The 56,323-nt window shown below is 48.4% G+C and carries 56 protein-coding genes and 3 pseudogenes; 21 read left to right on the top strand and 38 right to left on the bottom strand.

Annotated features, from left to right (window positions below; all coding sequences use genetic code 11):
• The 6 genes and pseudogenes from QZ135_RS12795 to QZ135_RS12820 all read left to right on the top strand — a co-directional run.
• The coding region (locus QZ135_RS12795) for a fimbrillin family protein (RefSeq protein WP_294609686.1) at positions 1-1,807 on the top strand (1,807 nt) is incomplete at its 5' end.
• Positions 1,808-2,077: 270 nt separating this feature from the next.
• Complete coding sequence (locus QZ135_RS12800) at positions 2,078-2,575, top strand: DNA-binding protein (protein WP_294609689.1); 498 nt, start codon at positions 2,078-2,080, stop codon at positions 2,573-2,575.
• 116 nt (positions 2,576-2,691) lie between these two features.
• The gene (locus tag QZ135_RS12805; RefSeq protein WP_294609692.1) at positions 2,692-2,844 is read left to right on the top strand and encodes a hypothetical protein; all 153 of its coding nucleotides are present in this window, start codon (positions 2,692-2,694) and stop codon (positions 2,842-2,844) included.
• A gap of 7 nt (positions 2,845-2,851) precedes the next feature.
• Positions 2,852-3,307 (top strand): hypothetical protein, encoded by a 456-nt coding sequence (locus tag QZ135_RS12810; RefSeq protein WP_294609695.1) that lies wholly within the window; start codon positions 2,852-2,854, stop codon positions 3,305-3,307.
• A gap of 282 nt (positions 3,308-3,589) precedes the next feature.
• Positions 3,590-4,647 (top strand): annotated as a pseudogene (locus tag QZ135_RS12815) (DUF4143 domain-containing protein).
• 79 nt (positions 4,648-4,726) lie between these two features.
• Positions 4,727-4,993 (top strand): hypothetical protein, encoded by a 267-nt coding sequence (locus QZ135_RS12820; protein WP_294609698.1) that lies wholly within the window; start codon positions 4,727-4,729, stop codon positions 4,991-4,993.
• Positions 4,994-5,023: 30 nt separating this feature from the next.
• Here QZ135_RS12820 and QZ135_RS12825 read toward each other — a convergent pair whose 3' ends face one another.
• Positions 5,024-5,647: a flavodoxin family protein gene (locus tag QZ135_RS12825; RefSeq protein ID WP_294609701.1), complete on the bottom strand. Its 624-nt coding sequence runs from the start codon at positions 5,645-5,647 to the stop codon at positions 5,024-5,026.
• A 155-nt stretch (positions 5,648-5,802) separates the two neighbouring features.
• On the opposite strand from QZ135_RS12825, the gene QZ135_RS12830 reads away from it, so the two are divergent.
• The 6 genes from QZ135_RS12830 (at position 5,803) to QZ135_RS12855 (ending at position 9,601) form a co-directional block, all read left to right on the top strand.
• A complete protein-coding gene (locus QZ135_RS12830; RefSeq protein WP_294609704.1) occupies positions 5,803-6,291 on the top strand; it encodes a pyridoxamine 5'-phosphate oxidase family protein in 489 nt (162 codons plus the stop codon).
• A complete protein-coding gene (locus QZ135_RS12835) occupies positions 6,291-6,533 on the top strand; it encodes a phosphatase PAP2 family protein (protein WP_294609707.1) in 243 nt (80 codons plus the stop codon). The genes QZ135_RS12830 and QZ135_RS12835 overlap by 1 nt, the downstream gene beginning before the upstream one ends.
• A 120-nt stretch (positions 6,534-6,653) precedes the next feature.
• Positions 6,654-7,466, top strand: coding sequence for an AraC family transcriptional regulator (locus tag QZ135_RS12840; RefSeq protein WP_294609710.1), 813 nt, complete (start codon positions 6,654-6,656; stop codon positions 7,464-7,466).
• A gap of 92 nt (positions 7,467-7,558) precedes the next feature.
• Positions 7,559-8,128, top strand: a complete 570-nt coding sequence (locus tag QZ135_RS12845) for a DapH/DapD/GlmU-related protein (protein ID WP_044266621.1) — start codon at positions 7,559-7,561, stop codon at positions 8,126-8,128.
• 9 nt (positions 8,129-8,137) lie between these two features.
• Positions 8,138-9,286, top strand: coding sequence for an aldo/keto reductase (locus QZ135_RS12850; protein ID WP_044266596.1), 1,149 nt, complete (start codon positions 8,138-8,140; stop codon positions 9,284-9,286).
• Between the two features lie 93 nt (positions 9,287-9,379).
• Complete coding sequence (locus QZ135_RS12855) at positions 9,380-9,601, top strand: hypothetical protein (protein ID WP_294609715.1); 222 nt, start codon at positions 9,380-9,382, stop codon at positions 9,599-9,601.
• A 275-nt stretch (positions 9,602-9,876) separates the two neighbouring features.
• Here QZ135_RS12855 and QZ135_RS12860 read toward each other — a convergent pair whose 3' ends face one another.
• The 17 genes and pseudogenes from QZ135_RS12860 to QZ135_RS12940 form a co-directional block, all read right to left on the bottom strand.
• Complete coding sequence (locus tag QZ135_RS12860; protein WP_365978869.1) at positions 9,877-10,377, bottom strand: flavodoxin; 501 nt, start codon at positions 10,375-10,377, stop codon at positions 9,877-9,879.
• A 355-nt stretch (positions 10,378-10,732) separates the two neighbouring features.
• Positions 10,733-11,854 (bottom strand): ISAs1-like element ISBf9 family transposase, encoded by a 1,122-nt coding sequence (locus tag QZ135_RS12865; protein ID WP_122130947.1) that lies wholly within the window; start codon positions 11,852-11,854, stop codon positions 10,733-10,735.
• A 124-nt stretch (positions 11,855-11,978) separates the two neighbouring features.
• The gene (locus QZ135_RS12870; RefSeq protein WP_294609724.1) at positions 11,979-12,215 is read right to left on the bottom strand and encodes a DapH/DapD/GlmU-related protein; all 237 of its coding nucleotides are present in this window, start codon (positions 12,213-12,215) and stop codon (positions 11,979-11,981) included.
• Positions 12,190-12,495 (bottom strand): hypothetical protein, encoded by a 306-nt coding sequence (locus QZ135_RS12875; protein WP_294609726.1) that lies wholly within the window; start codon positions 12,493-12,495, stop codon positions 12,190-12,192. The genes QZ135_RS12870 and QZ135_RS12875 overlap by 26 nt, the downstream gene beginning before the upstream one ends.
• 116 nt (positions 12,496-12,611) lie before the next feature.
• Positions 12,612-14,006, bottom strand: a complete 1,395-nt coding sequence (locus tag QZ135_RS12880; protein WP_294609729.1) for an aldo/keto reductase — start codon at positions 14,004-14,006, stop codon at positions 12,612-12,614.
• Positions 14,007-14,093: 87 nt separating this feature from the next.
• Entirely contained in the window at positions 14,094-14,339 is a 246-nt protein-coding gene (locus tag QZ135_RS12885) for a hypothetical protein (protein WP_294609733.1), read from the bottom strand.
• A gap of 17 nt (positions 14,340-14,356) precedes the next feature.
• Positions 14,357-15,067: pseudogene (locus QZ135_RS12890) on the bottom strand (carboxymuconolactone decarboxylase family protein); the annotation flags it as partial.
• A gap of 166 nt (positions 15,068-15,233) precedes the next feature.
• Positions 15,234-15,740 carry a nuclear transport factor 2 family protein gene (locus QZ135_RS12895; RefSeq protein ID WP_294609736.1) on the bottom strand — a complete coding sequence of 169 codons (507 nt, stop codon included), beginning with the start codon at positions 15,738-15,740 and terminating at the stop codon, positions 15,234-15,236.
• Between the two features lies 1 nt (position 15,741).
• A complete protein-coding gene (locus tag QZ135_RS12900; RefSeq protein WP_294609741.1) occupies positions 15,742-16,914 on the bottom strand; it encodes an iron-containing alcohol dehydrogenase in 1,173 nt (390 codons plus the stop codon).
• 29 nt (positions 16,915-16,943) lie between these two features.
• Positions 16,944-17,705 (bottom strand): SDR family oxidoreductase, encoded by a 762-nt coding sequence (locus QZ135_RS12905; protein ID WP_294609744.1) that lies wholly within the window; start codon positions 17,703-17,705, stop codon positions 16,944-16,946.
• Positions 17,706-17,729: 24 nt separating this feature from the next.
• A complete protein-coding gene (locus tag QZ135_RS12910) occupies positions 17,730-18,104 on the bottom strand; it encodes a nuclear transport factor 2 family protein (RefSeq protein ID WP_294609747.1) in 375 nt (124 codons plus the stop codon).
• A 37-nt stretch (positions 18,105-18,141) separates the two neighbouring features.
• Complete coding sequence (locus tag QZ135_RS12915; RefSeq protein WP_294609750.1) at positions 18,142-20,124, bottom strand: FAD-dependent oxidoreductase; 1,983 nt, start codon at positions 20,122-20,124, stop codon at positions 18,142-18,144.
• Between the two features lie 12 nt (positions 20,125-20,136).
• Positions 20,137-21,120, bottom strand: coding sequence for an aldo/keto reductase (locus tag QZ135_RS12920; RefSeq protein ID WP_294609753.1), 984 nt, complete (start codon positions 21,118-21,120; stop codon positions 20,137-20,139).
• A 26-nt stretch (positions 21,121-21,146) separates the two neighbouring features.
• Entirely contained in the window at positions 21,147-22,202 is a 1,056-nt protein-coding gene (locus QZ135_RS12925) for an alpha/beta hydrolase (RefSeq protein ID WP_294609756.1), read from the bottom strand.
• 317 nt (positions 22,203-22,519) lie between these two features.
• Positions 22,520-23,200, bottom strand: coding sequence for a flavodoxin (locus QZ135_RS12930; RefSeq protein ID WP_294609759.1), 681 nt, complete (start codon positions 23,198-23,200; stop codon positions 22,520-22,522).
• Between the two features lie 24 nt (positions 23,201-23,224).
• Entirely contained in the window at positions 23,225-24,058 is an 834-nt protein-coding gene (locus tag QZ135_RS12935) for an SDR family oxidoreductase (RefSeq protein WP_294609761.1), read from the bottom strand.
• Positions 24,059-24,082: 24 nt separating this feature from the next.
• Positions 24,083-25,315: an MFS transporter gene (locus QZ135_RS12940; protein ID WP_294609764.1), complete on the bottom strand. Its 1,233-nt coding sequence runs from the start codon at positions 25,313-25,315 to the stop codon at positions 24,083-24,085.
• Between the two features lie 238 nt (positions 25,316-25,553).
• Between QZ135_RS12940 and QZ135_RS12945 the strand changes: the two genes are divergently transcribed.
• A complete protein-coding gene (locus tag QZ135_RS12945) occupies positions 25,554-26,456 on the top strand; it encodes a helix-turn-helix domain-containing protein (protein ID WP_294609767.1) in 903 nt (300 codons plus the stop codon).
• 6 nt (positions 26,457-26,462) lie between these two features.
• Here the strand turns inward: QZ135_RS12945 and QZ135_RS12950 are convergent, their stop codons facing one another.
• Genes QZ135_RS12950 through QZ135_RS12965 form a run of 4 tightly spaced genes read right to left on the bottom strand, consistent with a single transcriptional unit; the run spans position 26,463 to position 30,398 of the window.
• Entirely contained in the window at positions 26,463-27,446 is a 984-nt protein-coding gene (locus QZ135_RS12950; protein ID WP_294609770.1) for an aldo/keto reductase, read from the bottom strand.
• 49 nt (positions 27,447-27,495) lie between these two features.
• Positions 27,496-28,545, bottom strand: coding sequence for an alpha/beta hydrolase (locus QZ135_RS12955; protein ID WP_294609773.1), 1,050 nt, complete (start codon positions 28,543-28,545; stop codon positions 27,496-27,498).
• Positions 28,546-28,564: 19 nt separating this feature from the next.
• Entirely contained in the window at positions 28,565-29,722 is a 1,158-nt protein-coding gene (locus tag QZ135_RS12960; protein WP_294609777.1) for a carboxymuconolactone decarboxylase family protein, read from the bottom strand.
• A gap of 19 nt (positions 29,723-29,741) precedes the next feature.
• Positions 29,742-30,398, bottom strand: a complete 657-nt coding sequence (locus tag QZ135_RS12965; protein WP_294609780.1) for a flavodoxin — start codon at positions 30,396-30,398, stop codon at positions 29,742-29,744.
• 247 nt (positions 30,399-30,645) lie between these two features.
• Here QZ135_RS12965 and QZ135_RS12970 point away from each other — a divergent pair, with 247 nt between their 5' ends.
• Positions 30,646-31,554 carry a helix-turn-helix domain-containing protein gene (locus QZ135_RS12970; RefSeq protein ID WP_294609783.1) on the top strand — a complete coding sequence of 303 codons (909 nt, stop codon included), beginning with the start codon at positions 30,646-30,648 and terminating at the stop codon, positions 31,552-31,554.
• A gap of 52 nt (positions 31,555-31,606) precedes the next feature.
• Here the strand turns inward: QZ135_RS12970 and QZ135_RS12975 are convergent, their stop codons facing one another.
• The 4 genes and pseudogenes from QZ135_RS12975 to QZ135_RS12990 all read right to left on the bottom strand — a co-directional run bounded on the left by QZ135_RS12975 (position 31,607) and on the right by QZ135_RS12990 (position 34,735).
• A complete protein-coding gene (locus tag QZ135_RS12975) occupies positions 31,607-32,113 on the bottom strand; it encodes a flavodoxin (protein ID WP_294609785.1) in 507 nt (168 codons plus the stop codon).
• 47 nt (positions 32,114-32,160) lie between these two features.
• Positions 32,161-32,784, bottom strand: a complete 624-nt coding sequence (locus tag QZ135_RS12980) for a flavodoxin (protein ID WP_294609788.1) — start codon at positions 32,782-32,784, stop codon at positions 32,161-32,163.
• Between the two features lie 29 nt (positions 32,785-32,813).
• Positions 32,814-33,652, bottom strand: a pseudogene (locus QZ135_RS12985) (aldo/keto reductase).
• Positions 33,653-33,742: 90 nt separating this feature from the next.
• Positions 33,743-34,735 (bottom strand): aldo/keto reductase, encoded by a 993-nt coding sequence (locus QZ135_RS12990; protein ID WP_294609791.1) that lies wholly within the window; start codon positions 34,733-34,735, stop codon positions 33,743-33,745.
• Positions 34,736-34,905: 170 nt separating this feature from the next.
• Here QZ135_RS12990 and QZ135_RS12995 point away from each other — a divergent pair, with 170 nt between their 5' ends.
• Positions 34,906-35,736 carry a helix-turn-helix domain-containing protein gene (locus tag QZ135_RS12995; RefSeq protein ID WP_294609794.1) on the top strand — a complete coding sequence of 277 codons (831 nt, stop codon included), beginning with the start codon at positions 34,906-34,908 and terminating at the stop codon, positions 35,734-35,736.
• Between the two features lie 263 nt (positions 35,737-35,999).
• Here the strand turns inward: QZ135_RS12995 and QZ135_RS13000 are convergent, their stop codons facing one another.
• The 5 genes from QZ135_RS13000 to QZ135_RS13020 are packed head-to-tail and all read right to left on the bottom strand — an operon-like array spanning position 36,000 to position 39,591.
• Entirely contained in the window at positions 36,000-36,665 is a 666-nt protein-coding gene (locus tag QZ135_RS13000) for a flavodoxin (RefSeq protein ID WP_294609797.1), read from the bottom strand.
• Positions 36,666-36,695: 30 nt separating this feature from the next.
• Complete coding sequence (locus QZ135_RS13005; RefSeq protein WP_294609800.1) at positions 36,696-37,553, bottom strand: aldo/keto reductase; 858 nt, start codon at positions 37,551-37,553, stop codon at positions 36,696-36,698.
• Positions 37,554-37,575: 22 nt separating this feature from the next.
• Positions 37,576-38,061, bottom strand: coding sequence for a nuclear transport factor 2 family protein (locus QZ135_RS13010; RefSeq protein ID WP_294609803.1), 486 nt, complete (start codon positions 38,059-38,061; stop codon positions 37,576-37,578).
• Between the two features lie 18 nt (positions 38,062-38,079).
• Positions 38,080-38,592: a nuclear transport factor 2 family protein gene (locus tag QZ135_RS13015; RefSeq protein ID WP_294609808.1), complete on the bottom strand. Its 513-nt coding sequence runs from the start codon at positions 38,590-38,592 to the stop codon at positions 38,080-38,082.
• A gap of 33 nt (positions 38,593-38,625) precedes the next feature.
• Complete coding sequence (locus QZ135_RS13020; protein WP_294609811.1) at positions 38,626-39,591, bottom strand: aldo/keto reductase; 966 nt, start codon at positions 39,589-39,591, stop codon at positions 38,626-38,628.
• A 204-nt stretch (positions 39,592-39,795) separates the two neighbouring features.
• Here QZ135_RS13020 and QZ135_RS13025 point away from each other — a divergent pair, with 204 nt between their 5' ends.
• The 5 genes from QZ135_RS13025 to QZ135_RS13045 all read left to right on the top strand — a co-directional run bounded on the left by QZ135_RS13025 (position 39,796) and on the right by QZ135_RS13045 (position 43,804).
• On the top strand, positions 39,796-40,638 hold the full coding sequence (locus QZ135_RS13025) for a helix-turn-helix domain-containing protein (protein ID WP_294609814.1): 843 nt from the start codon (positions 39,796-39,798) through the stop codon (positions 40,636-40,638).
• A 9-nt stretch (positions 40,639-40,647) separates the two neighbouring features.
• Positions 40,648-40,803: a hypothetical protein gene (locus tag QZ135_RS13030; RefSeq protein ID WP_294609817.1), complete on the top strand. Its 156-nt coding sequence runs from the start codon at positions 40,648-40,650 to the stop codon at positions 40,801-40,803.
• A gap of 165 nt (positions 40,804-40,968) precedes the next feature.
• On the top strand, positions 40,969-41,976 hold the full coding sequence (locus QZ135_RS13035; RefSeq protein WP_294609820.1) for a histidine kinase: 1,008 nt from the start codon (positions 40,969-40,971) through the stop codon (positions 41,974-41,976).
• Positions 41,973-42,710, top strand: coding sequence for a LytTR family DNA-binding domain-containing protein (locus QZ135_RS13040; protein WP_294609823.1), 738 nt, complete (start codon positions 41,973-41,975; stop codon positions 42,708-42,710). The genes QZ135_RS13035 and QZ135_RS13040 overlap by 4 nt, the downstream gene beginning before the upstream one ends.
• Positions 42,711-42,841: 131 nt before the next feature.
• Positions 42,842-43,804: a hypothetical protein gene (locus tag QZ135_RS13045; RefSeq protein WP_294609825.1), complete on the top strand. Its 963-nt coding sequence runs from the start codon at positions 42,842-42,844 to the stop codon at positions 43,802-43,804.
• A gap of 82 nt (positions 43,805-43,886) precedes the next feature.
• Here the strand turns inward: QZ135_RS13045 and QZ135_RS13050 are convergent, their stop codons facing one another.
• The 5 genes from QZ135_RS13050 to QZ135_RS13070 all read right to left on the bottom strand — a co-directional run bounded on the left by QZ135_RS13050 (position 43,887) and on the right by QZ135_RS13070 (position 49,170).
• Positions 43,887-45,047: a MalY/PatB family protein gene (locus QZ135_RS13050; RefSeq protein WP_294609827.1), complete on the bottom strand. Its 1,161-nt coding sequence runs from the start codon at positions 45,045-45,047 to the stop codon at positions 43,887-43,889.
• On the bottom strand, positions 45,044-45,910 hold the full coding sequence (locus tag QZ135_RS13055) for a DUF3737 family protein (RefSeq protein WP_294609830.1): 867 nt from the start codon (positions 45,908-45,910) through the stop codon (positions 45,044-45,046). The genes QZ135_RS13050 and QZ135_RS13055 overlap by 4 nt, the downstream gene beginning before the upstream one ends.
• Positions 45,911-45,923: 13 nt before the next feature.
• Positions 45,924-46,418, bottom strand: a complete 495-nt coding sequence (locus QZ135_RS13060) for a cyclophilin-like fold protein (protein ID WP_294609833.1) — start codon at positions 46,416-46,418, stop codon at positions 45,924-45,926.
• 88 nt (positions 46,419-46,506) lie between these two features.
• Positions 46,507-47,934, bottom strand: a complete 1,428-nt coding sequence (locus QZ135_RS13065; RefSeq protein WP_294609836.1) for an MATE family efflux transporter — start codon at positions 47,932-47,934, stop codon at positions 46,507-46,509.
• A complete protein-coding gene (locus QZ135_RS13070; protein ID WP_294609839.1) occupies positions 47,935-49,170 on the bottom strand; it encodes a DUF418 domain-containing protein in 1,236 nt (411 codons plus the stop codon).
• 296 nt (positions 49,171-49,466) lie between these two features.
• Between QZ135_RS13070 and QZ135_RS13075 the strand changes: the two genes are divergently transcribed.
• Positions 49,467-50,525, top strand: coding sequence for an alpha/beta hydrolase (locus QZ135_RS13075; RefSeq protein WP_294609848.1), 1,059 nt, complete (start codon positions 49,467-49,469; stop codon positions 50,523-50,525).
• Positions 50,526-50,782: 257 nt separating this feature from the next.
• Here QZ135_RS13075 and QZ135_RS13080 read toward each other — a convergent pair whose 3' ends face one another.
• Positions 50,783-51,484: a hypothetical protein gene (locus tag QZ135_RS13080; protein ID WP_294609842.1), complete on the bottom strand. Its 702-nt coding sequence runs from the start codon at positions 51,482-51,484 to the stop codon at positions 50,783-50,785.
• 159 nt (positions 51,485-51,643) lie between these two features.
• Positions 51,644-55,750, bottom strand: a complete 4,107-nt coding sequence (locus QZ135_RS13085) for a hybrid sensor histidine kinase/response regulator transcription factor (RefSeq protein ID WP_294609845.1) — start codon at positions 55,748-55,750, stop codon at positions 51,644-51,646.
• Positions 55,751-56,323 lie beyond the last annotated feature (573 nt).

The raw sequence follows: 56,323 nt of genomic DNA on the forward strand, positions 1-56,323 counted from the left end.
GGCAGACGAGAACGCCCTGCCCGAAGGCAAGTATCCGTTGCAGATTTCCACCATCACGATGGACGTGGAGGCTGGAGAAGCGCAGCCGTGGGGCGCACCGCAAACCCGCGTATCGGAAAACGAGGACGGCACGAGCAGCCAATGGACGAATGGCGACCAGATAGGCGTGCAGATAGGCAACGACACGGACACAGAGACGGGCATATATACCGTGAATGTGGACGGAAGCGGAAACGTCACTTCGCTGACTGCCACGACCCCTGTCTATTGGAAAAGCACGACACGGCAAACCATCTACGCATGGTATCCCGCAACGGAGGGAACGGTAACGCTTAGTGACCAAAGCAAAGGGCTTGCATACGTGCTGAAAGGTACGGGACAAGGAACCTACAACGATGCAGCCGTGAATTTGACATTCACCCACCAGCTTGCCAAAGTGCGCGTGACGCTGACCGGTGCAAAAGCCGGTGCTATAAATAAAGTAGAGATAAAGGGCTACCCCACTTGCACCAACGATAAGGGCACAGTAACGACAGACGGCAGCCGACAAGACTGGATAACCATGCACTATGACGGCAGCGATGTATGGGAAGCCAACGTGGTGCCCGTCAGCACGGTGGACGGTACAAACCTTATCCGGCTTAACGGCACGACAACCGCCACCATTGACGGCATCACCGGGTTCGTTGCCGGAAAGATGTGCAAGATAGGCCTGACGATATATCAGGCAGGTTCGTTCGTGGTGAGCACCGGCCTTGCCTCCACCGCCACCTATACCTACAACGGCCTCCAGATGCAGATAGGCACTGAGGAAAGTACAACTCCGCTTTCCACAGTCACCATTTCCGGAGGCAAGGCTTATTTTCCGCCGACGACGTTACAGAGCTTGAAAGCCGGCAGTAAGATTTGGTTTTGCATCCCCCGTGTGGTGAAGTTCTTCCACACACTGACGCAAGCCGAAGTGGACGCTAAAGCACTGACCTTGCCCGACAAGGACGGGGGCAGCACGCTTCTGAAAGACGGTGATACCTACAAGGCAGGTGACAATTATTATAAGAACAACTGGATTGTTGCTCTGTACATGGGTATCAACAAGTATAATGGCACTACCCCGACAGAAACTCCCCTCTACTGGGCTACGGGCAACCTTATCGCCACCAAGACGAATGCAGCAAAAGAGGGCGAGGTTGCCGATTATGAGACAGCCACGGCTTTCCACATCGCCACCGTCGATGAAACGGCGAAAGAGAGTACAGCTACCCAAACCACTACTCCTTATGATGTCACCCCTACCGTAAGCGCAACAGACGGCTACGCAGCTTGTGCCCTTGGTTCCCAGTGGAACATGTTCGGTTGGGGCGACGATACGGGTTTGAAGACAAGTCTGGATGACGGTGATTACGCCTCTTCCATTACCACTAGCATCAGTGGTACCAGTTATGACATTGCCCGTGCGCAGCTTGGCGGCAGTTGGTATATGCCAGATGATAATGAATTGAATGAGATGATTGGCTTGCTTAAAGTCTCTAATGTATGGAATAGAGGGCGTAAAGGCACATATGCCTGTGAGTGTACCACCGTCAATAGTCAGTCTATTACTATCACCAACACCCTCTCGTTTCCCGCGGCGGGGTATCGCGGCGGGGATAAGGTGGAGGGCCGTGTCTTCTTCGGCGTCTATTGGAGTGGGTCGGCCTGCGGTCTGAGCGACGCGTACTACTTGTACTTCTCCTATGACGGCAAAGTAGTCAGCAGGGGCAGCAACTACCGCTACTTCGGTCAGTCGGTGCGCCCCGTCTCAGAATAAAGGCGGCCTTGTGCCGCCGCTTAGAAGACTTAACCCCGTCGCAGCGGAGATTGTAAGGAATTATCGCACTCTCCGGCGCCCCCGCAAACTCCCTGCGCACGGAGCAAAAAATACGACGTGACGGAGTTAAAACTGCGACACGTTCCATTTTCAACTGCGACACGTCGCATTTTTAACCGCGACGTGTCGCATTTTCCACCCCCTCCAGAAGTGCTTCTGACGGGGGTATATCGTATAAATCACCAGTATTAACCCTAAAAATTAAACCGTATGGCTAAATTTAGATTTGTAAAGAAAAGTAAACCAAACGTGAAGGACGACCCGGGCAAGTGGTACGCCTCTCCCACAGTGACCAACCGGCTGAACACCTCCACCGTGTGCCGCGCCGTGACGCGCAACACCACCGTGGCTCCCACCGAACTGGAATCCAGCTTCAACCTCGTGTGCGACGGCGTTCCCCCGCAGCTCCAGCAGGGCAACAGCGTGCAGCTGGGCAAGCTCGGCACCATCCGCCTCTCCTTCGGCAGCGTGGGCGTGGACAACCTCAAGGACTTCAACGCCGCCTCGATGATAAAGAACGTCAAGGTCATCTTCACCCCCAGCAAGGAGCTGATGTCCGCCATCAAGGACGGCCTCACCTTCGAGAACGCCGGCGTGGTGGACGAGGGCTTCACCTACGCCACCACCCGCGCCTATCTGGAGGCCAAGGGACAGGGCGGCACAGGCTCCGGCTCTGACGGAGGCCTGGAAGAGAATCCGCTGGGATAAGGCGGAGGCAAGTACGGGGAGTGAGTCGGGCAGGAAATAAAGACGCTACTATTTGGAGGCAAAAGAAAAACAGCCTATCTTTGCCCCTGTAAATCAACTGAAAGGAGGAAAAACGTATGGCAAGACCCATCAAAGAAACCCCGATACTCTACGGGGAAGACGCCCGCCGCTTTTTGGAACGGATGAAGAATCCGCCCAAAGAGACGAAGGAAGAAAGAAAAAGACGTCTGGAAGACTATGAGACTGCAATGAAAATGCTGAAGGTATAAACACAGTATGGAGCAGCAGATTAGAAAATACCTTTTATCTGCGTATGATATACGCAGGCTTGGTAAAAAGGAATCAATAGAATCGTTCGACTGCGGTGACGCGGATCTGAACGATTTTATTTTGAAGGAATCTTCCCTTTATCGGCAAGCCTTGTTGGCGGTGAGCTACGTGATGGAAAACAAGCAGGACAGGCAGGATGTTTCCGCTTATTTCAGCCTGGCAAACGACAAGGTTTCATTGAACGACTTTGAGAGCAAGACGGAATTTAACCGGTTCCGGAAGCACAAGTTTGTCAATGAGAAGCGGCTGAAGAGCTATCCTGCCGTGAAGATTTGCCGTTTAGGGGGTGATTCATCCATGAAAGGGCAGTCTGTAGGGACTTTTCTTCTTAATTTCATCAAGAGATGCCTATGCCGGCGCCATTCCTTTCTATCTGAAGAACGGCTTTGTCCCCTTGAATGAAGAGGATGCCGATTCGGACACCCGCCTGTTATATTTCGATTTGGAAACAATTGCGGAGGATGAACCGGAAGCATAAAGGACGAAGCATCCGGGGAGTTCTTTTGCACCGGTTCCTGTAGGAGGAAGGCTACTGCTTTAGATTTTGGCTATTTCGCCCCCTCCGCACCGCGAAGCGGGGCGCATCCGCCCACTATCAAATACAAAGTATTGTTATAACTCAGAACTATTTATTATATTTGCATTGCGTAAAAATAGGCATTCCACTGCGTAAAATGTAACAGTATGTATAAAAGGACAGAATATCAGGTGATTAAAGGTAGGCTTGAAGAACAACGAAGGTTTATTCAGGTTGTGATGGGAGCTCGTCAGATTGGGAAATCGACCGTTGTCAAGCAGGTGCTTAAAGATTTGAATGCTCCTTATCAGTTTTTTTCTGCCGATAATGTTCCGGCTACGAACAGTGCTTGGATTTCTAATTGTTGGGCAGCAGTTCGCAGTTTGAAAGAGAGCAAAGAACAGGAAAGTATTATTCTTGTTATCGATGAGATACAGAAGATTGCCAATTGGAGCGAAGTGGTTAAGAAAGAATGGGATGATGATACATTCTATGACCGTAACATCAAGGGTTAGATCAATATTTGTTCTATGGAGGTTATCCCGGTGCTGCATCTTTGATTGATGACGATGACCGTTTTCAGCAATATATCCAATCATCCATAATCGAGGCAACTATCAATAAAGATATTTTAATGGATACCCCCATAAGTAAACCGGCTCTACTTCGTCAGACATTTGAATTGGGAGCAGCTTATTCAGGAGAGGTGCTTTCTTTGAATAAGATGTTAGGCTCACTCCAAGACGCAGGCAATACGGCTACATTGGCCGGATATATCAATTTGTTAGATGAGAGCGGATTGCTCGGTGGACTTCAGAAATTTAGTATCGATACGGCAAGGCGAAAAGCAAGTATTCCCAAATTGCAAGTTTATAACAACGCTTTGAAGATGGTATTTAGCCCTTTCACTTTTGAACAAGCAATTCTTGATCGTAAAGCATGGGGGCATATCTTTGAATCGGGTATTGGAGCTTATCTTATCAGCCAAGCATTTACCCATCGCTTTGAAGTGTTCTACTGGCGTGAACGTAATGACGAGGTAGATTTCATTCTCCGTAAAAAGGGGGCAGTGGTAGCAATAGAAGTCAAGAGTAATGCGGAGAAAAGAACAGAAGGTTTGGATAAATTCAGACAGCTGTTTAATCCCCAATCATCCTTTATTGTAGGTGATGGTGGCATCGGGGTTGAAGATTTTCTATCGATAGATATTAGGAAGCTATTTTAAACAGCTATGGAATAAAAATGAGAATTGGTCTTTTCTTCGGTAATCCGTCTATCGCCCGCCCGCAAAAAGCGTTGTACTTTTGTATCAGAAAAAAACACTGATAACAGAAAGTCATGGAAAAGATAACTTTAGGAAACAGCGACCTCCACGTGTCCCGCATCTGCCTGGGCTGCATGGGTTTCGGCAATGCTGCGACCGGTCAGCACAGATGGACGGCGCGGTGCGTGCGGTAGACTTGAAGCTGACGGCAGATGAAATTACTTATCTGGAAGAGCCCTATGTACCGCACGCATTAGTAGGCATCATGGCGCAGAATGGCAAACAAAAAGCAGGGAATGTAGTCTGAAAAGGCAGGGCAAATAAAGTAATGTACGGATTACCGTACAAAACTTGTCGTTATCCGCTCTTCCTTTTCCGGAACAGGCTGCCCTCCTTGCCCGATATTCTTCAGCAGCCATGCCATGTTTCTGCCAAGCACGCGCATGGTCTGCAAACCTTCGGCATCCTGCAACGCTTCACCGGGAAGACAGCCATGCACGCTGTTCCAATATTGGGAAGAAACCACAGGCATATTATTGATGGTAAAGTACTTGTTCAGACGGTCGAACACGGCACTTGCACCGCCACGGCGGCACACGGCGACGGCAGCCGCGGGCTTGTACTGCAACATCCCTCCGCAAGAGTAGAACACACGATCCAGCAGCGCACAGAGCGAACCGTTCGGCCCGGCATAGTAGGTGGGCGAGCCGACAATCAGTCCGTCGACACCTTCTTCCAGTTTTTCACGGATTGCATTGTAAAGTTCATCCTTAAAGACACACCTGCCCAGTTCGGCACACTTGTTGCAAGCGATGCAGCCCTGCACTGCTTTTGTTCCGACAGACACTATTTCCGTTTCTACGCCATTGGCTTCCAATGCTGAAGCCACTTCCGACAAGGCAATGTACGTATTCCCGTCCTTTCGGGGACTGCCGTTAATCAATAAAACTTTCTTCTTCATATTTATTCTAGTTATGATGACCTGTATTTGAAGGTGCAAAGATACAACTTTACCAGTGCCATGAATGTTTTTTATCAAATGATAAGTATTGAACAGCGCAAAAGACTTAATTTTGCAGCGTTTTATCAGTTATGGTTTAACCGTAGAATAAGAATATGTTTAAAGAAATGCGTAGAAAACGCCAACAACTTTCCACAGAGGAATGTGTGGCTGTTCTTGAGAAAATGACATCGGGTGTATTGGCTCTCAATGAAGAAAATGGATACCCATACGCCGTTCCGTTAAGTTACGTTTATGCGGATAACAAAATCTATTTCCACAGTGCAGTAAAAGGGCATAAAATAGATTTGTTGAAAGAAAACTGCAACGTTTCATTTTGTGTAATCGGTCAAGATTGTATCGTTCCGGAAGAATTTACAACCTATTTCCGAAGTGTGATTGTATTCGGCAAGACTCGTATTCTGACAGATGAGAAAGAAAAGATGTCGGCATTACGGAAGTTGGGAGAGAAATATTCGTCAGACAATCCCGAAGGACTATCGGAGGAGATACATAAAGGGTTCAATCATTTACTTATGGTTGAAATCGCCATTGAACACATGACAGGAAAAGAATCCATTGAGTTGGTGCGGGCAAAAGAATAGTGCAAGATGGATACTATGCCGTAGCCGACGGCACCGGATTCTTCCGCATGTACAACAACCGCCATTGGCTGACGGACGTCATCACCGGCGCAGGCATCGGCATACTGAGCGTACAGGCGGCGTACTGGCTTTACCCCGTTATCTCAAAGACATTTTTTCATAAGCAGTATTTGAAGAACACCTATATCACTCCGTATCTGTCGGTACGGGAGAAAGGGGTGTCGTGCCGGATTGTCTTCTGATTTAGTAGTATAAATACTGAATCATTCAATCTTTTATCCGAAGTAAAGTTTGAGCCTCATAACAAAGTGTACTCTATAAAAATCATCGTACCTTTGTAGAAAGAAATCAGGAGATAAATTATGGAACGACAAGATGTTTTCAACTGCTCGAACGTATTCATATCGAGCTTTTTCACCGATGACCGCGACTGTGCGCACTGCAATCGCGAGCATACCCTTATCTATATCTATTCCGGCGAACTGGAAATAACCGAACGTGGACGGAAAACGATTCTGCATCCGGGAGATTGTGCTTTCATGCGCCGCGACAACCGCCTATGGCTGCAAAAACGGGTGAAAGAAAATGTTCCTTACCGTTCCATTGTCCTGAAATTCTCGCGCGACTTTCTGCGGGAATTCTATCAGACACTCAATCACAAGGATATACCCGTGGATGCCAAACGTGACAAAAGTAGTCTTTATGTCCTGCCGGAAAACCGGCTCGACGTCCGCAGTCTGTTTGAATCGGTCATTCCCTATTTCGATGCAGAGACAAAGCCGTCGGAGGAAATTCTCAAGCTGAAAATGACGGAAGGGGTATATGCTATATTGAATACCGATTTGAACCTCTATGCCTCGCTGTTCGACTTTATCGATCCGTGGAAAATTGATATTCTGGACTTTCTTGAGAAGAATTACAAGGAAGACTTGTCCATGCGGGAAATAGCTTCTTATACAGGACGCAGCCTCTCTACCTTCAAGCGCGACTTCAAGCAATGCAGTGACCTTACACCGCAGAAATGGCTCATACAGCGACGGCTTGCGTCCGCACACGAACTGATAAAGAAAGGCGGCCGCAAAGTGTCGGAAGTCTGTTTCGATGTGGGATTCAAGAATTTATCGCACTTCTCGAAGATTTATAAGGAGACATACGGGGTGGCACCGACAAGGTGAGCTTCTGAGCAAAGCAACATGGGCTGCACAGCAAAGCGGAACTAAAAGAGGCCGCCTATCTTTGCAGGCAGAACATTAAAACACTACGTATGATGAATGATATTTTTGCAAAAGACCTCAGCGGTGAGTTGGTTTCTCCGGACGAACCGGGATATGATGAATTGATTGCCGATATCTTCGCCACGATGAAGACGGCAACGGAAATGAACACAGGCTATCGCACGCCCGAAGAAGTGCATGAATACATGGACCTGATACTGGGCAAGCCGCTCGAAAAAAGTACCACTGTCCTGCCTCCCCTGTACATTGACTACGGCAAACCCGTAACCATCGGAAAAAGATGCTTCATACAGCAATGCTGCACGTTCTTCGGACGAGGCGGCATCACTATCGGCGATGATGTGTTTATCGGACCGAAAGTGAACTTGATTACCATTAACCACGACCCGAATCCGGAGAACCGCAGTGCCACGTATGGCCGCCCCATAGTGATAGAGGACAAAGTATGGATTGGCATCAATACCACGATACTTCCGGGCGTAAAGATTGGCTATGGGGCAATCATCGGCGCAGGAAGCGTGGTGACGAGGGATGTTCCCGCAATGAGCATCGTGGCAGGCAATCCGGCACGTATCATCAAACAGATAGAGGTAAATAAATAAGAATCAATTATGAAGAAAGAACAAGAAATGAGCCGCCGTGGTTTTCTTAAAGCGGCAGCGGCTGTGGGTGCGGCATTGACTATACAGCCCACAATCAATAAGGTGAATGCAGCAAATGTTGCCCTTAACGGAGCTTCGCCCGTGAAGAATGAGGAAATGCAGTATCGCACGCTCGGCACGGGCAATGCCGCCATGGAGGTATCTGCACTCGGTTTCGGCTGCATGGGCATGAACTACAACCGCTCGCAGTCGCCCGACCGCAAGGAGTGTATTCGCATCATCCACGAGGCTGTGGACAGGGGAGTGACTTTGTTTGACACAGCCATCATCTACGGACCGCTGCGCAATGAATTATTGGCAGGGGAAGCCCTGGAACCCTACAAAGGCAAAGTGAATGTGACGACCAAGTTCGGGCATGAAGTGGTGAATGGAAAAGGAACGGGGCGACAGGACAGCCGTCCGGCAACCATCCGCCGCTATTGCGAAGAGTCGCTGAAACGGTTGCGCATCGACAGTATCCCGTTGTTTTATCAGCACCGTTTCGACAGGAACACCCCGATTGAGGAAGTCGCCTCTACCATCGGTGACCTTATAAAAGAGGGCAAAGTGCAACGCTGGGGCTTGTGCGAGGTGAGCGTCAACACTATCCGCAAGGCACATGCCGTGCAACCGCTCACTGCCATACAGAGCGAATATCACCTGATGCACCGCCTGGTGGAAGAAAACGGCGTGCTCGATGTGTGCCGGGAACTCGGCATCGGCTTTGTGCCTTACAGTCCGCTCAACCGTGGTTTCTTAGGTGGCTGCATCAATGAATACACAGTGTTTGATGTGAGTAATGACAATCGCCAGACGTTGCCTCGCTTCCAGCCCGACGCCATCCGTGCCAACACACGCATCGTGAACGTACTGCAACAATTCGGACGCATGCGTGGCATGACTTCCACACAAGTGGCACTGGGCTGGCTGTTGCAAAAATCCCCGTGGATGGTTCCCATTCCCGGTACAACGAAGCAATCGCACTTGGATGAGAATCTGCATACATTGAGTTTCAACGTCACTCCCGAAGAGTGGAAAGAACTGGAGAATTCCGTTGCCGCTATACCGGTTGTGGGCGAACGGTATAATGCGGAGCAGCAGAAGCAGGTGGAACATTGAGGCAGGCCAACTGAATAAGTACAAGCATCCGGATATGTCGGACTCCCGGTTTAAGGCAAAAAAGCATAAAGCTCATACGCTTTTGGTAAGAGTATGACTATTTCTAAAGAGAAACATCTTAACTTTCTTGTAGGACTTGATGAACTTGGCAGGCATTCCGGCAACCACGGCAAATGGCTCCACATCCTTCGTCATCACCGCACCGCTTGCCGGAGGGAAGGGAGCGTCCCCTCTCTTGCCCGGTTGTATTCCGACAGCCGGGCAGGTGTAAGTTTACAGCCGCCCGGCTGCAAACTTGTATCCGGGCGGCTATAAACTTGTAGTTGGGCAGCTGTAAGTTTGCAGTTAGGCAAGTGCCGGAAGTTAGTTGGGCAGCTGCAGGAAACCAGTTGGGCAGAGCGCCCTCTCAATCTGCCGGAGTGAACCACCCCAAAAACTTTTCCTGCTCCGCCAGACTCATGGTGAAGAAGCGTTGCCCCTTATCCAAACAACCCTTTGTTTGAGAATTTCAGCCGCTATGTGGTAAAGCATTTGGGAATATCGCCCAGCCAGTACTGGGCGACATTGCTGCCGAAGAAATAGAACGCCTATTATTTCTTGAGCCAAGCCGATACGGAACGCTTCGCCTGCTCCTGCGAGTTCTGCGCTACCGAACCTCTCACGGCAAGACCTTTCAGCACTTCGGCACCGGCACAGGTTGTCTTCAGCGAGCTTTCGGTGGAAGACAGTCCGCTACCCTCGTGCGTGCAGAATGGAATGACAGTCTTTCCCTGCCATTTATGCTTCTCGATGAAGGTGTAGACAGCCATCGGCATGTCACCCCACCAGTTGGGATAGCCGATGAAAATCACGTCGTAATCTTCCACTTTCGTGTCAGCCTGCAATGTGGGACGGGCGTTGGACTCCTTCTCCTTCTTTGCTATGTCGGTGCAGGCGCGGTATTCGGTGGGATAAGGCTTCACGGTCTTTATCTCGAACAGGGTGCCGGCGGTCTCTGCGGCAATCATTTCGGCGATGATGTGGGTGTTGCCTTTCTTGATATTGCCCACGGCATAGTTCTCGCCGGTGCGTGAGAAGTAGGTTACAAGCACCTTCTTTCCGGTGAAGTCCTGCGGCGAGGCATCGGTTTTGCTACTGTTCCCTGCACAGGCTGAGACGGCGCAGAAGGCGATGAATAATGCGGCAAGTAATAAAATCTTCTTCATATTCTTTTCGTTTTTAAAGAGTTACTGTGTCAATGATACAAATGTACGACGAATTCGGCACACTGTTCCTACATGAACTACGGAATGTTTTACCAATATTACCGTTCACTTATTCCTTTTTGTTGGACTTGATGAACTTGGCAGGCACGCCGGCCACCACGGCAAATGGCTCCACATCCTTTGTCACCACCGCACCGCTTGCCAGGGCGGACGCTCAATAAGTATAACATCTTATCATTTTCTATATTTTTTCAATACCAATGACTTTATCTCTTATTTTCTCATCCCATCCACATGCTTTCCTCTTTCCTGCCATTCCCAGTTTGATGTCACTCTGTTTCAATAGCATGAGTGCTAACTTTGATATGGCAGAAAAGTTGATAGCTGCATTTCCTGTTTTCCTGTCATCATCTTCTCTGAATCCTATATCAAGTACCCAATGTAGGTTATTTTCAACCTCCCAGTGTGATCTAATCGATTTGAGTATGATAATCGGGTCAGGTTCCAATGATGATATATAATACCTTGTTTCCATGACAGCCTCTTTATCCCCCATTTTTCTAATAGAATTTATCATTGCCAATGTCTTGATTCCCGTCCAGCCTTTGAGAAAATACTGAAGATTTTTAGCGCTTATGCATACACATTCTCTGTATTCACTTCTTCCATGCCCTTTGTTTTCCTCAAAGTACCTTTTTGCGTGACATAAATAGTATCTCGATTCCTCACTAAGATTAAACTCTATTATATTCCTGAGTGCTTCGTGATTATCTTTGGCACATAAAATATAGTCAGCCTTGTTCTCTATTATTAGTTTAGTGATTGATTTCTGACAGCCGATAGCATCAATGGTTATGATACAATTCTCAAGATCCAGTGTCTTTATCAGCTCGGGGATAGCTTTTATTTCATTCGATTTTTCTTCTACTTTTCTTTGCCCAAGACAAATACCGTTAGATACAGACCAGGCACTGACCATGTAGAGTTTACTTCTCACTCCATTTTTTGAGTTACTACTTTTATCGGGATTATCACAAATGGCTTTTCCATCAATAGCTACCACTCCGGGAATTCTACGGCAGATGTCATCAACCCACAACCTGAAACATTCTTCAAACCAATCGATATCCAATATGGAGAAGAAACGGCTCAAGGTATCATGAGAAGGAATAGAAACCAAGCCCGGAAGACGAGCCTTGAAATATGATTCATGTGTTTTTCCGAATGTTTCTATTTCGTTCCACGTATCAGCACCGCAGATAACAGCGACTAGGGCGATGAACACTATTTCGTTAGACTGATATATTTTATTCTTATCATCTCTTACATCAGGAATTATAGCTGAAAATGCTTGAATGGTCATATTGAGATATGGATTTAATATAGTAAAAAGCAAATGTAATGAATTATATTACACACAGACAAAAGGAGCAGGAAATATTGAAAAATACAGGGAAGGGACTACATATTTAGGAAATAATACAACCCTAATAAGATGTTATACTTATTGAGCGTCCGCCCTGACCGCTTGCCACGATAGCCCCTTCGCCGATGGTGACTCCCGGCATGATGTTGGCTCTGGCTCCAATCCACGCGTTGCGGCAGATGCGAATTTCCTTTGTCTGGAGGATGCGTATCTCTGCCGGGTCATGATTGACGGTGAACAGTCCCACTTCCGGTCCCAGCATCACCCCGTCTTCAATCGTGATTCGCCCCAGTGACATGACGGTCAGTCCGTGGTTGGCAAGCACATTCTTCCCGATGTTGCAGGTTGCAGCCGAAGTCTATCTGGAAAGGCGGCATCAGGAAAGAGTCTTGCGGAAGGTTGCCGCAAAGCAGTTCATTCTCCAGTTGCCACAGCTTGGCGTTGTCGTTAGGCTCCGTTCCATTTATCTCGAAGCATAAATGGCGGCAGCGGCTCATTTCGGGAATAGCCTCGCTCTGATACTTCTCATCGCGGATGTCGTAGGGTTTCCCATCGTACATTTCTTCAAATACGGTCATAGTCATTTTGTTTTTTTATTCATTGTTACGGATGCAAAGATAAGGGCTTTCCTCTTGGGAGGCGTTACACAGAATGCCTGTAGTCTTTCACTTTTTGCGCAAATGATGGACGGGGGCTACAGCGTTCCCTGCTTCAACTGCTCCACAAAAGTATCGATGCGGTGCATTTCTTCCGGAATTTGGATGCTTTGCGGGCAATGGGGCGCACATTGGTTGCAGCCGATGCAGTGGCTGGCTTGGCGCAGGCGGGGCACACTGCGGTCGTAGCCCACAAGAAACGCACGTCGTGCCTTGCGATAGTCTTCATCCTGCGAACCGGCAGGTACATTGCCCTCGTTGATACACTTGTTGTAATGCCGGAATATTGCGGGAATGTCGATGCCATAGGGACAGGGCATACAATACTCGCAGGCGGTGCAGGGCACGGAAGGATAGCGCAGCATGTCCTGCGCGGTCGTTTCCAGCAGTTCCAGTTCCTCGTCCGTGCAGGGAATGAGCGGAGAATAGGTGCGGAGATTGTCTTGCAGGTGTTCCATGTAGGTCATGCCGCTCAATACACTCAGCACGCCGGGGAAGGAGCCGGAGAAGCGGAAAGCCCATGAGGCGACGCTGTCTTCCGGACGGCGTTGCTTCAGACGGGCATTCAGATGGTCGGTCAGCGAAGCCAGACGACCGCCGAGCAAAGGCTCCATGATGACGGCGGGGATGTTGCGCTTCTGCAACTCTCCGTAGAGATATTCCGCATTGAAGTTCATGCCCGAAGCGTGGCGATAGTCCACATAGTTCAGCTGAATCTGTACGAAGTCCCATTTCACTTCCTCATGAAGTGAAAGCATATAGTCGAACACCTTGACATCGCCGTGATAGGAGAAGCCGAGGTGACGGATGCATCCGGCTTCGCGCTCTTTCAGCAGGAAATCGAGCACTCCGCTATCGAAGAAGCGTTGCATGAGGAACGGCATACGGGTTTCTCCACCCAGATTGTGCAGCAGGTAATAGTCGATGTAGTCCGTCCGGAGGGCTTCGAACGAATGGTGGTACATTTCCAGCGAGGCACGGTAGAGTTCGTCACCTTTCAGTCCGGTGCGTGCCAAGTGGTGATTGGACATCTTGGTGGCGATGTAGTAACTGTTGCGCGGATGGCGGCTCAGGGCGATGCCCGTTGCCGTTTCCGACAATCCACGGCAATAGGGCGGTGCGCTGTCAAAGTAAGTCACGCCATGCGCCAAGGCATAGTCCACCAATGAGTTTACAGCCTCTTGGTCTATCACTTCGCCTTCACCGTTGGGATTGGGCATGAATGGCCAGCGCATGCAGCCATAGCCCAAGAGGGATATTTTGTCTCCGCTACGCGGATGGGTGCGGTAGGTCATCTCACCGGTCGGCTCTCCGCTCTGTGTGGAGAGAGTGCTGTTCTTGTCTTTGCAGGCGGTAAGTCCGGTGGTGGCGGCTCCGGCTGCACCCAATAGTTTCAGGAAGTCGCGGCGGGTTACGTTTTTCTTGTCGCTCATATTCTTGTACCTTTTAATTGTCCGATAAAACTTCAATATACATTTCTACCTGATTGCCGAGATTGGTAAATGCCGTCAAATCTGAAGTTATCTTTCCCATGCGGATAAGCCCCGGCTGATTGGATTCCGTGTCTTTATCGAAGAATATTGCAAACAGGTTGCATCAATCACGGTCTCGCCTATGGTAATCCTTATATTTACGGTTCCCTTATTTTCCTCTTCCGATGTTCCCGTATCGGGAATGAGTTCTTCTTCAACGCCGTTATCATTGTTACAGGCGGTTAATGGATAGGTCATCAAGCACATTAGTAGGATGGTAAATAGATGTTTCATCGTTCTTCTGCTTAAAATTATTGATTTTCAGGCAGTACCTCGTTCAGGCAGTTAATGGCGTTCAGCGTGCGCGGATAGCCTATATAGGGCAAGAGTTGTGTTACCACATCGAGCAGATAATTCTTGTCGTTGCCCACTGCTACATTGCCGCGGATATGCCCTTTCACCTGCGATTCGCAACCACCCAGCGAGACGAGAATGGAAAAGGTTATCAGCTCGCGCATTTTCTTGTCGAGTCCTGTACGGGTTTGATAGTCGCCGAAACAGTTGGCGGAGAGGTAACGTTGTATGTGCTTCTGATTGGCGGGAGCGGCTTTTTCCATATCGTCAATCATCTGTCCGAAGATTTCTTTCTGGAGGGCAAGCCCCTTTTCGTAGCGAGTTTCGGGTGTGGTGGTAGATTGCGGCTCCAACGGAAGTTTTACACCATGTACAGTCAGAAACTCGTTGGTCACGCCGATGAAATCAATGACACGCGCCACGCCCACATATGCCACCGACTGATAGAGGATTTCCTTGATTTCGACGGGCGTTACGCCGTTGGCAAAGGCGGCATTGAGCATCATTTTATATTCGCTCACCGTGTGTTGCGCAATGGTTGACGCAAGCGTTACCATAATGCGGGTTTTCGTGTCAAGATTTCCGTGATTGAGCACTTCGTCGAACGCAAAGTTGTCGAATATCTCAATCAGTTCGGGGTCTGTCGGCTTCACGGTCGATACATAGCCGGGAAACCACGCTTCGTGGTTCTTTACGGCTTCTTCGCTGAGATTACTTTTTTTCATATCCTGTGCATTTAGTTGACAACAGCCGAGCAATGCTGCGGCGACCGTCAAAATTGTTATGATTCGTTTCATTGTTTGAAGAGTGTAAGGGGTGTTAATTTGTGATTCTTCAATAGGTCGAAGCACGGGCTTCCGCAATGAGCCATTGCCCGTTGCGGTTCACCAGTCTGAGGTTTTGCTGTAAACGCCAAGTGTGTCGTCCGCCGCCAAAGACGGCTGCATTCACGCGCGTCCTGCCCACCATCGTGGCATGCTCTTCATCGGCAGAGAGCAGACGGATTTCGTCGTGTTCGGCGTTGTAATAGTTCAGCGTACCGTCCAGCACGGCGCGGATAAACTCCGCCTTGGGCTGACGCATACCGGTCATGTGGATGAGGACGAAACTCTTGTCCAGTATCTTGTCCATCCCCACGGAGTCTTTCACCGTCATGGCACGGTACATCTCTAAGTAACATTGCTTTGCTACTTCTTCCATTTCTTGATTCATAGCATAATTTTTTTCGTTCGATATGACGGTTTCCTGATTTGGTTCATCCTCTGAGGAGGCGGTACAGGCACTCACACCCGTACACATTCCTCCAAGAATAATGATTGCGGTCAGTATAGAGCGCATCATGTTACAGACAGTTATTGAATATAGCCACTACATCCTTAGGTGTAAGTGGTTTGTAGCCGTTCAGCACACCGCCGGGACAAGCCTTCTCTGCCATGGCAGCAAACTGACTGTCGTCCTTGATACCGATTTCGGACAGGCTGCTTTGCAGTCCCAAGTCCTGATAAAGGAAGTCGCTCAGCCGCTTGATTGCCTCTTTCGCCCCGTCCATTTCAGACAAGGAACTGTCCACGCTAAAGAGATTCACGCCGAAGTTTTTGAACTGCGGTGCGGTGGTCTCGTCGAGGATGTATTCCATCCAGCGGGGAGTGAGGATGGCGAGTCCCAAGCCGTGGGTGATGTCGTAGAATGCTGACAGTTCATGCTCTATCATGTGGCAGGTTGGTGCTTGCATGATACCGTTGTCGAGAAATCCGTTCAACGCCCATGTGGAAGCCCACATCAGGTTGGCGCGAGCCTCGTAATTGTCCGGCTCCTTTATGGCAACGGGCGCAAACTTGACGACAGTGCGAATTACTTCTTCCTGCATACGGCTTGCCATGTCCATCTTCTCTCCGGTGGTGAAATAGTTCACATCCAATACGTGGGAAATGATGTCGGCACTGCCGCAGGCTGTCTGAAAGGCATTGACGCTGAAAGTGTTCGTGGGGTCAAGAAAGGAGACTTTCGGTTGTAGCAACGGATGGATAAGTCCCAACTTTTCATTCGTGTCCATATTGGTGATGACGCCTCCGCAATCCATTTCGGAACCGGTAGCGGCAAGGGTAAGCACGGTCAGGATGGGCAACGCCTTGGTAACCTGTGCCTTTTGCTTCACCAAATCCCAACTGTCGCCGTCATAGTAGGCTGCGGCGGCAATAGCTTTAGTGCAGTCGATGGTGGAGCCGCCACCTACGGCAAGTAGCACGTCGATATTCTCTTTCTTACAAATATCCGCACCACGGTTCACGGTGGTATGGCGCGGATTAGGCTCTACGCCCGAAAGTTCGGTTACGGTAATGCCTGTTTCTTTCAACACAGCCATTATTCTGTCATAAAGTCCGATGCGCTTGATGGAGCCGCCTCCATAAGTCAAGAGTACGCGACTGCCATACTGTTTGATTTCCTCTGCCAGATGCACGAGTTGGTCTTTTCCGAAGTAAATCTTCGTAGTGTTCTGAAATATAAAGTTGTTCATATTCTTTTTGATTTTAATGATTGGTTATTTTATCCACGCTGCAAAAATGCGCCATCGACAACGATATCCACACCGGTGGTGTAGGACGAGAGGTCGGATAGGAGGAAAGCAACAGTTTGGGCAATCTCCCGAGGTTCGCCCAAGCGTCCCATCGGAATGGTCAATTCCAACTTGTCGGTATATTCCTTTTGTCCGGGTGCTTCTACCAGCGGCGTGCGAATGACGCCCGGGCATACCGTATTTATACGGATTCCCTTATCAGCATATTCACGGGCAGTGACTTTTGTCAATCCCGTTATGGCATGTTTGGTAGCCACGTATGCGGAAAATTCAGGTAATATCGTATGCCCTTCAACGGAACCGATATTAACGATTGAGCCGCCGTTTGATTTAAGCATTTCCGTGATTTCATATTTCATCGCATAGAATATGCCGTCTAAGTTGACACCCATCACCTTGCGCCAGTTTTCGATGGTTGCTTCGTGCAGAATGGCAGGCGCACCGGCTATTCCGGCATTGTTGACCGCCACGTGCAATGCGCCGAACTCATTTACGGTTTTCGCCACCGCCTTGCGCAATGCCTCCGCATCCGACACATCGCCCTGAATTGCCAACGCACGTCCGCCCTTGCGACTATTAATCAACGTTTCCATCTTCTTTAAATCATCGGCATTGCGCGCCATAAAAGCAACGTTGGCGCCACATTCTGCCAGCACTTCCGAAACCGCGCCGCCGATGCCTTTCGTACCGCCCGTAACAAAGGCGACCTTGCCTGTTAAATCTATGTTCATTTTATGACTCCTTTCTTTCATTTGTTAATAAGCGGAGGCTTTTGATTCCGTTATGAACCATAAATCGTTGCGCTTTATCAATTCGAGATCCTGACGAAGATTCCAGAAGCCACGTTCGCCTCCATATACCTGTGCATCCACTATACTGTAACCCGTCATTGTGGCATGTTCTCCATCTATCTTGATGTTGAACTCCACGTGTTCTGCTGAAAAATAATTCATTGTTCCATCCAGTACTTCACTGACGAAACCTTCCTTAGGCTGACGAACTCCTGACATGTGTACCAGTGCAAAAGTTTCATCCAGCACTTCGTCCAAGCCTTTTTCATCCTTGTCTATCATCGCACAATACATCCTGCGATAACAACCTTCTATCATTTTTTGATCTTTCAATTCCATTATATTCTTTCATTATTATATTAAATGCTATTCCGCTTTAAATGGCATGCGCCACTTCATATGCCTGCCAGATGGAGGTCATGATACTTCCTACCTTGTTTCCATCGCCCACTTCATAGATTTCGGCACCTATGCCTTTTAGCTGTTCACGCATGGAAGGCAACGGACGGAATCCTACCGACATGATGACCGTATCGGCCTGTATCGTCTGCACTTCACCGCCGGGCAATGTTACTACTGCACCCTCATCATTGACTTCCGAAAGACGGCAACCACACATCAGTCTGGTTTGATAATGATCGAATGCATCCAGCAACATCTGTTTGTTGCCGAAAGGCACTTCTCCTGCCGAAAGAATATTATCCAATGCTTCAACAATGGTCACCTGCTTTCCCTCATGAATATATTCCAATGCCATTTCACATCCTACAAGCCCACCACCGACTATCACAATCTGTTCGCCGACCTCTTTGTTGCCCACAAGGGCATCTATGCACGACAGTGTCTTGGCATGGTCAATGCCTTTCAGTCTGCCCGGCATTACAGCTGATGAACCAACCGCAAGAATAACTGCATCGGGATGAAGCCCGGCTATCAGCTCCGGTGTGGCCTCTGTGTTCATGCGTATTTCCACATTTGGATTGACTGCCAGTTCTTGTTTATACCACTCGTTCAGCTCCAGCACTTCGCGTTTGAAGTCATGTTTTCCTGCCGGGAGCAAATTACCTCCCAATGTATCGGACTTCTCGATAAGGATAACGTGGTGTCCTCTCATTCCGGCAGTACGCGCAGCCTCCATTCCGGCAACACCACCTCCTACAATTACGATGTTCTTCTTCACTAATGCAGGCAATGCCCGGTAAGTGACGCTACGTCCCATCTCTGGATTTACAGCACAAGCTACATATCCGGCAGTGAAATAACGGTGGATGCAGCCTGAGTTACAGCCGATACACGGACGTATTTTCTCCGTATGTCCGGAAAGTACCTTGTTCGGAAAGTCAGGGTCGGCTATGGACGGTCTTCCAAGTACAATGGCATCGAACTTACCGTCACGTATTCCGGCTTCAGCCATTTTCGGATCGTTCATCCGGCTGCCTACAAGTACGGGGATATTTACGGCTTTTTTTACCGCTTCGGCCATCTCTACCATATATCCGCGTGGAATATAGGACGGGGGACAGCAATAGTAAAAAGAATCCAATGTTCCGGTATCCACACTCAGACAGTCGTAACCGTAAGCCTCCAGCAATTTAGCTATCTCAATACTCTCTGCCAAGGTACGTCCGGCTTCTTCGCTTTCATCCCCTGTAAAGGAGGCTTTCCCGAAATCCTTTACAAAAGTGCGTAGTCCCAAACGGATAGACACCGGAAAGTCCTGTCCGCACTCTTTCTTTATGCCTTCCACTATTTCGCGAACTACGCGTAATCTATTCTCTAAACTGCCCCCATATTCATCGGTACGCTTGTTGGTCAAAGTCATGGCAAACTCATCCAGCAAATGCCCCCAATGGAGTGCATGCACTTCCACACCGGCAAAACCAGATGCTTTCGCCAATGCCGCACATTTTATCATCTGGTCTATCTTCTGATGAATCTGTTCTTTTGTCAAAGCCTTTGTCAGGACATCCGGCTGTCCTACAGTGGGAAGCTCGGATGGAGCATGGAAGCCGGGGACGTTCCGTCCCAATCCGAAAGCTAACTGTATAAACATCTTTGTACCGTATGCCTCCAAACGGGCGTTCAGTTCCCGTCCCGCACGTTGGAATACCATGGGATGCTGTAGCATGGTTGGGCTGTTCTTGTCCACCATGGAGTCAGTGGCATGCCCCCACGAGTAAATCAACCCGAAACCTCCTTGCGCACGACGGACAAAGTACTCTATTCCGTCATTGGTATATTCGCCGTGTTCGCCTTCATAGAAGCCGGTGTCCATCGGCGCCACAGCGAAACGGTTCTTGATAGTTACCTTGCCGATGTTGAACGGACGGCCAAGGTTTTCATATTGGTTAGTAGTCATGGTCAATCTATCTTAATCTATTTTTTCATGAATGTCATTGAGCAGAGCCTGTGACAGGCGGTCGCCCTTGATCTCCACTTTAGACAGCATGTCGTCTATTTCCTTTAAATCATCAGTTGTAAGTTCTAAATCTACCGACTTGATGTTATCGTCAATGTACTCTATCTTGTCCATTCCCGGAATGGGGACGATGAACGGCTTTTGAGCCAACAGCCAAGCCAAAGCTATCTGTACGGTAGAAACGCCTTTCCTTGCGGCTATTTCGTTCAACATGGATACGAGCGGCATATTCGCTTTCAGATTCTCTTTTGAGAAACGGGGGAATGAAGCGCGGAGGTCAGTCTTCGGGTCAAAGGTATCATCGGCAGAAATCTTGCCTGCCAAGAATCCTGTGCCAAGCGGTCCCCAAGGAACAAATCCGATACCCAACTTCTCGCAAGTAGGAATGACAGAATATTCTGGTTCACGTGTCCAAATGGCATACTGATTTTGGACAGCGGTTACTGGCTGTACTTTATGGGCACGGCGAATGGTATTGGCACCAGCTTCGGACAAGCCGAAATACTTCACTTTACCTTCCTGTATCAACTCCTTAACCGTACCTGCAACGTCCTCAATAGGCACATTCGGATCTACACGATGTTGGTAGAGTAAGTCAATGTAATCGGTCTGAAGACGTTTCAAGGATTGTTCGACAACCTTACGGATATGTTCCGGACGGCTGTTCAGCCCTCCTTCTTCGGAAATCATGCCAAATTTGGTAGCTAGGGTTATTTCATGGCGGAACGGTTTGATGGCTTCACCCACCAATTCTTCATTAACAAAAGGGCCGTAAGCCTCGGCAGTATCAAAGAGTGTGATACCACGTTCGTAAGCGGCGCGTATGGTTCTTACACCTTCTTCTACCGGTACGCCAGCACCTGTTCCAAAACTTAAATTCATGCAACCCATACCTAAGGCTGACACTTCCAATGATCCTAATTTTCTTGTTCTCATATTTTTTTTATTGATTAAAATTTATTCTAATCTGCTCCCAGTGTGCGGTGAAAGAATGCAGACAGCTTTTCTACGGCAGGAGTTACGTATTCAGGTTTATCATAAAGTTCGATATGTGATGAACCTTTGATTGCATAGACTTCCTTATCCTTTCCCGGCAAAGCGTTATAGAACCGTTTGGTCTGCCATTCGGAATCAGCCTTGTCGCCCACGATTAAAAGGACAGGTTGTGTCAGCAACTGAATGTTTTCTATGGCAGAGAACGCCATCTTGGTAGCCTGGCTGCGACGCAGGAAATAATTATCAGCCCGAGGGTGAAAGGCTCTTACCGTGCGATAATAGTCATAACCTTCGCGGAAGGAAGGTGCCGTTTCAGCAGTCGGTGTAGGACACATATAGACTTTCATCAAATGTTCTCCACGGGCTTCACGTGTCCGCTGACTGGAAACGTCTTCAAGTATCTTTATTTGTTCCTCTACCGTTCTTCCTTGCAACCAACTCTCACGGTTGGCTGCACCAATATCTGCTGCGCTGACTCCGGCAACCGCACGGATGCGACGTTCCGTAGGTGCAGTACCTATCACATATCCGCCTCCAGCACACAATCCCAATGCACCAATTCTGTGCTCATCAATGAATGGAAGGGTTACCAGATAGTCAACTGCATAGCGGATATCTTCCACTCGTTCATAAGGAGCTTCCGAATAATGGGGCGTACCACCACTCTCACCTGCATAAGCTGCGTCAAAAGCTAATGTCACGAATCCTTTTTGTGCAAGCAGATGGGCATACAATCCGGAAGACTGTTCCTTGACACTTCCCGCCGGATGTACACTGATAATAGCCGGATAATGTCTGGAAAAATCAAAATCGGCAGGCAGGAACAAATTTCCGACCAATACAATGTTGTTGCTTCGCAGAAAGGATACTTTCCGTACGGTCACACCCGTATTGGCAGTAATAGGAGTAACTGTAACCAATTCTGTAGCAGGAATTCCCGGTAGTTCCATTTCCTGTGCCTGCATATTTGTCACCGTCATTATTGCGGAGACTAAAAAGGTTAATGCAAATATTCTTTTCATCTGTTGATAGACTTTATAAGAGTTCTAATACTTGTTTTAATTTTAAGTTTCAATATGAAAACTTTCTGTTCTCTCAAAAACTTTGCTTGGATTCTTTTCTTTGTTACAAGTGCAAAGATAAAGGCTTTTACCATGGAAGAAGTTACACAAAACACCTGTTGTTTTACACATTTTACGCAAATGGTAAACTAACTATAAAACTCACTACTTCAACGGTTTTACTAAGGTATCGGTGCGGTGCGTTTCTTCCAGAATTAAACCTTGCGGATACATTTCCCATTGCTGATATATTACTGCAATGGCAACAGACATATCTTTTATCCTTTCGTAATATTTAGCTTCTCCAGCCATGCGTTCACCGTTTCTCTGCCGCTGCGCACATCCTGCCCGCGCATGCCGAAGGTCTCCAGATAGGTGGCATCGGGAAAGTAGGACTTCAGCAGCGTGGTGCAACTGCTTACGCCACTGCCTTCGTGCGTACCGAAAGGCACTATCGTTTTACCGGACAAATCATACGCTTCATAAAACGTGCGCATAATCATGGGCGGAGCGCCGTACCATATCGGGGCACCGACAAACACGGTGGTATAGTCTGTAAGGTTCTCCAAACGGTTCTTGATGGCAGGGCGTGCGTTGCTTGCCGTCTCCTGCTGGGAGACTTGGCGCATCTCGTCATAGTTGGTGGGATAAGCCACTTCGGGCACTATCTCGAAGACGTCGCCGCCCGTATAGTCCTTGATGTAGCCGGCAAGGACAGCGGTATTGCCCACTGCCACCTGACCGACGGCATAGTTCTCTCCGGCACGGGAGAAGTAAACTATCAGGGTACGTCCGCTTTGTCCCGGACGGGAAGGGTCTTCGCCTTCGTTTTCAGAAGAATCTGTGTTTTCGTCCTCTTCTGTGGGCGGAGTAACTTCAGGAGCGTCCTCGCTACCACACGACAGCAGCAGGAAGCTCAGCAGGCAGGCTTGTGCGATTGAGAAAAGTTGTTGCTTCATTCTATACATTCTATTATAAGGTGATTATTTTTGTGGCTTCAGCGGTCCGTAGAAGAAGGAAGCCGTTGCACCGCCGTCTATCAGGAAGTCCGCTCCGGTGATGAAAGCGGCCTTGTCGCTCATCAGCAGTTCCGCCACATTCGCTACCTCGTCGGCTGTGCCGGGACGACCTGCCGGACACTTGGCAAACATATTCTTGTAGAAGTCGCCGCGCGGTCCGTTGAACTCGTCGATGGCAAGCGGGGTGACGATGATACCCGGCGAGATGGAGTTGATGCGTGCATCCCGTTCGCCCCACTTCACGGCTTCCGCCATGACACGTTTCACGTTGCAACGCTTCGCCATCTGGTAAGCATGCAATGTGTCACGGATATTTTCCACTTGCAGAACGTCAAGTTTCAGCAACTCTTCTGTAGGAGTGATGGCAAGCTGCTCGTCCACTTCGGGCGTGAGTGCCGGCATACGGTGTCCCGACTGGCTGGAGATGGTGACTCCCGTACCGCCTGCCTTTATCACTTTGCCTACTTCCTCCAGCAATACCGCCGTGCCGTACAAATCGACCTTCAGTATTGTTTCTATGGATGCCTGACTGGGCGATACGCCTGCGGCATTGACCAGCATTGAGATTTCGCCATGCTTCTGCGCTTCGGTTATCAGGTTCAAAATGGAGGCGCGTGAGGACAAGTCCATCTCCATCGGTACTACGTCGAATCCGGCGTTCGTCATTGTCTGCGCGATGCTTTCGGCATTCTTTACGTTCTTGTCACCCAGGATGATGGTCTTTCCATAACCCATGCAGCGGGCTATGGCCATGCCGATTTGTCCGGCACCCGTCAAAATCATTACTTCTTTCTTCATTGTTCTTTATTTTAATTAGTTTGATTAATACAACTTTTTGCGCAACGCATAGAACCCGATGCCCGCCGACAATGTCAGAAACAGGATACCGAGGCACAAGATGACTGAATAGCCTATATGATCGGCTAAGAGTCCCCATCCTCCCGCCGTCAGGGCGCCTCCGCAGGCAAAGGCAATGGAGATATTGGAATAGATTTGCGCGTAATTCTTGCTGCCGAAGACAGTCCGCACCAACATCAGCGTCTGTACCGATACTCCGGCATAAGCCCATCCGAAGAAGAAACCGCCCACGATGGTCAACCACAGCCCTACCCAATGTCCGCCTAAAAGCAATGCCAATCCGACAGCTCCGGACACGAATGTAGCCAGAACACCGAACTTATTGTTATAATCGTTGATAGCCCCCAATGCGACTTTTCCTATAGTGGCTCCAATCATTACTGCCGAAGCCACAAACGCCGCCTCTTTCAGCGAGAAGCTGAGTCCGGTCACATAATCGGGCACAAACAGATTCAGCGTGGATACCGAAATCATCAGAAAGGCGAACAACAGCAGTCCGTAGAACTCCGGCATCCGCAGGGCACGTGCATATTCAATTCCCTCGTTCGGCTTCACCGCCTGTGCTACCGGTGTCTCGCCATAGGGTTGCATTCCTTTGTCCTTGGGATAATCCCGCAGCAGTAGTCCGATGAGGGGTGTCACCACCAACAGGATGATGGCACCGAAGATACCGTATGTCATCCGCCATCCATATTCCGTTATCAGGTAAGCCCCCAACGGATTGAACAGAACACCTCCGATGCCCGAAGCGGCACTGCATACGCCGATGAAGAAGCCCACGCGCGTTTTGAACCAGCGGTTCACCAAAATCGGGAAACTCAGATAAAGCAAGAAAGCCAACGTGATACCTAATACACCACCCGCTACATAAAACTCCCAAACGGAATCGAAGAATGACATACCTACCAGACACGCACCCATCACTACCGAACTGACGGTCAGCAGCAGGCGTGCGCTGTACTTCTCCATCATCCGTCCTGCCACCGACAGAGCCAGCGACGAGAACAGATAATTGAGCGACATATATATACCTAATTTTCCAACCGACACGCCCAATTCCTGGCTGATCGGCTGATAGAAGATTCCGGCACAGCTTATCACCAGTCCCACATTGATTCCCATAATCAGGCAGCAACAGAATACGATGACGTATCCATAATGTATCACGCCTTTACTCTTTATTATTCCTTGTTTCATACTAACTCGTTTTAGATTGTTTTTCTGATGGCAAAGATAGAGGTATCCCTTCTATAACCACTTAGCGTAATTACAGATTGGCTTCATCATATTACTGATTTTGCACATGAATTAACCAATTGATTATATGCTACTTAATAATTTTACGGATTTGCTTACCATATTTACAGATTTGCTCGTATCAGTGATTGCTATTGTCAAGAAGTGACTACCTTTGTAGGCGAAAATCATAAAGAACATGGAAAAGGATATATTGAACTTCAAATCCATAGCCGAATATAACGAGGTGCTCGGTGTAGAGACACTTCATCCGTTGGTCAGCATCATCGACTTGTCCAAAGCCAACCCTATGCGCCACATGCGGCATACTTTTAGTTTCTATTCCGTCTATCTGAAAGATGAGAAGAACTGCGATTTGCTCTATGGCCGTCGTTATTACGATTATCGCAAGGGTTCTGTACTCTGTATGGCTCCCGGTCAGATTATCGGGGTTGAAGATAATGGCGAAGAGTTCCAGCCCAATGGATGGGCATTACTCTTTCATCCCGACTTGATTGCAGGTACGCCTCTGAATCGTATGATGAAGGAATACACTTTCTTCTCTTATGAATCCAATGAGGCTCTTCACCTGTCCGAACGCGAGCGGGAAGTCTTCATGGACAGCCTGCACAAGATACATGATGAAATGGAGCATAACATAGACCGTTTCAGCAAACGACTTATTGCTTCCAACATAGGGTTGCTGCTGGATTATTGTCTTCGCTTTTACGAACGTCAGTTTATTACTCGACACGAGGCGAACAATGATATAATAGCTCGTTTTGAAACACTGCTGAACCGTTATTTCGAAGAAGGACGTGCAAAAGTAGACGGCATTCCCACGGTGAAATATTGCGCATCCGAACTTTGCCTCTCACCGAATTATTTCGGTGATTTAATAAAGAAGGAGACAGGACGGACACCTATGGAAACTATTCAGGGAAAAATCATAGAAATAGCCAAAGGGATGCTTGCCGAAAAGGAAATGAACATCAGCGAGATTGCGAACGAACTGGGGTTTCAGTATCCGCAGCATTTCACCCGTATCTTCAAGAAGGTGGAGGGATGTTCGCCCAATGAGTATCGGGCACGGAGCAATTAGGAGGAACTATCTCGTTCCTCCGAATACCTCAGACATCGGCATGACAGAAAGTATTTCGTCGATGTGAGCTATTTCATCGGGCGTAAGGCTGATGGCAGCTGCTTCTCCATTCTCCCGCACTCGGCTCATCTTTCGGCTTCCGGGGATAGGTACAATCCACGGCTTCTTGCATATCATCCATGCCAAGGATATTTGGGCAGGAGTCGCTTGGTGTTTTTCGGCCAGACGCGTTACAAAATCCAGCAACTGGCGGTTCTGTTCATAGCTTTCCGGACGGAACTGCGGCATGACACTGCGGTAATCCGTTCCTTGTTCAAAACGAGAGTCCTTGCTGAACGCATTGGTAAGCAAGCCGTTTGCCAGCGGAGAGAAAGCAACGAAGCCGATACCCAATTCCTCCAATACAGGAAACAACGATTCATACCAACGTGCTATCATGGAGTAGCGGTTTTCCACAGCTGACAGCGGGCATACGGCATGGGCACGGCGAATATTCTCTTCATTGGCTTCGGACAGTCCCCAATGGAGAATCTTTCCTTCTTTTATTAAATCATTCATCACTTCCGCCACTTCCTCAACGGGAACCCTTGGGTCATTCCGATGCTGAAAGTACAGGTCAATATGGTCTGTCTGCAATCGTTTCAAGGAACCCTCCACTGACTTACGGATAGTGTCGGGGCGAGAATCCGGCATGAGCGGATAAGGGGCAGGCCTGCTCAGGTCGAAAGACAAGCCGAACTTGGTTGTCAGCACAATCTTGTCCCGATAAGGCTTCAGGGCTGTTCCCAAAAGGTTCTCATTGTGATGGGGATCTTCCGGAGTTCCGTAAACTTCGGCCGTATCAAAGAGCGTGTAGCCCAACTCAACGGACTGCGCCAATAATTCGGTCATTTCCTTTTTGTCCGCAGCGGCTCCATAGGCATGGCTCATGCCCATACAGCCCAATCCTACGGCAGAAACTTCAAGAGTTCCCAGTTTTTGCTTCTTCATAACTACAATATTGCATCAAAGTAAATACGATTCTTTTCTGGCCGATGTCCTATAACCTCTTGCCGAAGAAATCGACCAACTTGCCTACCACCTGCTCTACATATTCGGGTACGTAATACGTCTTGATATGCGTGGCACCGGGGATAAGGAACAACTCCTTGTCTTTCGTTCCCGTAGCCTTGCTGTAACATTGTTCCGTCATGTAGAATGTATCGGCAATGCTTCCGGCAATCATCAGCAACGGTTGGTTGATAAGGTACATGCCTTCGCTTGCATCGAAAGCGAAAAGGTCTATCAGACTACTTTTGGTGTATTTGAAGGTTGAATTAGGGTGCGCATGGCTCTGCAGATAATATTCGTATCCGTCGCGATAGAGATCGAACGGGAGCTTGGCAGCCTGTTCCGGTGTTACACCGCTCATGTCGCCCACATATTCCGGCTCACCACCTTCCGCTTCCCTCTGGCGTGCGGCACAGGCATCGGCAAGACGTTCCTGAATCTGATTGACCTGCGAATCCATAAATCCGTTGCGGCGCACCAGTCCCGTGTTGAACATGCTTAGTGTGGCCACTGCCTTGAAACGCTTGTCGGTCTGTGCGGCCTTCAACGTATAGCCGCCTCCTCCGCAAATGCCGAGGATACCCATACGTGCCGGGTCTACACCCGGATATTGTGCCAGAATGTCTGCGGCACGATGAATATCCTCCACCCGGCTGGCAGGCTTGTCCGTGTTGCGCGGCTCGCCCTCGCTGGCTCCCTGATAGGCCGCATCAAAGGCAAGGCAGATGTAACCGGCCTCCGCCATACGCTGGCTGTATGCTCCGGCCACCTGTTCCTTTACGCCGCCGTTCGGGTGAGCTACCACAAGGGCGGGATAACGCTTTGACGCATCATACCCGGCAGGGGTATAGACATTGGCTGCCATCTTCAGCCCGTTCAGCGTGTAAGTAATGGGGTGGATGTTCACTTTGCCGGTTACGTTTTCCGTAAGGGCATTTTCATATACCAATCCAAAGGGATTGTTTTGGGCGGACAGCCCTGTTGTAATACTTCCGAAAATCATGATGATTATTGTTTTGATGATAGTTGACTTCTTCATTTGTTCCTTGTTTTTAACGCTATTGATTATTCCTGTTTGTTACATTCTTAAGCACATTTCGCAGTGGAGCGGAATGTGTCTCTCCCAAGTTCATTTCGATGATGTTCAGCAAAGCCGTCAATTGCCGGGGAGTGATGCCCAAATGCAGGCAAATGCCCATGTGTCCGTATGCCATCGGCTCCACTCCGCCCACTCCGGCAAGGATGGACACCGTAGCCAGTTCCCGCTCCTGATAGGTCAGCAGGTCACGCTCGAATATGTCCGCAAAGAGATGTTCCTTCAGGAAGACTTCAATGGTCGGGGCGAATATGGCATAACCGGCCTTGGGCGCATTCACCGGTGCACCCGTCAGGATGGAAAGTATCTCGCGGCCACGGTCGAACTTGTTTCCTTCCTTATTTATAGGCGCTGCCTCACGTCCCTGCTCGTCGTGGATGCCGTTCGCTTCACGTTCTTGTTCTACATCCATGAAGGTCTGTATGGCACGCAAACTGCGTGGAAATCCGCAATAGGCATACGCCTGAATCAACACTTCCTTTATTTCATTGACCGTCATTCCTGCCTCCAGTCCCTGAACAAGAGCTTGCCGCAAATGTTCCAAATCACCTTTCCCCGTATATGAGGCTATGGCTACAATGGCCTGCTGACGGGCATTCAGTTCTTTATTCTCCTCTGCATAACGGTTCATGTCCTCGTTGGTCGCGGCGAGATATTCGGCCGTTTCCACTTGATTCTGCCAAGTCACCACGTTGGTCTTGGGGTTGCACGATATCGCAAGGTGGGCAAACCAACTGTCGGGCGCAGCACCGTGCCAGTGCTCCACATTGGGAGCTATCTCCACTATATCGCCCGAGAAAAGCCGGCGGGCGGGCTTTCCCTTTTCCTGATAATAGCCCGTACCGGCAGTGGCAATCAGAAGCTGTCCTCCCGAATGTCTGTGCCAGCTGTTGCGGCAGCCGGGTTCAAAAGTAACATTGGCTATCGGAACGTTCAGTTCCTTCTCTTGAGAAAGACGGAACAGATAGACTTGCCCGGTGAAGTTCTTCGTCTCGGGAAGTTTGTTGCCCAAGGCATAGGGCTGCCGGAATGTGTCAGCCGCATTCTGGGCATTCGCATGAAGGCTCAAGAAGGCGATGGCACAACCGGCCATGATTCCTTTTAAAATTTGTACGCTCATATTCTTTCGTTTACTGTCATTATTCACTCAATACTCCCATTCGTTGCAGCCAGCCGTTCACACCGTCGGCACTGCCCGGCATGTCGATTCCGGCATCGTCACTCTGCGGACTGCGGATATTGTCGGGGGCAAGGTCTTCGGGAAGCGTTGCCGGAAGATGCACGGAACGGGGTGTCACCTTATATATCTTCTGCATGCCTTCGTTCAGATAGGTGGTTGCCCCGTAGGTGAAGAACGGGATAACGGTCTTTCCGCTCAGGTCGTATGCCTGGAGGAACGTGCATACCACCATGGCGGGCTGATGCCACCACAGGGGCGAGCCGATGAAAATCGTATCGTATGCAGCAACGACATCCGCTTCGGGAAGGTTGGCGACTTCGGGACGCAGGTCATTGTAGGCCTCGTTCTGAATCAGTTCGCTGTCATCGTACGGGTTTGCAGCGTAGGCTTTCGCCGGTTCGATGCGGTAGGTGTCCGCTCCGGTCAGTCCGGCGATGCGGCTTGCCACCGCCTGCGTGTTGCCCGTTGCCGAGAAATAGGCTACGAGAGTCCGGCTCTTTCCGGCAGGCATTTCAGGCTCTTCATTGACAGAAGGTGCGTCTTCACTGTCCGAACATGCGGCGAATGCCGCCAAGGCGAAGAACATCAGCGGCAATGCTAAAAGAATCTTTTTCATTTGTCTTTTGGTTTTGTAAGGGTTATTAATCGGTTTACTTTCACTGCTGCAAAATTAGGGCAAAGATGAAAGCGCGTCCATAGACAAATTACGGATTTAAATACCAATATTGCAGAATGCAAGGATTTTATAATCAACCCGCTAACACAGATTGCTGATTCACTAACCGATATTACGGATTTTAGCAGTCCGGTTTACGGCTTTCCGTTTTAATTCGTATTTTCGCATCCATAAAATTCCGATGATTATGGACGAAATATGGAAAATGGATACGATAGAGGATGCCAACCGTCTGCTGGGAGTGGAAACCTTGCATCCGATGATAAGTGTGGTTGATCTTTCAACGCTGGACAGCATGAAGATTGGCCGCAAGAGCTTCGGCGTTTACAGCATCTTCCTGAAGGAACTGGACTGCGGCACCGTGGCATACGGGCGTAATAAGTACGATTACCAGCAGGGCACGCTTATCTTCATTGCTCCCGGACAGATAGCAGGGGCGGAAAAGCGGGAAATAAAGCCGAATCCGAAAGGCTGGGTGCTGATGTTCCATCCCGATTTACTGTACGGCACTCCACTGGCGCGTGCGATGAAGAATTATCATTTTTTCTCGTACAGTTCAAACGAAGCGCTGCATCTTTCGGAGCGTGAACGGCAGATTATCATCAATGGCTTCAAGGAGATTCAGGAGGAACTGCAACATGCCATCGACAAACATAGCAAGCAGATTCTCGCTGCCAACATCGAAGTGATACTGAATCATTGCGAACGTTTCTACGACCGTCAGTTTACCACGCGTGAGATCATAAACCACGACCTGCTGAGCCGCTTCGAGAACTTGATGTTGAATTACTTCAAAACCGACAAGCCACAAACCATCGGTCTGCCGTCGGTGCAATATTGCGCAGACCAGTTGCATCTGTCTGCCAACTACTTCAGTGACTTGATTAAAAAAGAAACCGGAAAATCGGCTCAAGAATACATTCAGACTGCTATCATAGAACAGGCCAAAGAGATACTCATGGAAAATAACCGCACCATCAGTGAAGTTGCTTACGACATGGGATTCAAATATCCGCACCACTTGAGCCGCATGTTCAAGAAGGTGACGGGGAAGACACCGAATGAATATCGTGCTATCCAAATTCCCCGTCTATAAGATTGATGCTCTAAAATCTGTCAGCAAGAGTTGTTTATAGCATCTTGCAATTTTACTTCAGAGCCCAATTCTTGATAATTTCCCCTGCGGCATTTACCGATGAACCATAAATTGCCAAGCCCCGTTCTACCCGAGCACCCGGACAGGCTTTCTGAATATCGATTTCACTGTGTCCCATCGCGCTACCTTCGTGGGTACAGAAAGGCCGGATAATCTTGCCCGTGAAGTCGTAGCGTTCGAGCAGGGTGAATACGTGCATCGGTGCGGTTCCCCAATAGTTCGGATAACCCAGGTAAATGGTGTCGTATCCATCCAGACTTTCGGGATAGGCGGTCAGTTCGGGACGCACCTTTCTGCGCAAATCCTCTTTCGCCTCGGCAATGCAGGTGTTGTAGTCGGCTGCATACGGTTCCAAGGGCTCTATTTTGAATAGCTCTGCTCCAGTTGCATGTTGAATCATGCGGGCTGCAACTTCGGTGTTACCAACTTCTACATAGCGATATTCTCCGCCGAAGTAATTCTCGTCGGCACGGGAAAAATAAATAATGATTGCTGCCATAATTCTGATGGTTTAATGGTTGATACTATTCCCCTGTCTGGGGTCTTTTATTTGTTATTGGTAGCCCATTCGGAAATTGTCTTTTCCGAACGACGGACTTGCGAACCTTTCACGTGCAGGGCTTCCGTAACGGTTGCTCCCTTGCACACCGATTTCAGTTCCGAAACCGTATTGAGCAAACCGCTTCCTTCGCTGGTGCAGAACGGAATGATGGTTTTTCCTTTCAGGTCATAATGTTCCAGAAAAGTGTTGATAATGGGTGGATATGTGCCCCACCATATCGGATAGCCAACGAATATGACATCGTAGTCGGTCAGATTTTCCAGCCACTTCCTGGGTTGCGCCTTTTCGCCAGACTCCATTTCCGCCTTGGCTTCTTCAATCATTTTGAAATGATCTTTGGAATATTGCTTGGTTGTTTCTATTTCAAACAAATCACCACCTATCGCTTGCTGAATGTATTCGGCAAACACGTTGGTATTGCCTTTTTCCAAATTCACGATTTTCATTCCAGGCGCAATGGTTTCGCCTTTCATGGAGAAAAACAACGTGATAATTTTCTTGTCCGTTTTCATTTCCGTTTTATTTGTATCGCCCTGTTTGTGGCTCTGTCCACACACAGACAAAACCACTGATACGAGGGCGATAATTAATAGACTGTATTTTTTCATTTTTATCTCTTCTAATTAGGATGGTTTGATTATCCGAAGTTGGTCAGGATGTAGTTTACGAATTGCGGGTCGGTGAACTCCACATTGCCGCCGTCTTGCAAGTTCAGCTTCTCGATGGCTTTCAGCTCATCGGCAGAGAGTGAGAAATCCAGACTGGTCAAGTTCTGCCTCATCCGGTCGATGTGCGTGGACTTCGGAATGGCTACAATTCCCTGCTGTGTCAGGAAGCGGAGCCCTACTTGTGCGGCAGACTTCCCATAGCGGGAGCCGATTGCCGACAATACTTCGTGGCGGAAGAAATTGTGCTGTCCTTCTGCCATCGGAGCCCATGCCATCAGCTTCGTATCGGTCTGTTCCATCAGTTCCCGCATTTCCTGTTGCTGACTGAACACGTTTGTTTCCAATTGGTTGACAGCGGGCATTACCTCTACATGCTTCACCAAGTCGATGAATCTGTCCGGACGGAGCTTACACCTATCGCACGCACCTTGCCTGCTTTCAGTGCTTTCTCCATGGCACGATAAGTGCCGTAATAGTCGCCGAACGGTTGATGGATGAGCAGCAGGTCGATATATTCCGTCTTCAGTTTCCTTAAACTTTCGTCAATCGAGACTGCCGCCTTCTCTTCGCCTGCATTCGAAATCCAGACTTTGGTGGTGATAAACAAGTCTTCCCTTTTCACGTTCGACTTGCTGATGGCTTCACCTACGCCTTCTTCATTATAATATGCTTGTGCGGTGTCTATCAGTCAATAACCTGTGGACAGGGCATCGTTTACACATAGTTCACATTCTTTCGGTTCTACTTGAAATACACCATATCCGAGGACTGGCATTTCTACACCGTTGTTCAGTTTAATTGTTTCCATGATTGTTCTGGTTTTAAAGTCATCCTGCCGTTTCCATTGAAAGGTTCTCTGCAAACCGACAGGATGAACAAGAAATGATTCTTTTATAAATTAAAATGCACCGGTCTTGATATGAGGAACATAAGGAGCTTCCAGTGCCTTGATTTCCTCCTCATCCAACTTGATGTCGAGTGCCACAACCGCCTGCTCGATGTGTTCCACCGAAGTGGCACCCACAATGGGCGAAGTGATGAACGGCTTGGACAACATCCACGCAAGGGATTCCTGCGCCATGGTGCGCCCGTGCTCCTTGGCAATCTTTTCCAAGTTATCTACCACAACTTTGTCCACATCGTTGGTGGCATCCCATACGGCCGGAGATACGTTGTCCACCTTCACACGCTCGGTCATTGTTCCCCACGGATGGGCGCAACGGCCACCTGCCAACGGGCTCCAGGGTACAACAGCCATATTGCGGTCGGCGCACAGCGGCATGATTTCACGTTCTTCTTCCCGATAAATCAGGTTGTATTGCGGCTGCAAGGAAGCAAACTTCGTCCATCCGTTCTTCTCGGCAATGCCCTGCAAGCGTTCCAACTGCCAGGCAAAGATGGTAGAAGCACCGATGTAGCGGGCTTTGCCACTCTTCACCACGTCGTGAAGGGCTTCCATAATTTCTTCCATCGGTGTGTTGGAATCTAAGCGGTGAATCTGATAGACATCCACATAGTCCATACCCAAACGCTGAAGGCTGTGGTCAATCTCCGCCATGATGTTCTTGCGTGACAAGCCACCGCCATTAGGACGTCCCGGACGCATCTCGAAGTTCACTTTCGTGGCAACTACAATTTCATCACGGTTCAGTCCGTACTCACGAATCAGTCGGCCGGTGATTTCTTCGCTCGTCCCCATCTGATAGACATTGGCTGTATCGAAATAATTAATGCCAAGGTCGATGGCTTTCTTAAAGAGCGGTTTTGCATCCTCATAATCCTTTGCCCACGGGAAAACGCCGTTCTCCGGTCCCGGTTTACCAAAACTCATCATACCCAGACATATTCTTGATACGTCCATTCCTGTGTTTCCAAATTTTACGTACTGCATAGTTCTACTGTTTTTTAAGTTTGAATACTAATGTTCTTTCTTTCGATTGCAAAGATAGAGGCTTTTCTGCCGGGAGAGGTTACACATAATCCTCTTGGTTTTACACATTTTGCGTAATTCGTTCTTTTATGTCGTTTTTCTTGTTTACTTTTGCATAAAACGATAGAACAATGGAAGATAACAACGATGTAAACTTCATCTTCTCCACTTCCTTTGAGGAGATAAACAACCCTCTATTTGAGAATTGGGGAGTTCATTTAGTATGTCTGAACGGTTGGGGCAGTTTTTCCTACAACGATAAGACGATATCGGTTACGAGGAATGATGGCATGGTGCTTACGCAACCTACGCTGGCCAAGGATATCGAGCAGAGCGATGATTTGAACATCGTGTTCCTTGCTGCTCCGTTCCGATTTCTCTATAATCAGCTTCCTGCCAACCATTACGGGGTAGGCGGCTGCGTGAGCCTGTTCGATAATCCTATTTTTCATTTGTCCGATGAAGATGCCAAGAGTCTGTTAGATGATTTGTACCGCATCAAGCAACGGATGGACGAACGGGACCATCCTTTCTATAAAGAGATGATGGGTAGCTTGACGCTAACCATGATATACGACCTCTTCGCTTTCCATGCCAAGCAGAACGCCACGGTCAATTCATCGGAACGGGCGACATTCATTGTAAAAGAATTGATTAACCTGCTGTCCGGTGGCAGGGTGAAGACGCATCGCGAGGTGGGCTATTATGCCGAACTGCTGCACGTCACGCCCAAATACCTGTCGGACACAATCAAGCGGAATACCGGACGGAGCGTGCTCTATATGATTGACCAATACACCGTTCCCATGGTGGTGGAGTTCCTGAAGAACAGCACGCTGAGCATCTCGCAGATTGCTGACATCATGAACTTTTCATCGGTGGGCTATTTCAGCCGTTATGTGGTAAAGCATTTGGAAATGTCGCCCAGCCAGTACCGGGCGACATTGCTGCCAAAGAAATAAGGTTGCGAATAATTAATTAGGGTGTCCAGCTCTATGTTCTCGTTTTTGAGATTGGCTTAACAATTTAATCTATTGATTATGAATTAAAACAACCTCATTTTATGATATGATTTTAACTCTTAAAAAAGCATCGTAATTTTCTTTTTAGTATGCTCCATATGCTATGTGGTTATCAGCCCTTTGGAAGATTCACAGTTACTTCTTGAACTAAAAGCCGGAACGTCAAACTGAACACCCTACCTAATAATTAATGAAGTGATATTTCATTCGCTTTGTAACATACCGATTCTCTGTAGCCATGCCCGTACATTATCACGGGATTGTTCGTTGCGGATTTGGTCACCGGCAATACCGTAACTATCCAACAGTGCAGCGTTGGGGAAATACGTTCGAATAAGGCTTACACAACTGCTGATTCCACTGCCTCCATGCGTGCCGAACGGCACAATCGTTTTTTGGGCTAATGCCGGATATGTTTCATAAAATGTCCGCATTATCATTGGAGGACCTCCATACCAAATTGGAGAACCGATAAAAATCACCGAATAGCGGTCCAGATTTTCCAACGGTTTTTTGATTGCAGGTCGGGCATTCGTATCCGATTCATGTTGTGAAACTGCCAACATCGAAGTATAATCAGTCGGATAAGGCGTTTCGGGAATGATTTCATAAACATTCCCTCCCGTAAATTCACGGATGTAATCACCCATGACGGCCGTATTTCCTTTCTCTACATATCCGACATTCCAATTTTCTCCGGCACGAGAGAAATAGACGATTAAAATATCCCCGTCCGGAACATCTGTATCGCCCGGATTATTGACGTTGTTCTCTTCTCCTGAAATCGGCTCTTCCGCATCATTTTTGCTGCACGAAAAGCAAAAAAGGAAACTCAAAAGGCTGCATATAATAACTGATACTTTTTTCATGACTTATCATTTTGTGTGATTCAATTTATCTCAATCCGCCGGAGTGAACGCTCCCAAAAACTTCTCCTGTTCTGCCAAGCTCATGGTAAAGAAGCGTTTTCCCTTTTCCAACGCCCTGATTTCCTGCATCTCCTCATTCGTGAGCGAGAAGTCGAACACATCGAAGTTCTCGCGGATGTGCTTCGGATTGGTCGATTTCGGGAAAACGACATGACCCTGCTGAATGTGCCAGCGGAGGATAATCTGCACGTTGCTCTTCCCGTACTTCCGGCCGAGGCGCGAGAAGACCGGCTCGCCCAACAGTGCGACATCCCCGTGCCCGATGGGATACCAGCTCTCGATGACCGTTCCGCAAGAGGCGATGCGTCCTTTCAGTTCTTCCTGCTGATAATAGGGATGGCACTCCACTTGCAACACGGCGGGCTTTATTTGGGCGGTCTGCAACACCTCTTCCAGCCTGTTGGACTCGAAGTTGCTGAGTCCGATGCTCCGCACCTTCCCCATGCCTACCGCCTTCTCCATATCCCTCCACGCGCCGAGGTAATCGCCGAACTGCTGATGCAGCAACAGCAAGTCGATGTACCCGCAGTCCAGTCGGGCAAGCATCTTGTCGATGGCCGCCATCGTCTTGCCCTCGCCGTACTCGCTGGGCCAGAGCTTGGAGGTAATCCACAGCTCCGCACGGGCAATGCCGCTGTCCTTCACAGCCATGCCCACGCCACGCTCGTTCTGATAGGCGTGCGCCGTGTCGATGTGCCGATAGCCGGTCTGCAAGGCTTCCAAGCAAGCCTTTCGGGTTTCGGCATCGCCGTCTATCTGATATACACCCAGTCCGAATTGTGGAATCCGATTCCCGTCATTCAATGTCAAATAAGTCTGTTCCATCATTTTAAAGTCCTCCTATATTCGTTTACTTAAAGTCCTCCACCGTGGTGAACATGAAGTTCGATTCGCGTTTCTTGATGAGCCACTTGCCGTCCACCTTCACATAAGTGTCCCGATAGCGCACGCCGCTCTGGTTCTTCTTTCCTCCTCCGATGAGCGTGACAAAGCAATAGCTGATTCCCGTGGCTTCATTGCCCTTTATCTCCACCGTCTGCTGTCCGTTCAGGTGATAGACCACATCGAACAGGGCGAGATAATTGGCAAACGCCTTGCCAATCTGTTCCTTTCCTTTCATGACGGACACGCGGTCACCACTCTTGGAATGTACCTCGGCATCGTTCGTGAAGAGCGTCATCTGTGCATCCACATCCTTCACGTCCGCGAGGTTCGAGAAGGTATCTACCAGTTCTTTCAACGCCATCCGGTCGGCCACTTCTGCTGCCGGAATTTGGGCGGCGGTTGTCAACCAACTGCCTGCCACCAATACGATTGTTGCAATCAAGTTTCTCATAACTACTTCGTTTTTAATTTATTTATTACTGTTACTTGGTCTGTTACACCACAACCAGCCCTTGTCCGTCTTGTTCAGAGCCATGTTGCTGTTCAACCGCCACGTTCCGTGCGACCCCCATATACGGGCTTCGATAACCGAAACATAAGTCGCGGTGGCCTGATTCCCGGAAATGCGGATGCTCAAGTCCTGCATTTCGATGGCATAATAGCGCATACTCTCGGCTGCGATTTCGTCCAGCCATTCCTGCTTGGTCTGTGTCGTACCGGTGATGTGTGTCAGGATCAGGTCATCCGCCATCAGCGATGAAAGCGTTTCCACATTCCTGTCTATCATCGCCTGATTCCGGCGTTCGAGCAATGCCATTATCTCCTTTTCTTCTTCTGTCATATCCTCCGGCTGGTTTTGTTCCTGTCCGGCTTCGGGCGTTTCGGGTTCCGCATACTCTTCTCCGGCACAAGCCGTCAGGGAGAATAGCAGAAAAGTGCCGATAAAAAGCGCCCTTACCGTGTCTTTGATAGCTGTTCTCATGATTTTGTTCCTCTTTTTGCTGTTGGCATTAAGTTAATCCCAAATCTCATATCCGCTAAACCACTTGCTAATCTCATCGTAGGTTTTGGTAAAATATCGGCGTTCGGAATCGAGTGCCCGCAGAGCCGCCATTTCTTCCTCGTTCAGTTTAAAGTCGAACACATGGATATTCTCCTCGATATAAGCCGGATTGTCCGTACCCGGAATGACGGAGAAACCTTCCTGAATGTGCCAACGGATGATGACTTGTGCAGCAGTCTTTCCGTGAGCACGGGCTATCCGGTTTATTACGATATCTCTCAGCAGTTCGCCCTTGCTGTCTCTTCCACCGAGGGGGAACCAGCTTTCCAAAACAATGCCGTTCGCTTTCAACTTCTCCTGCCAATGCTTACGTTGGGCGTAGGGATGACATTCTATCTGCATCGTTGTCGGCTTCACCTTCATGCTGTCCACAATGGCACTGAACATTGCGTCGTTGAAGTCGAAATTGCTGATGCCGATAGCCCGTACCTTCCCCTGTCCGATGGCTTTCTCCAGTTCCTTCCATGCACCTGCATAGTCGCCTACGGGCTGATGCAGGTAAACGAGGTCAATATAGTCCACATCCAGACGACGGAGCATCTTGTCGATGGCAGGCAGGGTCTTGCCTTCGCCATACTCGTTGGGCCACAGCTTCGAGGTAATCCAAATCTCTTCACGCGGAATGCCGCTTTCTTTCACTGCCCGTCCCACACTGCGCTCATTGCCATAAGCATGTGCCGTATCAATGTGTCGGTAGCCTTTCTTCAGTGCCTCCGCCACGGCGTTCTTCGACACTTCTCCCTCGGGAAGGCAGAATGTTCCCAAACCGAACTGCGGCATAGTGAGTCCATTGTTCAATTTCAGCAGAGGCACATTTGCCTCCGTCACGTTTACCGGAATATCCGTTCCCGGAGTTTGGGCGGAAGCTGCAAAACAGCTGCCTGCCACGAATACGATTGTTGCAATCAAATTTCTCATAACTACTTTGTTTTATTATCTTTCGGGAGCAAAGGTAGCGGAACATCCTCATTCTCTTGATACACAAAACACCGCCATACTTTCACATTTTTCCCTCGAAGCAGGAAATCGGGCATATTCAGCAGAAAAACAGCAATCCGTGAAAGGGATTCTCACCGATAAGTCCTACATTTGCAACAGTATAAACAGAAAAGAGAAGAAACGATGGAATCACACAACTTCCACGAAGGGGACATCCTGCTATTCAACACCCGGACAGACAAGACGGCACCTGCGGACTACGTAGGGCGGTATCACATCCATATCCTCTGCCATAAGGGGCAAGCCCGGTTCTGCATGGCGGAGAAGACTTTCCGGATAGAGGCGGATGATTTCGTCATCTGGCAGATAGGTTCGGACATAGACGAGGTGGTCTGTTCCGATGATTTCGATGCCGACTTTCTGCTCGTCTCCCGGAACTTTCTGATAGAGAACAATCCCGAAACCGTATGGGCGACCAAGGGCTACGTCTATATCAAGCACAATCCGGTCTTCCACCTGAACGAGCAGGACAAGGCGCTGTGCGATGCCGACTTCTTCCGTTTCAGAGAGCAGTTGGCGGGCAAGGACCACCTCTTCCGCAAAGAGATATTGGGCAGGCAGATGCAGATATTCCTGTTCGACCTGTGGAATATCTATGCCCAGGAAATCAACAAGCTGCAACAAGTATCAAGTATACAAGCCAATCTGTTCAACCGCTTCATGGATTTAGTCCGGCAATATGCCGCCGGGAATCGGGAGGTGACGTTCTACAGTGAGAAGTTGTGCGTCTGCCCCAAGTATCTGTCCGAGGTAGTGCGCAAGGGAAGCGGAAAGCCTGCCTCCTACTGGATAAACGGCTACGCCACGCAGGAAATCGTTGCCCTGCTGAAGAAGCCGGACCTTACCCTATCGGAAATATCCGAACGGTTGAACTTCTACAACCAGTCCCACTTCAGCCGGTTCGTGAAGAAGGTGCTCGGCGTGTCACCGTCGGAATACAGGAATGAACTGGAGAAGAAGAAATAGCCGACAACCATGAGAAGTTTGTTTACTTTTCTGCTCATCATCATCCGTTGTCCCGAAAGGCCGCTACAGGTATCTGTAGAGGGGTTGCTGACTTGGCCTTGCCGAGGTAGCTACCTTGACATCGACTTGGTAGCTAACTTTTCGGGGCAGGGGCGGATTGTATGATTTTATTTCTTTCTCCACTACAAAACGGAAGAGATGACGCAAACAAGGCAAAGGTATGTGCCCCAAAAATATCCATTTCATGTCCACAATACTGAAATTCGCCCGAAATCCCGTTGCTTATTCAAAGGTTATTCTTATTTTCGTCCCCTAAAAAACAATAGTCCGATGACAAAAGATACAAATCGTAAATATTGGGTATTGATACTGCTGGGATTGCTCTCTTTCCTTGCATTGTTTCTTTATCTGATAGAACTTCTGACTGCCAAGCAGACCTTTACGTCCGTAGCATTCATCAAGAGCGTCACTATCTCATTTCCATTCATGGCGTTAATCGCCTGGGTGGACTATAAGTTGGTGTCCTTCATTAACGACGCGCAGTGGTTCTCCAGGCATCTGATGCTGCGAATCGTCTTTGAAGGAGCGTGCATCTCTCTGCTTGCCGCCGTATTCGTCATTTTAGGGAACATCCCGTTCCGGCAGGAGGAAGGCGTGTGGGAGTATCTGATGTCCATGCGCTATGGCGAAGTGGTTGTCACCTCTATCCTGTTCAATGTGTTTGCAGTGACCGTCATTGAGTTCTTCGTTCAGAGCAGGAAGAAGCAGCTGCTGCAACAAGAGAATGTACGGATGCAGTACCGGCAATTGAAGAGCCAGATAAACCCGCATTTCCTTTTCAACAGCCTCAATGTATTGGTGTCGCTCATCAACAAGGACAGTGAGCGTGCCACGGACTATACCAAAAAGCTGTCCGACGTTTACCGCTATGTACTTACCCACGACCTCGAAGATACCGTATCCGTCCATAGCGAACTTGAATTTATACAGAACTACATCGAAATACTACAGATACGCTTTGGCGATGGGCTGAACTTCACTTTCGATGTACGGCAGGCTGACATGCAGCGGGAGATTCCCCCGATGACACTGCAAGTCCTGGTAGAGAATGCCGTAAAGCACAATGCACTGACCGCCTCCAGTCCGCTGACCATACATATATCGAGTGACAGCCGGAATCTGATTGTCTCAAACAATATCATTCCACGCATGAAAGTAGAGAACTCGATGGGCATCGGACTCGAAAACATCAAGGAGAAATACGACCTGATAGCAGGCAAGACTGTCTCCATTATAAAAACAGACCAAGAATTTGCCGTTAAATTACCACTGTTATGAAAGTACTGATTATAGAGGACGAGCCACTGGCGCAAGAAGAACTGGTGCGTATCATCGGGAAGCGTTTTCCCGAAATGAAAATCGTCGGTAAGCTATCTTCCATAAGGGAGAGCATCGAATGGCTGAAAGAGAGCAAAGCCGGCCTGATATTCATGGATATACATCTTTCCGACGGCAACAGCTTTGACATCTTCGACCATGTAGAGGTGCGCACTCCCATCATTTTTACCACTGCCTACGACCAATACGCCATTCAAGCATTCAAGGTAAACGGCATTGGGTATCTTCTAAAACCCATCGTAGAAAGCGACTTGGTTGCAGCTGTGGAGAAACTGGACTATACTCCCGAGAAGCTTACCGAACTGCTGGACACCATCAAGCCCTCCAAAGGATACAAAAGCCGTATAGCCATCAAGTCGGGTGACCGGTTCAGCTTTCTGAAGATGGAGGATGTAGCTTACTTTTATGCCGAGGAACGGATGACTTTTGTTGTCCCCAAACAGGGGAAAAAGCAGATTATCGATTACACGATAGAGGCACTTGAGCCGCTGCTCGACCCGAAGCGGTTCTTCAGAATGACCCGCGGCTGCATTGCCTCGATAGACTCCATAGGAAGCGTTTCAAAATACTTCAATAGCCGCCTGAAGATTACCCTGAAACCTGAATATGGAGACAAACTGCTTGTCAGCCGTGTACGTGTCCCCGACTTCTTGCAGTGGCTGGACGGCGAATAAGCGTATGCGGCATTTCATCCGAGGAAAGCTTTATTTCATCCAACGGAAAATGGAGTCTGCCCGAAACTTCTTTCATTGCCTCCCGTGCGCCGCTACCTTTGCAGCGCTAAAACAATAAAACCAAATTAACAATGAAGAAGTTCTTTTTATCCGTTGCAGTCATCTGCATATCCGTCATGTCCGTATCAGCGCAGGAAACTCGCGAAAGGGACTTTCAGCTTAGCTTCATCACTCCACTGGGAACAAACGGGGCGCAATCACATCTGACTATCAACAAGGTGTCGCTCAACGTCCTTGGAGGACACAGCTATGGTAACACAGCATTCGAGTTCGGCGGTTTGTACAATGTCAATCTCCACCTGACCAAAGGTTTTCAGTTTGCCGGCATTGCCAACTACAGTGGCGACACCCGTAATGCAGCCCAATTTGCCGGCATCACCAATATGGCGGCAGACGGTTCCACACCGTTTCAGTTTGCCGGTATTGCCAATGTAGCGGAAGAAGTCTCAGGATTACAGTTTGCAGGCATCGTAAACATCGCCAAAAAGGTAAAAGGCGTTCAGTTCGGACTCTTCAACTATGCGGACGAGAGCGAAGGAGTATCTGTCGGACTTATCAATATCGTCAAGCATGGCGGCAAGCACGAGTTTGAAGTCGCATTCTCCGAGGCCTTGAACACAGCCGTAAGTTTCAAACTGGGAACGGACAAGCTTTATACCATCTTTTCCGGCGGCATCAACTACCTTAATAGTCCGGTGGAGTATGCCGTAGGATTGGGCTTCGGTACTCATATAGACTGGAAAAAAGGCTGGGGAAATCAGATTGAAGCCATCGGATATGCACTGACGGAACAAGGGGAGTTTCATGGAGGAGTGAATATGCTTACCCAACTAAAATATAGCGTGTCCAAGGAACTGGCGCCTCACTTCAAGGTCTTTGCCGGTCCGGTCTTTAACATGACGATATCAGACTATGTCAACCCTGAAACAGGAGCAATCGGCAGTTCTCTTTCTCCCTATTCCATGTGTTCCAATGACAACGGAAGCACTCGCCTGAACGGCTGGATAGGTTTCAGTGCCGGAGTGAGGTTCTGAGTGTGGGTAATAGGAACCAGATGTCTATAATGAACTCCTGATTCCTATGAATGTAGCCCACAAGGATGAATGAGTACCGGAATTAAAAGCGCAGTCCCTTTCTCATCTTTTCCAATCCTTCCAACATCACCTGCCGCGGACAGGCGATGTTGATGCGGACAAACCCCTCTCCTGCCTCACCGTACATGGTGCCTTCGTTCAGCCAGAGTTTCTCCTTCTTCAGCAGCAAGTCCACAATCTCCACGGAGGATATCCGCAACGCCGAACAGTCCACCCACACCAAGTACGTGCCCTCCAGCTTCGTCACCGGAAGCTGCGGCATATACTTGTCGAAGTAGGCGCGCAGGTAGGTGTAGTTGGCAAAGAGGTAGTGGTTCAGCTCGTCCAGCCACTCCCCGCCCTCGTTGTAGGCAGCCATCAGCGCCTCGACGCCGAAGGGATTCACGTCGCACACCTCGTTGTCATTGATGGCGCGGTCTATCTTTCTGCGTACATCCGCATCGGCTGCCACGATGTTGGCTATCTGCAAGCCCGCCATGTTGAACGACTTGCTGGGTGAGTTGCAGGTGACGGAGTGCATCAGGAATTCCTGCGAAATGGAGGCAAAGGGGGTGTAAGTGTAACCGGGGAAGGTCAGCTCGCAATGAATCTCGTCCGCCACCACCAGCACGTTGTGGCGCAGGCAGATTTCGCCGAGGCGCAGCAGTTCTTCGCGCCGCCACACTCTTCCGGCAGGATTGTGCGGATTGCACAGCAGGAGCAGCTTCACCTTCGGGTCCGCCGCTTTCCGCTCCAGGTCGTCGAAGTCCATGCGGTAGGTGCCGTCCTCATAAATCAGCGGACTTGCCACCGTCTCGCATCCGTTGTTGCGGATGGACGAGAAGAAGCAGTTGTACACGGGCGTCTGCACCAGCACCTTGTCGCCGGGCACGGTCATTGCCTTGATGGTGGCGGACAGGGCGGGCACCACGCCGGAGGTGTATATCACCCACTCGCGGTCTATCTCCCACCCGTGCCGCCGCCCGAACCATCGGCTGAGGGACTCATAATAGGCGTCGGGCACCCGGACATAGCCGAAAATGCCATGCTCCACCCGCCGCTTCAATGCCTCCACCACCGCAGGCGCCGTGCGGAAGTCCATATCCGCCACCCACAGGGGAAGCACGTCCGCATCCGCCGCCGAATCCCATTTGTAGGAGTTCGTGCCGCGGCGGGGAATCCGTTCGTCGAAGTTGTATCTCATTGGTCGAAGCAAGTTGTGTCGTCCCACAGTTTCAGCTCGCAGTCTGCCGGAGCCTTGATGTTCTCATCGATAATTATCTCGCCATAGCTTTCGGCGGTGATGCAGCCCGTGGCGGGGTTCTTCACGCCGCTTATCGGGCTGTTGATGGTGGCTTGCACGCTGCTGTACTCAAAGGCACGGTCGCAGTCAGCACCGAAGGTGCAGTTCTCCAGCACAAGATCGTGTGCATAGCAGAGGGGCTGCTCGCCGGTGATGTGGCAGTTCACCAGACGCAGGTTGCGCGAGTGCCAGCCCAGGTATTCGCCGTTCAGCTCGGAGTCATAGACGGTGACGTTCTCCACTTCCCAGAAAGCATCCTTCGTGGTGATTTTGGCGTTGTGCAATTCCACGTTCTTCACGTACTGGAAGACGTATTTGCTGTCGCTCTCCAGTCCGTCAATGTAGATGTTGTTGCTGAACATGAAGGGGTAAGTGCCGCCGTGCAACTTCAGATTCTTAATGTGCAGGTCGTTGCAACGCCAGAACACTTCGTCGGCATCGTTCATCTCGACGTTCTCCATCTCGATGTCGCTCATCTCGCGGAACATCTTGGGGGCGTCGATGCGGGTATCTTTCATCTTCAGGTGGTCGGAATACCACAGGGCCGAGCGTCCGCCCACGTCGAAGAAGCAGCGGTCGATGGTGAAGCCATGCACGTGCCAGAAGGGGTAATTGCCCTCGAAGCGGCAGTTGGTGGCGATGATGTTGCTGCATTCCTTGATGGCGGATTCTCCGGCACGGATGATTACGTTTTCCAGTTGCAGGTCGTGTGTTCCAAACAGCGGACGTTCGCCGCCAAATTCTTTGTCTTTTATCAGTTCCATTGTTATCTATTTATTATTGTATTTCAAAAGTCACGCTCACATTCCCCGCCCCGAGGGCTGCGGCAAGTCCCGAAGCATCACTCATCCGCCCCAAGCGCGTGTAGCTGTAGGAGGTGCGGAACGTTTCGTAGAAAAGCACCAGGCACGACGAGCCGTAAAGCATCAAGTCGCCTGCCCCGATGGTTCCCGGATGGACGGATGCCGTGGGCAGGCTGCCGGACAAGTAATAGTATTTCTCGTTGCCGTTCAGTTCGGACATGTTCACGGTCATGGGCAGCAGTGCCTTGAAAGCCGTTGCCGCCGCATTGTTCTCTAAAGCGACGCTGAACGAGGCAGTGCCGACTGTTATCTTCAGATGATTGCTCATGGTAGGGTTGTTATTATCATTATTATTGTCATCAGGCGTTTCCGGCTGCCCTGCCTCCACTATCGGCTCGTCCGTACCACACGATACGGAACTCACCGAAAGGGACATCATTATAAAAAGGATTGAAAGTAAACGTTTCATCAGTTATCTGTTTTTCATTTCTACACCGCAAAGATACGGCAGAAAAGGTATCGGCTTTGTAGATAAATTACAGACATATTAACCCGAATTACTGAAGTTTGCCCAGCTTCAACCATTTCCCCCTCCAGAGGCGGAACAGGAAAATGCTTCCACGGAAACAAAGCTCGATGCACATAGCAATCCACACCCCTTGCAGTCCCATCATCGGGGCAAGCCATGCGGCAAGCGTGAGGCGCACCGCCCAAATGCTGCCCAAGTTCATCGCACTAGGTATCAACGTATCGCCTGCCCCCACAAACACACCGTAGCCCACGATGGAAGCGGCAAACATAGGTTCGGCAAAGGCTTCGATGCGCAATGCCATCACGCCCAGCGACAACACTTCGGCATCGGGCGTCATCAACCCCATCATCCACGGAGCTGCCACGTACATCACCACGCCCATCACCCCCATCACCACCATACCCAGTAACACTGTGATATGAGCGAAGCGTTTCGTCAGTTCCAGCCGTCCGGCACCGATGCTCTGCCCCACCAGCGTGGTGGCGGCATCGGCAATGCCATAACCGGGCATGTAGCAGAGGCTCTCGGCAGTAATGGCAAAGGAATTGGCGGCAATCGCCACCACACCCAAGGGTGCCACGATGACGGTGGTCATAATCTGTGCGCCACATAATATAATGTGTTCGGCACCCATCGGCAGACTGATGCGGAGCGCCCTCTTCAGGCAGTCGGTCTTGGGCAGAAAGCTGTCTCGCTCCTGCGTCAGCCTCAGGTCGGGAGAGCGGAAACAGAGGAACCACATCATAAGTGCCGCCGTCACCAGCTCGGCAAGCCCCGTGCCCAGCGCCGCTCCCACCACGCCCAGTCCGGCACCCGGCAGGGAAAACGTGAAGCCGAGGCATTGCCACTCATGGGAGGGGAAGATGAGGAAGAGATTGAATACCACGTCCAGCACACACATCAGTACGTTCAGCAGGCTGGGCACGAACATATTGCCGCAGCATCGCAGCATGCTGCCGCCCAAGAAGCTAAGTTGGAGAGCCGGAAGGGACACGGCGAATATCAGAAAGTAGAGCGAAGCATCGTGCGCAATGGAAGTATCGCCTCCCAGCCACATGGGCAGCACGCCACTAATGCCACACCCCACGGCAAGCAGCAGGAAGCTGAACAGCAGTGTCGCCACAATAGATTGGCGCAGCACTGTCCTTGCCCTCTTCCGGTCTCCGGCACCGATGCAGTGCGCCACCTGTACGGAGAAGCCCGTGGCAACCGAGGTGCAGACACCCCAGAACAGCCAAGTGGTGGTGGATACCAGTCCAATGGAAGCGGAAGCGTTGGCTCCCAGGCTGCCCACCATCGAAGCGTCAATATATTGCATGACGATGGAGGACACCTGCGCCATAATGGCAGGCATACTTAGTTGAGCGGTCAGGCGCAACTGCTGTTTCAGTGTCATAGGTTGTCCGTCACGAATGAGGGACAGGAAGGTATTGCTTTGTTTCTCCAGATTCATCTACTTTAGAAGTTTGAGCCACTTGCCGTAGGTCAGCATCCGCCAAATCCATTCCAGCGGACCGAACAGGCAGTAACGCAGCCACAGGTGGCTGAAAGCTATTTCAGCGGCATATACGCCGGTGGCTATCAGCAGCACATGGACTAGCCCCATATCTGCCCCCAGTCCCCAGCCGATGCCATAGAAAATGAACATTCCCCAAAGGGACTGCCCGATGTAGTTGGTAAGAGCCATGCGCCCCGGAGTAGCGAGCAAACGGAAAACGCCGTATTCCTTATTCCGAGAATAGCAGAGAGCAAAGCCTGCCGCATATGCCATACCCATGGGAAAGACGCTGAAGGTATAAAATAAGGTATGTACTGCCAATCCGCAAGGATGTGCATTGAGCGCACTCCACGCATACAGCAGCGAAGTGGGTAGGCCGATGAAAAAGCCCCAACGGGTGACTTGTTTCAGCAGTTGGCGGTTCTCGTCCAGACGGGCATATAAACGATTCTTACCGATATAGAAGCCTATCAAGAATAATCCCATCACCTTGAATATACGGTTGCCATCGATGAATTCCTGTATCCGGACCAGCGCACCTTGTATAAGGAAATGAAAGACCTCTTTATAACTTTCCGCATCACGCAGCCAATAGGCAAAATTATCGTCCGTAATGCCGTAACGGGCGCAGTAATATTGCTGTGCTTGTACCACGGGGGCAGAAGGATAGATGCCCGTCGCTTCAATGAAAGCATCAATTCCTATCGGTAACAACAAAAAGATGGTAGCAGATGCAAGCAACCCTCTGCTGGAAACATTGCGGAACAGTGGCAGAAACAGCCCAAGCAAGGCGTAAAGCATCAGTATGTCTCCACTCCATACAAACATCAGGTGCACGAAGCCTATCAGCAGCAACATCATCATCCGTCGGTAGAAAATCAGGAAACCGTTGATATGCTTCTGCATGGCATTCGAGATGATGATGGAAAATCCTATGCCAAACAGCAAAGAGAATAAAGTATAGAATTTACCATCAATAAATACGTATTGCAGATAGCGAACGATACGGTCTATGCCTCCCGTCGCCATTCCGGCGGCAATATCGGGGTGCAAGAAGGTGTATAGAGAAAATTCGGGTAAGTTCGCCAGGCAAATGCCGAATAATGCCAGTCCGCGTAAGGCATCCAAAACGATGTGCCTTTCCTTTCCACGGACGGGAGCGGCACTTTCTGTGTGTATAAGATTTTCCAATATTCTATGTTCTATTTTTCCGATGCAAAGATCATGCGAATAAAGCAATGTGCAGGTAGATAAATTACAGATATATCAACCCGAATTACAGAATTTCACCAATAACCTCTTATTCCTTATATATTAGGATACAATCGGCAGAAAAAGTGGCTTTCAGTAATTGAGGTTATTAAATCCGTAAACGGGGTATCTCTGCATCTACCAAATCTCCGTAATTTTGCACTCAAACAAGAACAGAACTTAATATGAGGACATTATTAATGACAGCAGCTTTCGTCGTAGCAGGTGCTACGGGCATGATGGCACAAAGCACTAAGATTATGGATAATAAAATTGTGAAACAAGAACTGCAACTCACGCAGGAATGGGACAAGACGTTTCCACAAAGTGAGAAAGTGAATCACCGCAAGGTTACGTTCGTCAATCGTTATGGCATTACGTTGGCGGCAGACCTTTACGAACCGAAGACTTACAACGGTAAACTCGCTGCCATTGCTGTGAGCGGTCCGTTCGGTGCGGTAAAGGAACAAGCCAGTGGACTCTATGCACAGACCATGGCAGAACATGGTTTTCTCACCATCGCCTTCGATCCCTCGTTTACTGGTGAGAGCGGCGGCACGCCACGCCGTACTGCATCTCCGGACATCAATACAGAAGATTTCATGGCAGCTGTCGATTTCCTTGGACTTCAGCCAAACGTTGATGCTGAGAAGATAGGTATTATCGGCATTTGCGGATGGGGCGGCATTGCAATTAACGCTGCAAGCATTGATACCCGTATCAAGGCAACAGTTGCAAGTACCATGTATGATATGACTCGCGTAGGCGGTAACGGATACTTCGACGCAGACAACAATGAAAAGGCTCGTCATGCCACACGTGAAGCGTGGGCTGCCCAGCGTACCCTCACTGTACAAAAGGGTGAAGCGACTCCTGGCGGCGCACTCCCTGAACAGGCTCCGGAAGGTGCGCCACAGTTCCTGATTGACTATGTCGCCTACTACAAGACTCCCCGTGGATATCATCCTCGCAGCGGAAACTCAAACGACGGATGGCATACCTTTGGGACGCAGGCTTATATGAATACTCGTTTCCTCCATTACTCTAATGAGATCCGTTCGGCTGTCTTGGTGATGCACGGCGAGAAGGCTCATTCCCTCTACTTCGGCAAGGATGCTTATAAGTATATGGTAGAAGGCCGTCCTGAGGCTGGCATCAAGCCCAATCCATGTCCTGAGAACAAGGAACTGCTCATTATCCCCGGTGCGAGCCATTGCGATCTCTATGATGGTGGTGAGAAAAAGTGCATTCCTTGGAATAAGCTGATCGATTTCTTTACAAAGAATTTAATGTAATTCTTCCTTCCGGCCATTTTATCACGGGTGGACAAGCGTCTATTCTTCGGAAGTCCTCAAGGATATATTTTTCCAGCTAGTGGTCGAAGCGAGAAATCAGTTCCTGGTTCAAGTCGGTGCGCAGATAGAACTGCCACCGATAGAATCGGGAGTATATAATAAAAGAGAGAAGAAATCTGTTCGTTCATAATATGTTACGATAGTATATTAGAGTATAATGCAGTTATTCCTGCATATATTAAGAGAACCAAAATGAATTATTTCCCGAAATTGAGAATCCATGAAGCCACAGATTGACCTTGGTGGGTAGATTTGGCAAGGCTTTGAAGGGCTTTGTTCCTCACACTTTCAGGTTCATCGGTTGCATGGTTCAATATTAGGTATTCTTCGTATTCGGGTACATACTCAGGGTGTCCTTGGAAAGTAAGAACATGGTTTGATATGCGGAAACTATCATACTTGCAGAATGAACCTGTAGCCACTACAGTAGCCCTTTTGGGAAGTTCCATCATCTGGTCATGGTGATTGTAAAGTAATCGCATCTCTTTATCCGGGAAGTATGTTATTGCTTCATCATCAGTCAGGACCGACTTGCGGATACCTACCCCCCACCCCTTGGGTGATTTGGCAACTTTTCCTCCTAAAGCTTGGGCAATAATTTGGTGTCCGAAACAGATGCCTATAAGCTTAACTTTCACTTTATATGCTTGCTGGATCCAGCCAATCAACTGTTTAATCCAAGCTACATCATCATAAGCACTCAGTCTGCATCCTCCTATCAGGTATATTTCGTTAAAATGAAGCGTCTGAGGAAGTTCACCTTGGTGAGCATTGAATACCCGGATCTCTGTATCTGCTTCCACACTCTTAAATAGTCTGTCAAACATTGAAACATATGATGGAATGGTTTTAGGAAAAAGTCCCGGGAATGTATCACATAGTAGAATATTAACTATCATATAGTGCGCTGTTTTTATATTAATGCGACAAAAATAATGAATATAAAGTATACTACAAATATATTAATGCAATAAATATTACATATACTACAATATGATATAGATTGTTTTCATCGGCATAGTCAATGTATCATAGCTCAACTGAAATTAATAATGGTTTTATCTTTGTACAATTCTCTTATTTTGTTCATTGTACTTTGAAGGAGGAATGCCAAACTGTTCAGTAAAATGTTTCCTAAATGTATTCGGATCATTGAATCCCACCATTTCCGATATCTCCAAAATAGAGTATTTATGCTCCGTAATAAGTGAAGCCGCTTTACTCATCCTTACACTGCGAATCACTTTACTAATAGATAGTTCACTTCTCTCCTTAATCTTTCTGAACAAAGTCGGCTGTGACATATTCAATTGAGTGGCAAGCGTCTGCACATTAAAGTGTTCATTAGTCAGATTGGCTTCTATGATATTAATTACCTTCTGCATAAAATCATCCCCTTCGGTTTCCTGCACTGTTTGTTTCAGCATCAACGATTTGGTATAAATCCGTTTCAGATGTTTTCTACGCAAAATTAGATTTTCAACCTTAGCTTTCAGGATTAAAGGATTAAAAGGTTTCATCATATAGTCATCCACTCCAAGCTGGGTTCCCTTGATAATATCAGTATCTTCCGCTTTCGCCGTCAACATTAAAAGGGGGATATGCGCCGTCTCGACTTGTTCTCGGATTTCCTTGCAGCAAGTAAAGCCATCTTTTATCGGCATCATAATGTCGGAAATAATCAAATCCGGTAGATGCAAGGTAGCCAGTTTCACACCTTCTTCCCCATCATCAGCCTCTAATACATTATATTCACTTCGAAAGAGGCTCACAATATACTGACGAATATCGAAATTATCCTCCACAACCAACAAGGTAGCCTTATACCTTGCGGCAACTTTGTCTTCTTTAGTCATCTGTTCCGGTTCGGAAGTTCCTTTCTCCAAATTCGTTTCATCGCTCGCAAGCTCATATACAGTTTCTTCGTAATTATCATCTGCGAAATGTGCTTTTCCTTTCGGAAAGTTCAAACTAAAAATGCTTCCTTTGCCCAACTCACTCTGCAAATCTACCGTACCATGGTGCATATCCATCGTATTTTTCACAATATGCAGTCCAATACCTACTTTGGTAGAAAAGGAAGGAGCAGTCGCTCCGGTAACAAACGAATCGAACACCCGATATTGCAGTTCATCTGGAATTCCCCTACCTGTATCAGAAACAACAATCCGGCAATACTCTTTTTCATCCAACGTATTCTCGACCAGAGAGAGAGTGATTTTACCTCCCGCTTCCGTATATTTAAAGGCATTCGACAGCAAATTGCGCACAGCAGAAGCCACTTTCTCCACATCCACCCATAGAGGAATAGACCGATTCGGTAAATCAATGACGAAATCAATCTTCCTTGATGCAGCCATTTGCCGGAAAGTATCTGCCGCTTCTTTCAATAAAGCTATAATATTAACTTCGGAAAGACATAATTTTATCATCCCCGCCTCAATCTTCTGCACGCTCAACAGGTCATCCACCAAACGATGAAGCGAATTACCATTTTCATACATCAATGACAAAGCCTTATAGTCGGGATCGTCCTTTTTTTTCCGATGCAATAACTCCTGTAACGGAGAAAGCACCAATGTCAACGGAGTCCGCAACTCATGAGCCACGCAGGTAAAGAAGTTCTCTCTTTCTTCCCGAATCTGTTTTTCTTTTTCGCATTCTATATGGGATATATGCAGTTCATGCTTTAGAAGTAATTCGCGTTTAGCCCTCCGTTGTTCCTGGCGGACACGATAAATGCCATAACCGGTTATCAAAATAAGAACCATACACACCCCTAAACGGAACCAGATCGTTTGACTCCAATGAGGTTGAATGCTGATTGCCAACATATTTACAATATTATTCGAGCTATCAGCATAAACACTCTTTACCTCAAACACATAATCACCTGCGGGCAAATTAGTGTAAGAAGCCTTTTCTCCTCCATTGCACACCACCCATTCATTCTGGTAAGGCAGCAAACGATAATTATATTTCTGATTTTCTTCTGAATAGAGAAGATTGCTAAAAGACAGCGAGAAGTCACGATTAGCATAAGCCAGCACAATCTTATCCGTATAAGGAAGTCCTTTCTCCAATAGTACCTGCCCATTCACCTTTTCTCCGATTGCCACGAGCTTATTGTTCACCTCCAAGTCCAGCAACAGGTTTTTCTTTATCCTTGGCACAGTTTCTACCGCTTCCGGATTAAAATAAGTCAAAGCATAGTTATTTCCGAAGAACAAAGTTTTCCCGATATGCAATACAGAACGGTTACTACCCGAGATATAGTAATTATAAAACAAATCCAAATGACGGCTATAACGGGAAATACCCGAGTTAGTACCTAACCATACATATCCTTTTTCATCTTCCGCAATGCAAGTGACAAAGTTACTGCACATTCCGTCATGAGTCGTGTAGAAATGCTGGATCGAATCCCCACTTTCGGATAAGACTCCCAGTCCGTCCGTATAACCGACATAGAGTTGTCCGTCCCCGGAAGCCAATAAAGCACGGACATACCGGGCTCCGATCCCTGCCTTAACTTCATAATCTCCCTTCACCTCTACTTTTTGGGTACGGGTATCTACACTCAATTGATATAATCCGTCAGGAGTACCCAGCCAAAGCTCTCCATTTATGCCTTCGGCTATAGCACGTATCGAACATTTCTCCAACAAATTGTCACTTACTGTAAGAACCGGAGAGAAATTCGTTGTTTCTCGGTCAAACAGCAACAACCCATTGCGTGTCCCCACCCAAAAACGATGCTTACTATCAATGAACAGTTGCCATACATAAGTAGAATATTTCAGGTTATTATTCTTTCTGTATTCAGGAGGCAAATTATAATCCACGAATTTCCCGGAGGAAGACTGATAACAAGTGATGGACGCATCCGAATTGCCGAACCATAAATTGCCGTCTTCATCCTTCATGGCACAAAGCGCCGCTTTTCCCTCTGCTACAGGCATCCTTTTCGCTACAAAATCCAAATTCCCTGTCTGTTCAAACGGCAAGGTACTGCGCATGATTGTCCCGTTGAATGTGGCCAACCAGACATACCCTTCATCATCGGACACAATATCGCAGATTTCATTGATCTCCCCCTGCGAGAATCTCTCATAAAATTGCTTTCTAAGGTCGAGAACTATGACTCCTCCGCCATGCGTCCCGAAATAAACCAATCCGCGAGAATCATAATAGACAGCAAGCATGCGGGATTCAAAATTATAAAGATAGGCAAGTTGATTGTTGATTTCAGTAGTTGTTTCCCCACTCTTCTTATCTACAGAGAGCACTGTATACCCGTTCCATGTAGCCGCCATATATTCATCCCCCACAGCCGTAATAGCATATACATCGTTATGTGACAAGTCCGGTTTTTCTTTCGGACTATTGTTCGTAAAGGAATCTAAAGTATGGCTCTGTAAATGATAACGCAACACCCCTCCCCCAATCGTTGCCATCCACAAATAATCTTTATCGCACACCAACGAAGAAATCTGATAGGAATCAGTCCGACTGGCATACAGCTTCACGGTTGTTTCCAACTTTCCCGACGGCACGTCAAATATAAGCAGGCTGCTTTTCTTGGTTATCAGGAAGAGTTTTTTCTTGTCCGGCGAGCTACAAATCTTAGTAATCACTTCCTGTTCATCCGTCAATGCGAACTCTTTCAAAACTTCCAAGGAGAACAGCCGTTCTTTATTCTTAGGATTCTTACTGAGAACCCGTTTCAACAGATGCAGTTTATTCTTTGAGATTGACCAATACGTCGAATCATTCAGGAGCACTAGCCCTTTTGTATTATAATACCGTTTATCCCTAAAATTACCAGTCTCTACAAAACATTCCCGATAACGGTCAAAACAGTGCAAATTACTGTTCGTTATAAAAAGAAGTAATCCGTCCGACGTGTCATACATATACTCAATAGTCATATTGTACTTGTCCGAAGTAAAGCTACGTATATTCTTCCCGTCATACCGACTTAACCCGTCTCCCGTTCCAAACCATATAAACCCGTCTTTATCCTTAAAGATGGAATAAACAGAATTACCGGCAAGACCGTTCTGCATATTCATCTTTTTATAGTTCTTTTCCAAAGATGCATGAAGCATGATAGGGAAAAGAAGAAATAGCATCAATAAGAATATTTGTTTTGCCTTGCTCATTGGATTTAGATTAGAATTTATGTACAAAGAAATAAAAATTAAGTCTAAAGCACTAGAAAAAGCTCAATTAATTGTAATTTGAATGAAATACTAGGTCTAAATGAATAGAATACTCATATATACCGAAGACGGTGAGGGCACCCTCGTTCAAGCGGATTTGCAATCCGCTTGTTTTTTATTTGGAATGACGCTTAAGGAAAGAAGATAAACATAAAGAAAAGTTTTTTCTGCATTGTTACGACTTTTCTCTATATCACTTCTTATCCGGCAGTTATTCCCCTCCGTCAATTCCTTGCTTTGCCATGCATTTTCGTATTATTCTTAATGCTTCCTAAAGGCATCTTTATGGTCTCAGAACTAATCATTTAGATCTTCCTTATGGCAGGCAACTATCGTTTCCAGCAGGAGAAACCAGCGTTCCCATTAAGGGAAACGCGAGTTCCCATAAGGGGAAACTGCCGTTCCCTGCAGCGGAAACGGATCTAAATATAGGAGGGTTGTACTGTTGTACTGTACTGGATTTAGTTGACAACTTCGCTTGTTATACCTAAGTTAGTTTACTCAATATATTTT

It is taken from the genome of uncultured Bacteroides sp., from assembly GCF_905207245.1.
GTDB lineage: Bacteria > Bacteroidota > Bacteroidia > Bacteroidales > Bacteroidaceae > Bacteroides.

Bases quoted from the DNA above. Each gene is read 5' to 3' on its own strand.
- QZ135_RS12800 (WP_294609689.1), top strand. From the start codon at position 2,078: ATGGCTAAATTTAGATTTGTAAAGAAAAGTAAACCAAACGTGAAGGAC.
- QZ135_RS12805 (WP_294609692.1), top strand. From the start codon at position 2,692: ATGGCAAGACCCATCAAAGAAACCCCGATACTCTACGGGGAAGACGCC.
- QZ135_RS12810 (WP_294609695.1), top strand. From the start codon at position 2,852: ATGGAGCAGCAGATTAGAAAATACCTTTTATCTGCGTATGATATACGC.
- QZ135_RS12825 (WP_294609701.1), bottom strand. From the start codon at position 5,647: ATGAAGAAGAAAGTTTTATTGATTAACGGCAGTCCCCGAAAGGACGGG.
- QZ135_RS12830 (WP_294609704.1), top strand. From the start codon at position 5,803: ATGTTTAAAGAAATGCGTAGAAAACGCCAACAACTTTCCACAGAGGAA.
- QZ135_RS12840 (WP_294609710.1), top strand. From the start codon at position 6,654: ATGGAACGACAAGATGTTTTCAACTGCTCGAACGTATTCATATCGAGC.
- QZ135_RS12845 (WP_044266621.1), top strand. From the start codon at position 7,559: ATGAATGATATTTTTGCAAAAGACCTCAGCGGTGAGTTGGTTTCTCCG.
- QZ135_RS12850 (WP_044266596.1), top strand. From the start codon at position 8,138: ATGAAGAAAGAACAAGAAATGAGCCGCCGTGGTTTTCTTAAAGCGGCA.
- QZ135_RS12855 (WP_294609715.1), top strand. From the start codon at position 9,380: ATGACTATTTCTAAAGAGAAACATCTTAACTTTCTTGTAGGACTTGAT.
- QZ135_RS12865 (WP_122130947.1), bottom strand. From the start codon at position 11,854: ATGACCATTCAAGCATTTTCAGCTATAATTCCTGATGTAAGAGATGAT.
- QZ135_RS12870 (WP_294609724.1), bottom strand. From the start codon at position 12,215: ATGTCACTGGGGCGAATCACGATTGAAGACGGGGTGATGCTGGGACCG.
- QZ135_RS12875 (WP_294609726.1), bottom strand. From the start codon at position 12,495: ATGACCGTATTTGAAGAAATGTACGATGGGAAACCCTACGACATCCGC.
- QZ135_RS12880 (WP_294609729.1), bottom strand. From the start codon at position 14,006: ATGAGCGACAAGAAAAACGTAACCCGCCGCGACTTCCTGAAACTATTG.
- QZ135_RS12885 (WP_294609733.1), bottom strand. From the start codon at position 14,339: ATGAAACATCTATTTACCATCCTACTAATGTGCTTGATGACCTATCCA.
- QZ135_RS12895 (WP_294609736.1), bottom strand. From the start codon at position 15,740: ATGATGCGCTCTATACTGACCGCAATCATTATTCTTGGAGGAATGTGT.
- QZ135_RS12900 (WP_294609741.1), bottom strand. From the start codon at position 16,914: ATGAACAACTTTATATTTCAGAACACTACGAAGATTTACTTCGGAAAA.
- QZ135_RS12905 (WP_294609744.1), bottom strand. From the start codon at position 17,705: ATGAACATAGATTTAACAGGCAAGGTCGCCTTTGTTACGGGCGGTACG.
- QZ135_RS12910 (WP_294609747.1), bottom strand. From the start codon at position 18,104: ATGGAATTGAAAGATCAAAAAATGATAGAAGGTTGTTATCGCAGGATG.
- QZ135_RS12915 (WP_294609750.1), bottom strand. From the start codon at position 20,124: ATGACTACTAACCAATATGAAAACCTTGGCCGTCCGTTCAACATCGGC.
- QZ135_RS12920 (WP_294609753.1), bottom strand. From the start codon at position 21,120: ATGAGAACAAGAAAATTAGGATCATTGGAAGTGTCAGCCTTAGGTATG.
- QZ135_RS12925 (WP_294609756.1), bottom strand. From the start codon at position 22,202: ATGAAAAGAATATTTGCATTAACCTTTTTAGTCTCCGCAATAATGACG.
- QZ135_RS12930 (WP_294609759.1), bottom strand. From the start codon at position 23,200: ATGAAGCAACAACTTTTCTCAATCGCACAAGCCTGCCTGCTGAGCTTC.
- QZ135_RS12935 (WP_294609761.1), bottom strand. From the start codon at position 24,058: ATGAAGAAAGAAGTAATGATTTTGACGGGTGCCGGACAAATCGGCATG.
- QZ135_RS12940 (WP_294609764.1), bottom strand. From the start codon at position 25,315: ATGAAACAAGGAATAATAAAGAGTAAAGGCGTGATACATTATGGATAC.
- QZ135_RS12945 (WP_294609767.1), top strand. From the start codon at position 25,554: ATGGAAAAGGATATATTGAACTTCAAATCCATAGCCGAATATAACGAG.
- QZ135_RS12950 (WP_294609770.1), bottom strand. From the start codon at position 27,446: ATGAAGAAGCAAAAACTGGGAACTCTTGAAGTTTCTGCCGTAGGATTG.
- QZ135_RS12955 (WP_294609773.1), bottom strand. From the start codon at position 28,545: ATGAAGAAGTCAACTATCATCAAAACAATAATCATCATGATTTTCGGA.
- QZ135_RS12960 (WP_294609777.1), bottom strand. From the start codon at position 29,722: ATGAGCGTACAAATTTTAAAAGGAATCATGGCCGGTTGTGCCATCGCC.
- QZ135_RS12965 (WP_294609780.1), bottom strand. From the start codon at position 30,398: ATGAAAAAGATTCTTTTAGCATTGCCGCTGATGTTCTTCGCCTTGGCG.
- QZ135_RS12970 (WP_294609783.1), top strand. From the start codon at position 30,646: ATGGACGAAATATGGAAAATGGATACGATAGAGGATGCCAACCGTCTG.
- QZ135_RS12975 (WP_294609785.1), bottom strand. From the start codon at position 32,113: ATGGCAGCAATCATTATTTATTTTTCCCGTGCCGACGAGAATTACTTC.
- QZ135_RS12980 (WP_294609788.1), bottom strand. From the start codon at position 32,784: ATGAAAAAATACAGTCTATTAATTATCGCCCTCGTATCAGTGGTTTTG.
- QZ135_RS12990 (WP_294609791.1), bottom strand. From the start codon at position 34,735: ATGCAGTACGTAAAATTTGGAAACACAGGAATGGACGTATCAAGAATA.
- QZ135_RS12995 (WP_294609794.1), top strand. From the start codon at position 34,906: ATGGAAGATAACAACGATGTAAACTTCATCTTCTCCACTTCCTTTGAG.
- QZ135_RS13000 (WP_294609797.1), bottom strand. From the start codon at position 36,665: ATGAAAAAAGTATCAGTTATTATATGCAGCCTTTTGAGTTTCCTTTTT.
- QZ135_RS13005 (WP_294609800.1), bottom strand. From the start codon at position 37,553: ATGATGGAACAGACTTATTTGACATTGAATGACGGGAATCGGATTCCA.
- QZ135_RS13010 (WP_294609803.1), bottom strand. From the start codon at position 38,061: ATGAGAAACTTGATTGCAACAATCGTATTGGTGGCAGGCAGTTGGTTG.
- QZ135_RS13015 (WP_294609808.1), bottom strand. From the start codon at position 38,592: ATGAGAACAGCTATCAAAGACACGGTAAGGGCGCTTTTTATCGGCACT.
- QZ135_RS13020 (WP_294609811.1), bottom strand. From the start codon at position 39,591: ATGAGAAATTTGATTGCAACAATCGTATTCGTGGCAGGCAGCTGTTTT.
- QZ135_RS13025 (WP_294609814.1), top strand. From the start codon at position 39,796: ATGGAATCACACAACTTCCACGAAGGGGACATCCTGCTATTCAACACC.
- QZ135_RS13030 (WP_294609817.1), top strand. From the start codon at position 40,648: ATGAGAAGTTTGTTTACTTTTCTGCTCATCATCATCCGTTGTCCCGAA.
- QZ135_RS13035 (WP_294609820.1), top strand. From the start codon at position 40,969: ATGACAAAAGATACAAATCGTAAATATTGGGTATTGATACTGCTGGGA.
- QZ135_RS13040 (WP_294609823.1), top strand. From the start codon at position 41,973: ATGAAAGTACTGATTATAGAGGACGAGCCACTGGCGCAAGAAGAACTG.
- QZ135_RS13045 (WP_294609825.1), top strand. From the start codon at position 42,842: ATGAAGAAGTTCTTTTTATCCGTTGCAGTCATCTGCATATCCGTCATG.
- QZ135_RS13050 (WP_294609827.1), bottom strand. From the start codon at position 45,047: ATGAGATACAACTTCGACGAACGGATTCCCCGCCGCGGCACGAACTCC.
- QZ135_RS13055 (WP_294609830.1), bottom strand. From the start codon at position 45,910: ATGGAACTGATAAAAGACAAAGAATTTGGCGGCGAACGTCCGCTGTTT.
- QZ135_RS13060 (WP_294609833.1), bottom strand. From the start codon at position 46,418: ATGAAACGTTTACTTTCAATCCTTTTTATAATGATGTCCCTTTCGGTG.
- QZ135_RS13065 (WP_294609836.1), bottom strand. From the start codon at position 47,934: ATGAATCTGGAGAAACAAAGCAATACCTTCCTGTCCCTCATTCGTGAC.
- QZ135_RS13075 (WP_294609848.1), top strand. From the start codon at position 49,467: ATGATGGCACAAAGCACTAAGATTATGGATAATAAAATTGTGAAACAA.
- QZ135_RS13080 (WP_294609842.1), bottom strand. From the start codon at position 51,484: ATGATAGTTAATATTCTACTATGTGATACATTCCCGGGACTTTTTCCT.
- QZ135_RS13085 (WP_294609845.1), bottom strand. From the start codon at position 55,750: ATGAGCAAGGCAAAACAAATATTCTTATTGATGCTATTTCTTCTTTTC.